This window comes from Actinacidiphila guanduensis (assembly GCF_900103985.1).
GTDB lineage: Bacteria > Actinomycetota > Actinomycetes > Streptomycetales > Streptomycetaceae > Actinacidiphila > Actinacidiphila guanduensis.
The window spans coordinates 230,200-287,870 of the sequence record NZ_FNIE01000003.1 but is presented as its reverse complement, the minus strand read 5'-3'; the positions used below and the strand labels follow the sequence as shown (position 1 = coordinate 287,870).

The following is a 57,671-nucleotide window of genomic DNA, read 5'->3' as shown; positions in this document are numbered from 1 at the left end:
CTCGGTGCTGCCGAACTCCGGCCGCCCGGCGTCCGCCCGTACCCGGCCGCCGGCGACCTGCGCGAGCAGTTGCCCGCCGAGGCAGATCCCGAAGACGGGCACCCCCGAGCCGAGCGCCTCCTTCGCCAGCGCACGGGTACGGGCGAGCCAGGGCGCCCGTGCGTCGTCGTCGGGCAGGTAGCCGCCGCCGAGCACCACCAGGGCCGCGTAGCGCGGCCGCAGCGCCGACGGCAGCTCCTCACCGGCGTACCCGCGCACCACCTCGCACGCCAGCCCGCCCTCGGCCAGCCACTCCCGCCACCGCCCCGGCCCGCCCCGCTCGGTGTGCTGCACCACCAGCGCCGTCGCCCCGGCCCTGTCTGCCGTGTCTGCCGCCTCTGTTACGTCTGTCACGTCCCGACCGCCTCTCCCGGGACCGCCGGGCCCCGCTCGGCCCTCCATCCAAGCCCACCCGGCCGCACCCGCACGGGGCAGGGGGCGCGGCGCCGATGCGCCGTTCCGCTCCGCGGACCCCCGCGCGCGGCCCCGCGGCTCACCCCTCGCCGACCCGCGGTCACCCAGCGTGCCCGATCCGCGCTCCGGGCGCGTCCGCGGGCTCCACGCGGCGGCCGAAACCCTTCGGCGCGGCCCGCCGTATGCGTCTTCTCCAAACCGCCGTAACACTCGCGGTCTAGACTCACCCCCCATCGGCCTGCGCAATCGCGACCGGGAAGCCGTACACAGGCCGCGTCGTGCCCAACCCCGGAGGGGACCCGGACCTTTGATACAGATCGAGTCAATCACCAAGCGCTACGCCGACGGCACCACGGCGGTGGACGACCTGTCGCTGGAGGTGCCGGACGGCAGCATCACGGTGCTGGTCGGACCCTCGGGATGCGGCAAGACGACCACGTTGCGCATGATCAACCGGATGATCGAGCCCACGTCGGGCCGCATCCTGCTGGACGGCACCGACATCCACAGCCAGCCGGTCAACCAGCTGCGCCGGTCGATGGGGTACGTCATCCAGAACGCGGGCCTCTTCCAGCACCGCACCATCGTGGACAACATCGGGACCGTGCCGCGGATGCTCGGCTGGGACCGCGCCCGCGCCCGCAAGCGCTCGCTGGAGCTGATGGAGCGGGTCGGCCTGGACCTGTCGCTCGCCAAGCGCTACCCGTACCAGCTCTCCGGCGGCCAGCAGCAGCGGGTCGGTGTCGCCCGCGCGCTCGCCGCCGACCCGCCGGTGCTGCTGATGGACGAGCCCTTCTCCGCGGTCGACCCCATCGTCCGCAAGGGGCTGCAGGCCGAACTGCTGCGCATCCAGGCCGAACTGGGCAAGACCATCGTCTTCGTCACCCATGACATCGACGAGGCGATCCGGCTCGGCAACATGATCGCCGTGCTGCGCACCGGCGGGAAGCTCGCCCAGTTCGCACCCCCGGACGTGCTGCTCTCCGACCCCGCCGACGCCTTCGTCGAGGACTTCCTCGGCACCGACCGCGGTGTGCGGCGGCTGTCGTTCTTCACCTCGGCGGGACTCGAACTCACCAGGGGGCCGATCGTCGGGGTGGACGCCGGCGCGGAGCAGATCGCCGAACGCGCCGCGGGCGAGGCCCCGTTCCTGCTCGTCACCGACAACGACGGCAAGCCGCTGGGCTGGGTGGCGGCCAAGGACGCCCTCGGCGGTGGCCTGCGGCACCTCGAACTCCTCTCCCACGGCCGCCCCTTCACCTTCGGCGACGAGTCGCTGCGGGACGCCCTGGACTGCGCGGTGCTCTCGCCCACCGGCTGGGCGGTGGCCGTCGACGACAGCGGCCGCGTGGTCGGCGTCGCCTCCCAGGAGACCATCGGCAACGCCATCCGCGCCGCCCACGCCGGCCGGCCGGGCGCCGCGCGCGTCGCGAAGGCGGCCCGGTGAGCGGCGGCAACGGCTACTTCGACCTGCCCAGCGACCTCCAGCACTCCTACGCGGGGCTGATCGGCATCCACCTGGAGGAGTCGCTCATCCCCGTGGCGGCCGGCCTGGTGCTCTCGCTGCCCATCGCCCAGCTCTGCGTGCGCTACCGCTGGGCCTACCCGCCGGTGCTGTGGATCACCACCGTGCTCTACGCGATCCCCTCCATCGCCTTCTTCGTCTTCCTCATCGACTACACGGGGGTGAGCCAGACAACGGTGGAGATCCCGCTCACCGTCTACTCCCTGGTGGTGCTGGTGCCGGCCATCGTCGACGGCATCAGATCGGTGCCCGCCGAGACCATGGCAGCCTCCGAGGCGATGGGCTTCACGGCCGTCCAGCGCTACTTCCAGGTGCAGTTGCCGCTCGCGGTGCCGGCGATCTTCGCCGGTCTGCGGGTGGCCACCGTCTCCAGCATCAGCCTGGTCAGCGTCGGCACCGCGATCGGCAACCAGGGCGGCCTGGGCAACCTGCTCGGTGACGCGCTCACCTACCACCGCTACAACCTCGCGGTGACCTCCGTGGTGACCATCGCCCTGCTCGCCATCGTCTTCGACGGCCTGCTGATCGGCCTGCGGATGCTGCTCACCCCGTGGCTGCCGCGCGGTTCGGGCGCCGCCCGGAAGGCCGCGCTGGCCGCCGCGGTGGAACCCGAGGCCGGCGCCGAGAAGGCCGCAGCACTGGAAGGCGCCGCCCGATGAGCCTGCTGCACTACATCAACGCCTTCTTCTCCGACGGCGCCCACTGGCACGGCTACGACGGCATACCGCACCGGCTCGCCGAGCACCTGCAGTACTCCTTCACCGCGCTCGGCATCGCCGCCGCCATCGGCCTGCCGCTCGGCCTGATCACCGGCCACACCGGCCGGGGCGGCAACGCGCTGGCGCTGATCGCCACCGCCGCCCGCGCGCTGCCCACGCTGGGCCTGCTGGTGCTGATGTTCATCTGGCTGGGCATCGGCGAGACCCCGGTGATGATCCCGCTGGTGGCCCTCGCGGTGCCGCCGATCCTGGTCACCACCTACGAGGCGGTGCGCACCGCCGACCCGGCCCCGGTGGACGCCGCCCGCGGCATGGGCATGGGGCCGATCGCGGTGCTCTTCCAGGTCGAGCTGCCGATGGCGCTGCCGCTGATCCTCAGCGGCGTGCGCTCGGCGACGATCCAGGTGGTCTCCACCACCGCCATCGCCGCCTACGTCAGCCTCGGCGGCCTGGGCCGCTACATCTTCGACGGGCTCTACCAGCGCAACTACGAGATCGTGGTGGGCGGCGCCGCCCTCATCGCGCTGCTGGCCGTCGCGATGATCGGCGTCTTCTACCTCGTGGAGCGCCTGGTGGTCTCCCCGGGCGTGCGGCTGCGCCGCCGGTAGGGCAGCGAAGCGCAAGGGGCGGTTGCCGGGCCACTCGGCCCGGCAACCGCCCCTTCGCGCGCGCCCGTTCCGCGGGCGCTCAGTTCTCCGCGCGGGCCAGCGCCAGTTCCAGCACGACCAGCAGCGCGTCGCGCACCGAGCCGCGCTCGCGGGCGTCGAAGGTGATCACCGGCACGTGCTCGGCGACGTCCAGCGCCCAGCGCACGTCGTCCAGTTCGTGCTCCACCCGGCCGTCGAACGCGTTGACCGCCACCGCGAACGGGATCTGCCGGTGCTCGAAGTAGTCCACCGCCGCGTAGCAGTCGTCCAGCCGGCGGGTGTCCACGATCACCAGGCCGCCCAGCGCGCCCTGCACCAGGTCGTCCCACATGAAGCCGAACCGCTCCTGGCCGGGCGTGCCGAACAGGTAGAGCTTCAGCGACGGGTCGATGGTGATGCAGCCGAAGTCCATCGCGACCGTGGTCGTGGTCTTGCCCGGGGTGTGGCTGAGGTCGTCCACGCCGGCGGCGACCTCGGTGATGGCCGCCTCGGTGGTCAGCGGCCTGATCTCGGAGATGGCGCCCACGGCGGTGGTCTTGCCCACGCCGAAGCCCCCCGCGACGACCATCTTGACCGGCAGCGGCGGAGCGCCCCGCCCGGCGGCCGGAGCGCGCCCGCGCGCCCCCTCAGTCGCTGTCACGCAGTGCCCCCCTGGAGTCGGGGATGGTGCGGAGACCATCGATCACCCTTCGCAGTACGGAAACGTCCCGGGCCGTGCCGGCGCTCGGCACGTACACCGACAGATGGCCGCCCGCCTGCAGGTCCTCGGCGAGCACCCGCACCACGTTCAGGTGCAGGCGCAGCCGGGCCGCGATCTCGGCGACCGACTGCGGGCGGCGGCAGGCGGCCACGATGTCCCGGTGCTCGAACGAGAGCCGGTCCAGGGCGGCCAGCCCGGCCGTGGTGGACACCACCTGGGTCTCGACCGGCAGCGGCACACCGGTGCTGGTGCCCGCCACCCGGCCCGCGGTGACCAGGAAGGGCCGTACGGCGGGCGCCCGCCCGACCGGCTCGGCCGCCGGCTGCCCGGGATTGCCGTCCGCACCGGCTGCGTTGCCACCGGCCATCATGGGCGCCCCTTTCCGGCGTCTCGTGGTCGAAGCCGCGTGTGCTGCGGGAGTGAACTGGTGCGGACTCTAAGCGCTGTGCGGACGGTTGCAACAGGGTGCCCCGGTGGGTCGGGCGGCCTTCGCGGGCCCTCAGCGGGCCGAGGGCAGGCCGACGGTGTTCTTCAGCTCCAGCACGAGCTGCGGACTGAGCGCGGCCCCGGCCCGGTTGGCGAACAGCGTCATCTCGTAGGCGATGTTGCCGAGCTTGGCCTCCTTGGAGGTCACCACCCCGAGGACGGCGCCGCTGCCGATCGCCGAGATCAGCACGTGCCCCTCCTCCAGGTCGATGATCACCTTGTTCAGCCCGCCCAGGCCGTAGTTGCCCGCCGCGCCGGCGGCCAGGCTGGTCATGCCGGAGACGATCGCCGCGAGGCGCTCGGAGTCCGCGCTGTCCCGCAGCTGGGACACCGCGATCAGCAGGCCGTCGGAGGACACCGCGATGGCGTCCACCACTCCCGCGGTCTCGGTGGCGAAACGGTTCAGCAGCCAGGTGAAGTCGGCTGCGGCGGCCCGCAGGTCGTCAGGCCGGGCCTGACCGGCGGGTCCACCTGTCGGCGTTGTCACTCTTCGGCTCCTTCCGGGAACCCCGTGTTTCGGGTGGTGCCGCCGCTGCCGCCGTCGGCGGCCGCGGCCGTGTCGCGGTGCGCCCGCTCCACCGCTGCCTCGAACTCGTCCAGCTCGGAGCGGACCTCGTCCGCGTCGGCGACCCTCGGCCGGGCGGCCATCGGCTGCCCCGACGTTCCACCGAAGGTCGGTCCCAGTGTGGCCCCCCGCACCCGGCGGCGCAGCGGGCGGGCCTCCCCTTCGGGCCTGGCGTGCGCCGGCCCGGCCTCCGTGGGCCGGCCGGAACCGCCCTCGCCGGACCCCGCGGGAGCGCCCGCGTGCCGCCCAGCGGCCCGCCGCGGAAGGCTTCCTGCGGGCCCGGAGCCCTCCGGGTAGCCGCCGTTGCGAGACGCGTCGCGGTAGCCGCCCGGCAGACCGCTCCGGGGCTCGCTGCTGTACCCGTCGGGGCCGCCGTACGGCGAGCCGTTCTGCGTACCGTTCTGGGCGCCGTTCTGCGTGCCGTTCGGGTAGCCGGGCACGCCGCTCCCGGCGGCGTACGGGTCCTGCGGGAAGCCGCTCCGGCCGGTGTGCTGCCGGCCGTTCTGCCGGCCGTTCCGCTGGTCGTACGGGGAGTTGGGCCGGTAGGTGTGCTGCTGGTCCGGCTGCGGGCCCTGCGGGGTGCCCTGCGAGGGGAGGCCCTGGCGGTTCCCGACCTGCGACGGGCCGCCCGGGGCGCTCTGCGGGCCGCCGCCCTGGGCGGTACGGCGCGGGACGCGGCGGGGGAGGGGCTCCAACTGCCCCGGGCGCAGGGCGGGCTGCACCTCGTGGCCGGGCGCGGCCGCGGGCTGCGGGCGCTCGCCACCGTAGGGGGCCTGCGGGCCGCCGCCGTACGCCTGGCCGCGGCCGGGCTGCGGTCCTGTCGCGCCGCCCATGGGCCCGCCGAACGGCGCGCTCGGCGCGGGCCGTTCGGCGAACGGCTGCGCGTACTGCTGCTCGGGCCGGGCGGGCGGCTGCGGGTGCTCGTCGGCGTCGGGGTACGGGGCCCAGGACGGGGTGCGGCGGTTCTCGGCGTACGGGTTCTGCCGCCGCTGCGGCTCGGCCTGCGGGCCCTGGGCGCGCGCGGGCTCGGCCTGCTGCTGGGGCTGGTACTGCTGACCGTACGGGCCGCCTTGCCCGTGCTGCCCGTGCTGCCCGTACTGCCCGTACTGGTCGTGCTCGTTGTGCCGGTCCTGCGCGGGCTGCCGGTCCTGCCCGCCGTACGGGCCCGGCCCGTACGCCGCCCGCTGGGCACCGGTGTCGGCGCGCTGGGGGGACGGCTCGGCGAAGGAGCCCGTCATCAGCAGCAGCGAGGAGGGGATCGCCACCTGGGCGGTCACACCGCCGCCCGGGGTGCGGGTCAGCATCACGCGGATGCCCCAGCGCCGGGCCAGGCTGCCGACCACGAACAGGCCCAGCACCTTGGTCGGCACCAGGTCCAGCCGCTCGCGGCGGATCAGCCGGGCGTTCTCCTCGGCCAGCCGCTCCGCGCTCATGCCCAGGCCGTGGTCGCGCACCTCGATCAGCGCGCCCTCCGCGCCGGAGCGCACCGCCACCTCGACGGGGCTCAGCGCGGGCGAGAACGACACCGCGTTCTCCAGCAGTTCGGCGAGCATCAGCGTCAGGTCGGCGATGATGTCGGGCGCCACCGTGACCTCGGTGTCCGCGGTGAGCGACACCCGCTGGTAGCCCTCGATCTGGCCGAGGGAGGCGCGCACCACATTGGTGAGCGCGGTCGGGCTCGCCTCCATGCCGCTCTCGCGGATGCCGGCCAGCAGCATCAGGCTGTCGGCGTTGCGCTGCAGGCGCACCGCGAGGTGGTCGATCCGGTAGAGCCGCTCCAGCAGCTCCGGGTCGGTCTCGCCGCGCTCGACCGCGTCGATCAGCGACAGCTGGCGGGCCGTGAGGTTGCTCACCCGGCGGCCGACGTTGCCGAACATCTCCGCGGTGTTGCGCCGGCTGAGCACCTGGCGCTCCAGCAGCGCCGCCGCGGTGGTCTGCACCCGGTTGAACGCCGCCGCCAGGTCGCCGATCTCGTCGCGCGCGGTGATCGGCATCTCCCGCAGCCGCGGCGGGCCGGAGTCCTCGGCGTCGTCGTCGGCCACCCGGGCCAACTCCTGGCCCGCGACCTCGGCGACCTCCGCGGCCGCCCCGGTCAGCGCCTGCACCGGCCGGATCACCGAGCGGCGGATCGCGACGCTCAGCAGCAGCCACACCGCGAAGCCCAGCAGGGTGGCGCCCAGCAGCCAGGCCGCCCGCCACCAGGCGGACCGCGAGGCGCTGTCGGCCCGGTGGGCGATCTGGCCGATCAGCGAGCCGGTGACGGTCAGCCGGGTCTGCGCCTGGGTGCGGTAGTCCGGGTAGGCCCGCAGCGCCTGGTCGAGCGAGGTGCGGATCGCCTGCGGGGTGCCGCGCTCCAGCGCGCTCGGGTCCACCTGGAGCCCGGCGTACTGCAGCGAGATGGTGTTCCAGGCCCGGCCCTGCTCGACCTTGGACAGCTGCGAGGTCTGGGCGGCGGTGGCGTACCGGCCGAAGCGGGCCGCCTCGGAGGTGTACAGCTCCTGGGCGCCGACCGCCTGGGTGAACTCGATCAGCGCGTTGGCGTCACCGGTCTGGGCGGAGAAGACGCTGGTCTCGAAGGTGCTGTGGGCGGCCTCGGCGCGCAGCAGGGAGTCCAGCAGGCTGCCGGTCCTGGTGGTGGAGAGGTTGCCGCTCAGGTCCAGGCCCAGGCCGTCGATCAGGTCGTCCACCGCCGAGGTGTAGGCGGGGTCGATGTTGTCGGCCGGCAGGTAGCTCTGCTCCACGGTGGACCGCAGGCTCGACATGCCCTCGATCTCCTTGAGCACCTGCGCCTCGGCGGGCGGCAGCCGCGAGCCGAAGGTCCGCCGTACCGTGTCCACCTGCTGCTGCACGGCCTGCTGGGCCTGGCGGTACGGGGTCAGCGAGGGGCGGGTGCCAGAGGTGGCCGACTCGTAGCGCACCGAGAGCAGGATCGCCTGCTGGTGCTCGGTCTGCACGCGGTCCACCAACTCGGCCACCTGCCGGCTGTCGCGCACCAGGCGGGCCGCGGAGGCCGCGTCCTGGGCCTGCCCGACCAGGCCGGAGATCACGTACGCCAGCAGCGCCGCCACCACCACGAGGGGGACGCCGACCAGGAGGTCGAGCTTGCGCCGGAAGGGCCATCGGTCGGCGAATCCGCGAACGCCGCTGCGGGCCGGTGGGACCGGACCTTCCGGTTCCGGACCGACCGCTCCGTTCACGGACACGAGGCCCTCCTCCGTGACTGTGGTGTGCCAGGGGCCACCCGCCGCGCCGGCCGGGGGCGGAAGTGACCGGACATTCCCCGTACCTGCTCGGGAATGGTCGCCAACTGCCGGGAGACTACCTCGTCTTGCCGACCGGCAGCTGACCACGTCATCAAGATCCTGTTAAGTCGGGGCCGCTTCCTGGCCGTTTCCCGGCCGTTTCCCAGCCGCTGTCCGGCTGTCACCCGCCCGCCGCCCGCCCGTTTTCCGGCCGCGCCGGGCTCCCTTGCGCCCCACCGGTACCACTGGTCCCCGGTATTGCCGGGGCCCCAGAGGTGACCGCGATCCAGGCCCCTTCCCGCTTTCCCGCCATCGAAACCAATCGGTGACCCGGCCGCTCTTGACGCCATCGGAAGCGGCTGGATTGGATCGTTGTCAAGCTATTGTTCGAACCTGCCCGAGCTCCACACGAATACCCCCCAAGCCGGAAGCGGATACTGTGACTTCTCGTCCGAAGAGCACCTGGTCCAGCCCGAGTTTTCTCCGTGTGGCCGCGGTAGCGGTCGCCGCGGCCACCGCAGCGCCCCTGCTCGTGGGCTGTTCCTCGTCCTCCGACAAAGGCAGCGACCCGCTGGCCGGCAAGAAGGCGAGCGGCGGCACCGTGGTCGTCGGCTCCAACAACTTCTCCGAGAGCACGCTGCTGGCTTACATCTACGGGGAGACGCTCAAGGCGAAAGGCGTCAAGGTCAGTTACAAGCTGGGCATCGGCACCCGCGAGACCACGTACGGGCTGCTGAAGAACGGCACCGTCAGCGTGCTGCCGGAGTTCAACGGCGCACTGCTCGCCTACCTCGACCCGAAGGCGGTGCCGAACACCGCGGCCGCCACCGACGCGGCGATCAAGGCCAAGCTCGACCCGAAGCTGACGATCCTCGACGACTCCCCGGCGCAGGACAAGGACTCGGTGACGCTGAACGCCGCCACCGCCAAGAAGTTCCACCTGACCTCGTCGAACACCATCGGCGACCTGGCGCAGTACGGCTCGCAGATCACCATCGGCGCCTCCCCGGAGTTCCAGACCCGGCAGCAGGGCCTGGTCGGCCTGAAGTCCGAGTACAACCTGGTGCCCAAGTCCTTCAAGGCGCTCGACGCCGGCGGCACCCTCACCGAGGCCGCGCTGAAGAACAACAACGTCCAGGCCGCGGACATCTTCACCACCGACCCGACGATCACCTCCGAGAAGTTCGTGGTCCTGCAGGACCCGAAGAACCTCTTCGGCTTCGAGAACGTCGTGCCGCTGATCTACCGCTCCGGGGTGAACCAGCAGGCCATCAGCGCGCTGAACACGGTCTCCGCGAAGCTGGACACCAACACGCTGCTGGCGCTGGACACGCAGGTGCAGACGGACAAGAAGGACCCGCTGGACGTCGCGCAGACCTGGCTGAAGTCGGCCGGACTGATCTGAGGCCGGTCCGCGGGCCGGTCCGCGGGCCGATCTGCGGGCTGGTCCGAGGAGTCGGGGGCGGGTCGATCCGCGGGCTGGCCCGCGAGGCCGGTCCGCGAGGCGATTCGGGGGTGGTCCGAGGGTCGGTCTTTGGGCCGGCTCGCGGGCGATCCCATCCCCGCGGGCTCCGCGGGCTGTTGATGGGTGCGGGGCCGGGCGGGCCCGGGGCCGAAGGGACCTGAAGCCGGGCCGGAAGGGCATTCCGGCCCGGCAGGACTCCCGACCGCCGGGACCGCCGGCCACCGCACCTCGACCGGAGGTGAGCGTTGGGAACAGCATCCGTTCCGGCCCCGGCACCCGAGCCGCGGCACGGCTCCGAGAGCGCCCCCGCCGTGCACACGCACACGGCGGGGGCCGCACCGGTTCTCGACGGCATCGGCCTGGACGCCGACGGCATCGCCCTGATCGCCGACGGCGCGGCCGCGCCCGAGGTCCCCCCGGAGGCGTACGCACGCGCCGAGCGGTCCTGGCGGACCGCAACCCGGCTCGCCGCCTCCGGGCGGATCTACGGGCGGGACACCGGCGTCGGCGCCAACCGGATGGTCTTCCTCAGCGACGCCGAGAAGGACGAGCAGGACCTGCGGCTGCTGCGCAGCCACGCCGGCGGGATCGGCGCGCTGCTGCCGGCCCGCGAGGTGCGCGCGATGATGGCGGTGCGCGCCAACCAGGTGCTCGCCGGCGGCTCCGGCCTCCAACCCGCCTTCGTCCGCGCCCTGGTGGAGGCGTTGCGGCTCGGACTGCACCCGGCGGTCAACGAGTTCGGGGCGGTGGGCACGGGCGATCTCACCGCGCTGGCCCAGACCGGCCTCACCCTCATCGGCGAACGCCCCTGGCTGGGCGGCCCCTTGGGCACGCAGGGCCCGGACCTGGACCCGGTCCACGGCGGACAAGGCAGCACGGGGTCGCCTGGACCGGGGGATGCCGACGCGGCTCCCGCCGGCTCGGATACTGGGGGGTCGGGGTGCGACTCCGCGGCCGCGGCTTCCGACAACGAGAATGCGGCCGACGGCGGTTCGACCATGCTCGGTGGTCCGGGGGCCTCACGCGAGGCGGGTCCGGGCGCCGCGGCGGGTCCGGGTGGTGAGCCGGGCGGCTCGGCCGCCGCCGGTGGCGGTTCGATACCCGAGGACCCCTACGCCCGTACGGTCGGGCCCGCGCCCGTGCGGTTGCAGCGGGGCGACGGGCTCGCCCTCATGAGCAGCAACGCGCTCACGCTCGGCCAGGCGGCCCTTGCCTGCCACGACGTCGACGTCCTGCTGCGGGCCTCGCACGCGGTGGCTGCGCTCTCGCTGGCGGCGGTCGGCGGTTCCCTCGAGGCGTACGCCGCGCCCGTCCACGCGCTGCGGCCCTACCCGGGCGCGCTGCGGGCCGCCGCCGAAGTACGGCGGCTGCTCGGCCAGCCGGACCACCCGAGCACGCCGGGCCGGCGCATCCAGGACCCGTACGGCTTCCGGGCGTTCCCCCAGGTGCACGGCCCCGCGCTCGAAGCGGCCGCCGCACTGCGCCGGGTCCTCGCCGTGGAGGTCAACTGCCCCTCGGAGAACCCGCTGATCAGCGAGGACGGCGGCCCGGACGGAGGTCCGGCGGTCTACCACCACGGCGGTTTCTTCGCGGCGTCGCTCGGCCTCGCGCTCGACCAGCTGTGCCTCGCCGTCCTGCAGACCGCGCGGCTGTCGGCCGCCCGCCTCAGCCACCTCGGTGACCCCGACATCACCGGCCTGCGGCCCTTCCTGGCGACCGGGCCCGCGGCCAGCTCGGGGATGATGATCCTGGAGTACAGCGCGAACTCCGCGCTCGCCGAACTCCGCGCGGCCGCCGCCGCGCCCGCCTCGGCCGGGCACACCGTGCTCTCGCGCGGCCTTGAGGAGGCGGCGAGCTTCGCCTCGCAGGGCGCGCGGCAGGCGCTGCGGGCGGTGGGGGCGTACCGCCTGGTGCTCGCTTGCGAACTCGTCGCCGCCGTACGGGGGTTGCGTTCCCCGGAGGGACCGGAGCTCGCGCCGGGGGCGCCGCTGGGCGAGGTCATCTCCTCGGCGGCCCTGCCGTGGGGGGACGACGACCGGGCGCTGACTCCCGATGTGAACGCGGCGGTTCTCCTGCTGCCGGGGCTGGCGGAGCTGTGAGGCTGCCGGGGCTGGCGGCGCTGTGAGGCCGGCGGGGTCGGCGGAGCTGTGACACCCGGCGGGCGTGCTGGGACCCGACGCTGCCGGAACGCCGTGTCCGCGCGGCTGCGCGGGCCGGCCGGCTCCCTGCCGTCCAGGAGCGCGGCGAGCTGCTCCGGATCGGCGGGTCCATCGCGCGGATGCCCTGGTCGCGGCCGTCTCCCGCAGGTCCTTCCCCGGAGCGGTGCCGTCACCGTCGGCAACTTCACGTCGTGGGACGCGAGGGTTCCACGGGGCTTCCGCGGTACGGGTTTCCCTGTGCCTGACCATGTCTTGACGACCGTTCAGCCACACGTTCTGCGTTCATGTCCTTGACGCTCCTGGTGCCCGAGCGCACACTTCCAGTCGTTTGTGTTCATGCCGTGAACCTGGGCCGCCCGCACCGGCCTGCGAAGGAGAACCGTATGCGCATGGCACGTCTGGCCGTCGCGGCGGCGGCAGCCGCGGCTCTGGCCGTCCCCCTGGCCCTCCCCGCGACCGCAGCCCCCACCGGAAGCGGCACCGGGACCGCCGCCCGCCCCTGGCTGAACACGCACCTCCCGCTGGAGAAGCGTGTCGACCTCCTCCTGGCGCAGATGACCAACGAGGAGAAGGCCACCCTGATGACGGCGGTGGGTGTCCCCAGCGGCTCGCACGCCACCGGCTACATCCCCGGCATCGACCGCCTCGGCATCCCCGGTATGCAGTTCAGCGACGGCCCCGCCGGCGTGCGCGACGGGCAGCCGGCCACCGCGCTGCCCTCCCCGGTCGCGCTCGCCGCCTCCTTCGACACCTCGATGGCGAAGCAGTACGGCACCGTGCTCGGCACCGAGGCCGCCTCCCGCGGCTACCAGGTGCTCTACGGGCCGATGGTGAACATCGTGCGGACCCCGCTGGGCGGCCGGGACTTCGAGACGCTCGGCGAGGACCCGGAGCTGGCCGGCGACATCGCCGCCTCCGAGATCCGCGGCATCCAGGACCAGGGCGTGGCCGCGCAGGTCAAGCACTTCGCGGGCAACAACCAGGAGAACGCCCGCACCACCTCCAGCTCGGACATCGACGAGCGGACCCTGCACGAGATCTACCTGCCGGCCTTCGAGAAGGCGGTCAAGGACGGCAAGGTCTGGTCGCTGATGTGCGCGTACAACAAGGTCAACGGCACCTACGCGTGCGAGAACGCGCAGATCCTGCGGGACATCCTGATCGACACGTGGAAGTACGACGGGGTGGTCGACACCGACTACCCGGCGAACCACAGCACCGTCGCCTCCGCGCTGGCCGGCCTGGACCAGGAGTTCAGCGGCACCACCTACTTCACCCAGCTGCCCGCGGCCGTCGCCGCCGGCCAGGTGCCGCAGTCGGTGCTGGACGACGCCGCCCGCCGCATCCTGCGCCTGGAGTTCCGCACCGGCCAGTTCGACCCGCGCACCCCGCCCACCGCCGACCTCGACGCGGACAGCGCGGTGGCCCGCAAGGCCGCCGAGGACGGCGCGGTGCTGCTGAAGAACAGCGGCGCCACCCTCCCGCTGGACACGCGGCGGCTCACCTCGCTCGCCGTCATCGGCCCGAACGCCGACACCGCGGTCACGGGCGGCGGCGGCAGCTCCGCGGTGACCCCGTACAAGAAGGTCGACCCGATCTCCGGGCTGACCGCCCGGCTGGGCAGCGGCGTGCGGATCAACGCCGTCAAGGCCGGCCGGGCCAGCGGCTTCCCGGCGATCCCCGCCTCCGCCCTGACCGGGCTGAAGGGCGAGTACTTCGCCAACAAGACGCTCAGCGGCACCCCCGCGGTCACCCGCGACGACCCGAACATCGACTTCGACTGGGGCACCGGCTCCCCGGCCGCCGGCATTCCCGCCGACGGCTTCTCGGCCCGCTGGACCGGCACCCTGACCGCGCCCACCACCGGCACGTACACCCTGTCGGCCACCAGTGACGACGGCAGCCGGATCTACCTGGACGGCAAGCTGGTCGTCGACAACTGGTCCGACCACGGGGCGACGACCGTCACCAGCACGCCCGTCACGCTGACTGCGGGCGAAGGGCACGCGCTGACCGTCGAGTTCTACGACAACGCGCAGAACGCCTCGGTCTCCGTGGGCTGGTCCGCGCCCGACCTGCCCGACCCCGGCATCGACGCGGCCGTCGCGGCGGCGAAGTCCTCCGACGCGGCCGTCGTCGTGGTCGGCGACACCTCCAGCGAGGGATCGGACCGCACCACCCTCGCCCTGCCCGGCGACGAGAACGCGCTGATCTCCGCCGTGGCCGCCGCCAACCCGAGGACGATCGTGGTGCTGCGGGCCGGCGCCCCGGTGCTGATGCCGTGGCTGGACGACGTGCCGGCCGTGCTCGACATGTGGTACCCGGGCCAGGAGGACGGCAACGCGCTCGCCGCCCTGCTCACCGGCGACGCCTCGCCCGGCGGCCGGCTCCCCGTCAGCTTCCCGCGGACCGACACCCAGACCGCGGTGGCCGCCGCGCCCGGCCGCTACCCGGCCGTCAACGGCGTCTACGACTACAGCGAGAAGCTCGACGTCGGCTACCGCTGGTACCAGGACGAGGACCAGACGCCGCTCTTCCCGTTCGGCTACGGCCTGTCCTACACCACCTTCAAGCTCTCCCACCTGTCCACCGGACCCACCGCCGTCACCGCGGGCGCGGGCAGCGCCACCCCGGTCAAGGTGTCGGTGGACGTCACCAACACCGGCCGCCGTACCGGCTCCGACGTGGTGCAGGTCTACCTCGGCCACCCCAAGGGCGCGGGCGAACCGCCCAAGGAGCTCAAGGCGTTCGCGAAGGTCGAGCTGAAGCCCGGCCAGACCCGCCGGGTCACCCTCACCCTGGACTCCGACGCCCTGCGCACCTGGGACAGCGACGCCCACGACTGGACAGTGCTGGACGGCCGCTACCCGCTCTACGTCGGCGAGTCCTCCGCGGACACCCCGCTGACCGGCGCGGTCACCGTGCGGCGCACGGCCGGCACGCAGTACACCGCGGTGACGGCGGCGGCGACCACGCAGGCGGGCAGCACCCAGACCGTGCGGCAGACCTTCACCAACACCGGTGACAGCGCCGTGCGCGACCTGCGGCTCGGGCTCCAGCTGCCGGCCGGCTGGACGGCGAAGCCCGCCGCCCGTACCCCCGCGGCCGCCGGGACCGTGCCCGCGCACTCCTCGACGGCCGCTTCCTGGACCGTGACGGCGCCCGCCGACGCGGCCCCGGGCAGTGCCACTCTCTCCGGCACGGCCGCCTTCCGGCTGGGCGGGCGGCAGCAGCGCACCGGCACCACGACCACCACCGTGCCGTACGCGGACCTGGCCGCCGCCTACGACAACGAGGGGATCAGCGCCGACAGCGATCCGTCCACCGGCAACCTCGACCCGGGCGGCTACAGCTTCTCCGCCACCCAGCTCGCGGCCGTCGGCTACACCCCCGGCGCCACGGTGACCGCGAACGGCCTGTCCTACACCTGGCCCGACACCCGGCCGGGGCAGCCGGACAACGTCGCCGCGGCCGGCCAGGTGATCCGCGTCCAGGGCCAGGGAAGCCGGCTCGGTCTGCTCGGCACCGGCGTCGGCTCCGCGCACTCGGGCACGGTCACCGTCACCTACACCGACGGCACCACCGCGGCCCTCGCGGTGGACTTCCCCGACTGGTACTCCAACAAGGCCAGCGGCAACAGCCAGTTGGCGGTCACCACGGCCAACTGGAACCGCCCGGCGGGCGACACCCTGGGCAACCACGCGGTGAGCCTCTACACCACCGGCGGCGTCCTGGACCCGTCGAAGACGGTCGCCACGGTGACGCTGCCGGCCGACAGCGGCATCCACGTGTTCGCCCTCTCGGTGGGCTGACACCGCGGGTTCAGCCAGGCAGCCAGGCCCTCGCTGGGCAGGCCCCGCTCCCGCGCGGCGCCGCCGCACCCCAACGGGTGCGGCGGCGCCGCGCGTTCGTGCCCTTTGCGCTCAACTCGCCCCGGCCTTGAGCTTGGCGAGCCCGGTGACCTGGGCCATCAGCCGGTCACGGGTGCGCAGCGGCAGGCGGGCGAGCAGGCCGAGCAGACGCACGTCGTCGCCCACGGTGTAGCGGGGCTTGGGGCGTTCGGCCTCGAGCGCCTTGACCAGCGCGTCGGCGAGCACGCTCGGCGCCGCCGCCTTCCGCCGGGCCGCCGCCATCGCCCGGTCCACCGCCTGCTGCTGCCGTGCGTAGAGGGCGACGAGTTCGGGCGGCATGGAGGCGCGGGCCCGTTCCTGGGCCGCCTCGGCGTCGTCGAAGATGCCGGTGGCGAAGCCCCCGGGCTCCAGGACCACCACGGGGATCCCCCAGTGGGCCAGTTCGAGGCGCAGCGCGTCGGAGAGAGCGGCAAGTGCCGCCTTGCTGGCGGAGATCGGCCCGAAGTAGGGGCCGGGGACCCGGGCGGTGGCGGCGGTGACGTTCACCAGCCGGCCGTGCCCGGCGCGCAGAAGCGGCAGGAACGCCTGGGTGACGAGCGCGGGGCCGTGGACGTTGACGTCGAACTGGCGCCGCAGTTCCGCGCGCGGGACCAGCTCCAGCGGCCCCTGCACGATGACGCCCGCGTTGTTGACCACGGCGTACAGGCCGTCGGTGACGTCGGTGACGGCCGCCACCGCGTCCGCCACACTCCGCGGGTCGGTGACGTCGAGCCGGACCGGTACGACGGCGGCGTCGTGGCCGGCCGCGTCGGCGAGGCGGTCGGGCTCGCGGGCGCCGGCGAACACCCGGTACCCCTTCGCGGACAGCGCCGCCGCGGCGGCCCGCCCGATGCCCCCGGTGGCACCGGTGAGCAGGACGGAACGGGTGGACGGGGACGGGGACGTGGCAGGCATGGCATCGCCTCATCGGTGTGCGTAGGGACTGACCAGGGGCTGGCCAGGGCTGACCAGGGGCTGACCAGCGGACCGGCCAGGGGATGACGGGACACGACGGAGCCGGCTGCGGCAGCCGCGTGCGGACGGCGGGTGGAAAGGCACCACCACATGGACGTCCGAACATGAACGCAACGACATGTACGTTGTGACATGTCATCGTTCAGCGTGGGCGGCGGTATGTCAACATGGGGGCCCGGGAGCTGAGGAGTGCCGATGTCGCTGCGCCATGGTCTGCTGGGCCTGCTCGCGGAAGGGCCGGCCAGCGGATACGACCTGGCCCGCCGCTTCCAGGAGGGCCTGAACTCCATCTGGCCGGCGCAGCACCCGCAGATCTACTCCGAGCTGTCCCGGCTGGCGAAGGCCGGCCTGATCGAGGTGGACAGCCACGGCCCGCGCCGCCGCACCGCCTACCGCATCACCGACGCCGGGCTCGCCGAGGTGCGGCGCTGGCTCGCCGAGGAGCCCGTCGACCACAGCTTCCGGATGGAGTCGCTGCTGCGCTCCTTCTTCTTCTGGCTCATGGAACCCGGCGACCTCAAGCGCCGGCTGACCGAAGAGGCCGCGTACTACGCGCAGTTCGCCGCATCCCTGCGGGAGTACGCCGACTCCAAGGACCGCGGCGAGTGGGGCACGGGGGAGCGCACCCGGGCCCAGCGGATCGGGGTGGAGGCGGCCGTCCGCGTCAACGAGGCGCTCGCCGCGTGGGCGCGCTGGGCGCTGGAGACCGATCTGATGGCCGACGAGGAGTTCGGCAGGCCGCGGGGCGCGGCGCCGGCCGAGGGCGCGCGGTCCCCGGAACGGGGCGGCGACACGGCTGCGCGGGGCCCCGCCGGGGGCTGAGTTCACCCGTACGCAGGGTGCCCCGGGTCGCCGTGATGTACCACTATGGGGAGGGAAAGGGCGGGTTCGGCGGCCGGGGGGAACCGTGCGGGACGGCAGCAGCAGCGTGGACGTCTTCGTCCTCACCGCCATCGAGGTGGAGTTCCGCGCCGTCCTCGCCCACCTGTCCGGCGCCGCCCAGGTGCAGCCGGGCGCGCGCGAGACCCCGTACGTCGTGGGCGACTTCACCGCGGGCGGGCGCGTCCTGCGGGTCGCCGTGCAGATCGCCGGGCCGGGCAACGAGCGGGCCGCCCTCGAACTCGACCGCGCCGTCGGCCTGCTGCGCCCCGCCGTGGTGCTGATGGTCGGCGTGGCCGGCGGCCGCAAGGACGTCGCACTGGGCGACGTGGTGGCCGCCGACGCCATCTACGGCTACGAGTCGGGCCGCGACGAGGAGCACCGCCTGCTGCCGCGGGTGCCCACCCGGCACTCCTCCTACGGGCTGGTCCAGCAGGCCCGGGCGGTGGCCGCGCTCGGCACCTGGCAGCGGCGGATCGACCCGCCGCCCGAGCGGCCGCCCGCCGCCTACGTCGGCGCCCTGGCCTCGGGCGCCAAGCTCGTCGCCCACGGCCGCTCGGCCACCGCCCGGATGGTCGAGCGGACGGCGGGCGACGCGCTCGCCGTCGAGATGGAAGGGCTCGGCTTCCTGCTGGCCGCCCACGCCAACCAGGCCGTGCGCGCCCTGGTCGTCCGCGGCGTCTCCGACCTGCTCGGCGACAAGGACGGCGACCACGACAAGCGCTGGCAGCCGGTCGCCGCCCGGCACGCGGCCGCCTTCGCCTTCGAACTCCTCGCCCTCTACCCGCCGCCGGACCGCGCCCCGGCCCTGCCCGTGGCCCACCCCGTGCCCGCCCCGCGCCGGGTGCCCGCCGCACCATCCGTAACCGCCGCACCACCCGGAACCGCCGGGCAGCCCGGGCCCGCCGAGCACGCCCACACCCCCGTCCCCGCGCCCGACGTGCCCGCCCCCAGCCGCGACCGGCCCGGGCGGCTGACGCCCGCGGAGTACGGGGCCCTGGCCGAACTCCTGCTGTCCGTGCCCGGTTTGAGCGCCCCCGCCGCCTGGCAACTGCTGCTGGAGAGCCTGCCGGGGCCGGGCGCCGCCGCCGTACGGCAGGGCAGTGCGCGGCTGGACGCCATGGCGCTGCTGCGCGCGTGCGAGGCGATGGGCCAGTGGGCCCAGCTGTGCGAGGCGCTGGAGACCCTGTGGCCGGGCTTCGCCGCGGTCCCCGAACTGCGCGCCAGACTCGCCGCCCTGGGCCGCCTCCCGGAGGGACCACCCCTGCCCCCACCTGCACCGTTGCACCCACGGTGATCCCAAGCCGGGTTGGGTGTACGGCGTTTGACGGAGAGTGAGCGCGGGCGAGGGCCGCTGTGGCAGAGTCTGCTCGTGCGCGCGGCGCGGCGGACCGGGAGGTGAGCGATGGCGGGCTACGCAGGCGGCAGTTCCGGGCGGCTGCCCGAGCTGTTCGCCGCCCTGCAGTCGGTCGCCGTCCTCACCGAACCCGGCGGCCGCGGGCTGCTGCTGCGCATCGCCGAGCGCGAACTGGAGCGCCCGGTCGGCGTGGGGACCGGCGAGAGCGCCGACGCCGGCTACTTCCACCTCGAACTCGCCATGGCCTGCCTGAACTCGCCGCGCACCATGACGGCGGTGTGCAACGCGCTCGCGCTGCTCGACGAGGAGGGCACCGCCGCCGTCCGCGCCCTGGGTGCGGAGCTGACCGCCCAGCCGGTCCTGCCGCCCGAGCAGGAGGAGCGGCTGCGCGACCTGCTCAAGGACCTCACCACGCCGCGGCTCGACCAGCTGTGCCGCGACGCCGCCGGCGACCTGCACGACCCCTACGACCTGCCCGCCTTCGACGACGCCTGGAGCGCCCACCAGGCGCTGTCCGGCCTCAACGCCCGCGAGGACGGCCTGCCGCCCGCCCTGGCCCTGGTGGAGTACCTGGCCGCCGAGGTCGCCTACGACTTCGACCGCGCCATCGCGCTGCGCGGCTGGAACGACCGGCAGGCCGCCGCGCTCGGCCTCGCCTCGGAGCTGGGGGTGCTGCGCCAGCGGGTCCAGTACGCCCCGCCGACCGCCGCCCACGACGCCTACCTCGTCATCCGCCTGCTGCCCGCCGAGGAGCCCGGCCGCTACCGGCTCACCTCCTGGCGGCACTACGGCAGCGGCGAGCCCGGCAGCTGGCAGCCCCGGCAGGGCAGGACCGCGGTGTTCACCCTCGCCGAGGCCGAGGCGGAGGTCCAGGAGCTGGTCTACGAGGCCGAGGAGGAGTGGGCGCGCGACGCGGGCTGCATCCACGTGGAGTTCGCGCTGCTCACCGAGGAGCTGAACCTGCCGGTGCAGCTGTGGCGCTTCGAACTCGACAGCGACACCCCCGCCCTGCTCTGCACCGCCTACCCCGTGGTGGTGCGCAGCCTCACCCGCGGCCGCACCCCGCGCTGGCACCGGCTGTGGCGCAGGCGCTGGCAGCTGCTGCGCGAGCACCCCGAGCAGTGGCAGCACCTGGTGGTGGGCCACCCCGACGGCCACCACCCGCCGGCCGGACGTGCCGACATCCTGGAGGCCCGGCTGCGCGCGGACGAGTCGGTGGGCACGGTCGTGCTCAGCGGGCCGCCCGAGGCGCGCACCGACGGCGGCGCCGAACTCCAGGCCGCCCTGCGCACCGGGGTGCCCGTCATGCTGTGGCTCGGCCGCGACGAACCGGCCGGCGGCACGGCGGGGGAACAGCCCCATGACCTCCCCGGCACCGAAGAGGCCGACGGGACGGCAGCCCCGTTCGAACGGCTGCTGCGGGACCCTGTCGAGCTCCGGGAGGCCGTGAAACAATTGCGCCTTGAGGCCCAGTCGGCGTCGCCGGACCGACCGGACCACCGCGTCGGACGCCGGGTGGTCCTGCTCTGGGACGACCCGACCCGGCCGGTCGAGACGCACGAGCCGCTGTCGGGTCCTGACCGCTGGGACCGGCGAAGGGTGGACGGCCGATGACCGAGGCGCAGGGCGCGGGCGCCCAGGCCGCCGAGCCCTCCCGCGTGCCCAGGTCCTGGTGGGTCTACCGCGGTACGGGCCTGCCCGGCCACGACATCTCGCTGGACGACGTGCTGCCCCCGCCGCCGCCCTGGCGCACCTTCGACGGCGCCAGCGCCGACCCCGCCCTGTCCGGCGCCGACCCCGCTGAGCGCACCGAGCCCGCGCCGCCGCCGGAGGACGCGGCCGAACTGCTGCGCCGGCTCGGCACGTCGATCAGCGCCGTCGGCCGGGACGTCGGCGAGGCCGACATGGTCAACGCGGCCCTGCTGCTGCGCCGCCCGCTGCTGGTCACCGGCCGCCCCGGCACCGGCAAGTCCACGCTCGCCTACCGGATCAGCCGCGAGCTGGGCCTGGGCCGGGTGCTGCGCTGGCCGATCAGCAGCCACTCCACCCTCGCCTCCGGCCTGTACACCTATGACGCGGTGGGCCGCGTGCACGCCGCCGCCACCGCGTCGGCCGACCGCGGCGCCGGGCAGGACGCCGGCCGCGGCGCCGACGAGGCGGCAGGCCCCGCGGGCGAGGCGGCCCCCGACGCCGTCTCCGGCATCGGCGACTTCCTCCAACTCGGGCCGCTGGGCACCGCGTTGCTGCCCTACCGGCACCCGCGGGTGCTGCTCGTCGACGAGTTCGACAAGTCCGACATGGACTTCCCCAACGACCTGCTGGACATCTTCGAGTCCGGCGAGTTCACCGTCCCCGAGCTGGCCCGGCTGCGCCGCCACCAGCCCAGGGTGCGGGTGCAGACCGACGACCCGGGCGGCAGCGCCTGGATCGAGGGCGGCCGGGTGCGCTGCCGCGCCTTCCCCGTGGTCATCGTCACCAGCAACGGCGAGCGCGACTTCCCGCCCGCCTTCCTGCGCCGCTGCCTGCACCTGCAGATGGCCGAACCCGACCTGGAGCGGCTGACCGACATCGTCACCGCCCACCTCGGCCCGCTCGCCGAGGAGCCCCGGCTGCGCGAGCTGATCGCGGGCTTCGCCGAGCGCAGCAGGCGCGAGAAGGGCCTGGCCGCCGACCAGTTGCTCAACGCGCTCTACCTCGCCTCGTCCGGGGCGCAGACCTCGGGCGCGGAGTGGGAGGCGCTGCTGCACGCGGTGTGGCACCGCCTGGACGGCCCGGGATCGGCATGACCTCCGGCAGCCACGCCGGCCCGCCGCACCACGAACCCCCCGGCCCCGCGTGGTTCGAGGTCGCCGACGCCCTGTACCTGGCCGCCCACGGGGTCGGCGAGGACCTCGCCGTGCGCGCCCGCGGCTCCCAGGCCCCGCCCGCCGCGGGCCGCCCCCGGCAGGGCCCCGCGGAACCGCCCCACCCGCGGCCGGACCCCACCCGCCCCGGCACGGACCCCGAAACGGCCGACGCGGCCGGCTCCGTTGCCGAGGGGCCGCCGGACCCCGCCGCCACCCGGGCCGTCTCCGGCAGCGGTGACACGCCCGCCCGACCGGAGGGCGCGCAACCGCCCGCCCCGCCGGGCGGCCGCCCACGGGCCGCCGCGCGGGCGGAGGCCGCGGCCGCGCACTCGGCGGCGCCGGAGGACGCGTCCGGCGCCGCAGTCCTTCCCGGCACGGCCCGGCTGCTCGGCACCCGCGCCCTGGCCCGCGCGTTACGCCCGCTCAAGCGCCGCTACCTCTCCCGCACCGCCTGGCAGCTGGACGAGGAGGGCACCGCCCGGCAGGCCGCGGCCGGCGGGCAGTGGCTGCCGCTGCTGCGCCCCGCCCGGGAGCGCTGGACCGACGCGGTGCTGGTGGTGGACACCAGCACCTCGATGGTCATCTGGCGGCACGTGGCCGCGGAGTTCGCCACCCTGCTGCGCCGCACCGGCGCCTTCCGGGACGTGCGCGTGCACCGCATGGACACCGGCCGCCTCACCCCCGCCGACCTGCGCGCCGACGCCGGCTGGCCGCGCACGGCCGCCCGCCGGCCGGGGGAGCGGCGCCGGGTGGTGCTGGTGCTCACCGACGCCGTGGGGCCCGCCTGGCGCGACGGCGGCGCGGCCGCCCTGCTCACCCGCTGGTCGCAGGCCGCGGCCGTGGCCGTCGTCCAGGTCCTCCCGCAGGCCGCCTGGCACCGCACCGGACTGCCCGCGCGCCGGGTCGCGGTCAAGGTGCCGGCCCCGGGCGCCCCGAGCGCGGCCTGGCAGGCGGCCGAGGGCACCGGACCGGTGGTCCCCGTCCTCGAACTGGACCCGCGCTGGCTCGGCCGCTGGGCCCGCCTGGTGGCCGCGGCCGAACCCGTCGCCGCCGGCGTGTGGGCCGCCTTCCCCGCGGCGCCGCCCGAGCCGGACCCCGCGGACGCCGACGAGCCGGCCGGGGAGCCCGGTCCGCGCGAGCGGGTGCTGCGCTTCCGCACCCAGGCCAGCCCCGCCGCCTGGAACCTGGCCGCGCGCCTTGCCGCCGTCCCGCTCAACATCCCCACCATGGAGTACGTCCTGTCCGCCGGCGGCCCCGCGGCCGGCCCGGCCGAACTCGCCGAGGTGCTGCTCGGCGGGCTGCTGCGCCAGGTCGGCGACGACCCGATGGACGAGTCGGCGATCAGCCACGACTTCCACGACGGGGTGCGCGAACTGCTGCTGGCCGCCGGCCGCCGCGACGAGACCCGCTACCTGCTGCTCGGCGCCCTGGACCGGCAGGCCCGGCGCGGCGACGCACCGGCCGCCCTGCGCTCGCTGCGGGCCCTGGCCGCCGACCCGGCGGCCGGCGGCCCCGGCACGGCCGAGGAGCCCGGCGCGCTGCCGGCCGGCCGGCTGACCGATCGCCTGCTGCCCTACGCCCGCGTGCAGGTCGCCGTGATGACCGCGATCAGCGGCCCGTATCTGGCCCCCGCCCGGGCGCTGGGCGCCCGGTTGGCCGAGGCGGCGGCGGACACACCCCGAACGCCGCAGGACGCCGGCCGCGGCAGCGCCCCCAAACCTGCTATATCAGGACACGGCCACCCGGCCGCCGAGGTGATTGACATGGCTGATCCAACGGCTGATCCAACGGCCGACCCGAACCCGACCCGCCCCGCCGACTCCCTGACCGCCGTCCAGGCGGCGGGCGGCGCCGCGCCGGGGCCGTCGGTAGCCGAGACGAGGGGACTCACGGTGCCACCCACACCCGTCCGCACCAGAGAGAAGACCACGGAGCGCCGCAGCGGCCGGCGCCCGCAGGTGTGGAACACCCCCACCAGGAACCCGAGTTTCACCGGCCGCGGCCAGGAGCTGGACGAACTCCACCACCGCCTCTCGGAGTCGGGCTCGGCCGCCGTGCTGCCCGAGGCGCTGCACGGCCTCGGCGGCGTCGGCAAGTCGCAGATCGCCATCGAGTACATCTACCGGCATGCCTCGGAGTACGACGCCGTCTGGTGGATCCCCGCCGAGCGCCCCGAGCAGATCAAGCAGTCCCTCACCCAACTGGCCGCCCAGCTCGGCCTGGACCCGGTGAGCAACAGCTCGGCCCTGGTCGCCACGACACTCGAGGCGCTGGCCGCCGGCGAGCCCTACCACCGCTGGCTGCTGGTCTTCGACAACGCCGAGGAACCCGACGTGGTAAGGGAGTTCTTCCCGCAGGGCGAGGTCGGCCGCATCCTGATCACCTCGCGCAACGCCCTGTGGGCCAGGACCGCCCGCACGGTGGACGTGGACGTCTTCACCGTGGAGGAGAGCGTGGAGCTGCTGCGCCGCCGCGGCCCCGAACTGCCCTACGAACAGGCCGCGAGGATCGCCGACACGCTCGGCAACCTGCCGCTGGCCATCGAGCAGGCGGCCGCCTGGCTGTCGGAGACCGGGATGCCCGTGGACGAGTACCTGCAGGCGTTCGAGGGCGAGCGGGCCGACGTGATCCAGCGGCGCAGCGAACTGCTCGGCGCCGGCGTGCCGGTGGACTACCCCGAACCGGTGGCCGCCGCCTGGAACATGTCGCTGCGCCGGCTCGGCGAGAACAACCCGGGCGCCTACCAACTCCTGCAGATCTGCTGCTTCTTCGCCCCCGAGCCGATCCCGCGCCGCTACTTCACCGGGGTGCGCGGCCTGGAGCTGCCGCGCGAGCTGACCGAGGTGCTGCGCGACCCCATCAAACTCGGCCACGCCATCCGGGCGATCAGCCGCTACGCCCTGATCAAGGTCAACTACCGCGACAGCACGGTGCAGATGCACCGCCTGGTGCGGGCGGTGCTGGTCGGCCAGATGTCGCCGACCGAGCGGGCCGACATGCGGCACGGCGCCCACGCCCTGCTCGCCAACTCCGACCCCGGCGACAGCGGCCAGGCCGCCAACTGGGCCGCCTACGCCGAACTCCTGGTGCACGCCCGCTTCTCGCGCGCCCTGGAGTGCGACGACCACTGGGTCCGCCAGCTGGTCGCCAACCTGATCTTCTACCTCAACGGCCGCGGCGACTACGCCACCTGCCTGGACTACGGCCGCGAGGTGCTGGACCGGTGGAACGCCCGGCTCGGCGCGGACGACCTGCAGGCCCTGGCCGTCGCCCGCACCGTCGGCAGCGTCATGCGGCTGGTCGGCGACCACGACGAGGCCGCCGAACTCAACCTGCGCAGCCTGCGGGTGCTGCGCGAGCGGCACGGCCCGGATCACCCCGAGACCATCGCCACCATGGGCTCGGTCGCCCAGGACGCGCGTATCCGGGGCGACTTCGCGGCGATGCTGGAGATCGAGCAGGACCGCTGGCAGCGGGCCGTGCGCGAGTTCGACGAGGGCAGCCCGCAGACGCTCGCCGCCGCCAACGACTACGCGCTCGCACTGCGCCGCACCGGCGACTTCGACGCCGCGCTCGCCATCGACAGCGAGGCCAAGGAGCACGCCGAGATCAACCTCGGCCAGGACAGCCTGCTCACCCTCATCCTCACCAGCAACCTGTCCATCGACATCCGCGAGTCGGGCGACTACCTGCGGGCGCGCGACATGCAGGAGCAGACGATGCAGCGGGTGCTGCACGTCGTCGGCGACGCCACCGCCCCGCTGTCGCTGATCGCCGCGCGCAACCTCGCCACCGCCCGGCGCAAGGCCGGCGACCACCAGGGCTCGGTGGAGGCGCTGGAGGCCACCGTCCGCGCCTACCGGCGCAAGCTCAACAAGCGCAACACCAACCTGTCCTCCGCGGTGCTGGCGATGTCGATGGCGCTGCGGCAGAACGCCGATCTGATCGGCGCCCGCGAGGTCGGCGAGGAGGCGTACGCGACGCTGGACGGCATGCTCGGCGACAACCACCCCTACACGCTTGCCGCCTGCACCGACCTCGCGGTCACCATGCGGCTGCTCGGCGAGGTCGAGCAGGCCCGCGCGATGGACGCCGACGCCGCCGCCAAGCTCGCCGACCGGCTCGGCCCCACCCACCCCACCACCATCGCGGCCGCCGCGAACCTCGCCAGCGACCACTACACCCTCGCCGACTACGCCGAGGCCGAGGCGCTCGACCGGGCCCTGCTGGAGCGCTGCCACGAGCGCTTCGCCGCCATGGACCACCCGACCACCCTCGCGGTCGCCCTCAACCTCTCGCTGGACCTGCGCGCCCTCGGCCGCACCCAGGAGGCCGCCGAACTCCACGCCACCACCCTGGACCGCTTCCGCGCCACCCTGGGCCCGGCCCACCCCGCCACGGTGGGCGCCGCCCGCGGCATGCGCGCCGACTGCGACGCCGAAATGGAATGACCCCGGCCCCGCCCCGTCCGGCTGCAAGAGGGGCCGGACGGCGACGGCGGTGGGCCGCTGACCGGGGGCCGCGCCAACGGGCTTGCGGAGCCACCGGGTTCGGTCCTCCCTGGCGACCGCCGAGGTGGGCCAGGACGCGGACGGGTGGGCCGCTGCCTGGGGGACGGCGTCAACGGGGTTGCGGGGCATCCCGGTTCAGTCGTCCGTGGGGACCGCCGGGGCGAGCCAGGAGGCGACGGCTTCCGGTGACGGCGGTGGGCCGGCGCCCGGGGGCAGGGCGAGCAGCACCGCGCGGTGCAGGGCCGCCGCCCACTCCGGGCGGGCGAGCAGCGTACGGCGGGCCCGGGGGTCGTCCGTGGTCAGGCCGAGCCCGGCCCAGGCGTAGGCGTCGGCGCGCACCACACCGCGCCCGGCGGTGTCCTCCGAGCCGTAGCCGGGTGCGCCGGTGCCCGCGCCCTGGATCCGGGCCAGGTAGGCGGCACGGGCGGCCGCCCGCTCGCCGCGCGCCCACAGCAGGTCGGCCGTGCCGGCCGGCGGCGGCTCGCCCCCGCCCGACAGGCGCTCGGGCGCGCTGAACCGCAGCCGCAGCAGCGCGCCCCGCAGCGGCGGCAGCACCGGGCCCGGGTTCAGGCGCCCGCCCAGCGGTCCGGCCGGCGGCGGCTCGCCCGCCAGCAGGGCCGCCGCGTACTGCTCAACCCGCGTAGCGGGCGGCTGCAGATGGGCCAGCCGGTACAGCATCCGGTGGTCGGCGACCGCCTCCCGGGCCGCCCACTCGGCCGCCGCGGGCACCGGCTCGCGCAGCAGCGCCGCCACCGCGGCCTCCATCCGAGCGGCGAACTCCATGCCCGCCTCCGTCAGCGGCGCCCAGTCCCGTACCGTGCGCAGCCCCGTCCACGACTGGGTCCGGCGCAGCGCGAACTCGAAATCCGCCGTCGCCTGCCGCTTCCCGCCCTCGCCGGCCGCGAGCGCGCCCCAGAAGCGGCAGACGCCGAGGAAGGCGTAGGTGCCCTGCAGGATGCCGCGCACCGGCCGCGGGTCGGCCCGCCAGGGGGAGTAGTGCCGCTCCTCCAGGCCGCCCTTGCGCAGCAGCGGCACCAGGTCGTCCAGCGCGCTGAGCTTGATGTGCTGGGCCTCGTGCACCAGGGTCGCCGCGAGCTCGGAGGGGCTGTCGGGCAGGCTGGCCAGCACCCCGCCGAAGGAGTCGGGCGCGGTGCCGCTGAAGGTGCCCGCGGGGCCCCGGTCGGGCAGCGGTGCCAGCGAGAGCAGGGCGGCGGAAAGGCCCGAGGGGTCCACCGCGTCCTGCCGGTCGAGCAGCTCCCAGGCCGCGGCGAACAGCTCCTGCCAGCGGGCGAGTTCGGCCGGGCCGAGCCGTTCGGCGCGCGAGGGGCGCTGGAAGTTGCGCCAGGGGTCCAGGTCGTCGACGACCATCGCGGCCGGCACGGCCGCGCCCGGGGCCGAGGAGAGCCGGCGCAGCGCCCACCAGCCGGGACCGTCGGCGTCCGGCTGGTCGACGCGCACCTGCGTCCCCGGCCAGGTCACCCACGCGGGGCCGCCAGGGACGTCGCGGAACACCTCGGCCGTCGCCCGCCCGTCGATGCCGGGCGCGGTGGCGGCCAGCGGCGAGACCGCAGGCGCGGCCGCGTACCGGCCGGGGCCGCCGGCGGCGCGCTCGGCGGGGGAGGGGGCGCGGCCGGTGGCGGGCAGCAGCACCCCGCCGTCGATCAGCGGCACCGGCAGCCGGAAGGGCAGCCCGGCGCGTACGGCGGCCGCGGCCGCGAGCGCGTGCAGGTAGCCCGCCGCCTCCCAGCCGATCTGCGCGGGCGGCTCCTCGCGCCGTCTGGCCGGCCACAGCGCGCGGGTCACCGCGCCCAGCCAGCCGCCGGCGTGAGGGTGCATCAGCACGGTGTCCAGGGCCGCCGGATCGGCCCGTTCGGCCGCCAGCAGCAGCGACCAGGCGGCCTCGGCGGCGGGCAGCGGCGCCAGCAGGTCGGGGCGCTCGCGCAGCGACATCACCAGCGCCCGCACCATCAGCAGGCGGCGGCTGCGCTGGCCGGCCCGCAAGGTGGCGAGCGCGGCGGAGTCGCCGCCGCCGTCGGCCAGTTGCAGGAAGTGCGCGGTGGCGAGCCGGTGCTCGCCTGGTGGGTGGTCTCCGAGTAAGTGGCCGCTTGCCGCAGCCGGGTGGGTCGCGTCCGTCACTCGCCGGGTCCGGCCTCTGGGGTCGCAGGGCAGCCGCCGGAGTCCTGGGCCGTCGCCATCGTCGGCCGCCGGGAGGTGTCGAGCAGCAGGTCCGTGGCCAGATCCAGCGCGGTGGCGTCCAAGGAGCCGAGGTCCGCGAGCGAGACCCCGGAGAGGTCCAGCAACTCGCAGTCCACCTCCGCTGCGGTCAGGTCCATGACGTTTCCCTCATCTCACTCGTCACACAATGTCCCGGTCTTCATGGTGGCGCAACGGACGACCGTAGTGGAAGACGGGCGTCGGCCGCGGCCGCGGCCCGCCACCGGTCACAGGTCCGCGTACAGGACGATCTGCCAGGCCAGCACCGCCAGCGCCGCGCTCTCCGCGGCCGAGACCGCCAGCAGCGCCGGGCCGCCGTCGCCGGTCGCCCACCACACCACCAGGGCGGCGGCCGCCGACCCGCAGAACGCCAGCAGGTCCACGGCCAGTTGCAGGTACTTGCGGGCCGACCGGCGCGGGTCGGCGCGGTGCGCGGACTCCCAGCCGAAGACCGCCTCCCGCGTGGCGGCCAGCGCCGCCAGCCGCGGTGCCAGGACGGTGCGCACATAGCGGCCGATCGCCGAGATCTTCTCGTCGTTGACCAGGTACGTCCAGCCCAGCAGCAGCGACACCGGCGGGAGCAGCAGCAGGGCCGCCGGCAGGCCGGCCTGCACCGCGCCCACCGCGGCGGCCGCCACCGATGCCAGCATCGCGTACAGCAGGTTGTCCCGGAAGCCGATCCGTGCCTGCTGCTCGGCCTTGACCTGCTGGTACTCCAGCACCAGCAGCTCCGCCTCCGTGACGCCGCCGCCGTCACCACCTGCGACCGCCATACCCCCCTCCTTCCCGGGACGGCCGGGGCGTATCCGCGATCGACCGCGGATACGCCCCGGAATGCTCCCGTACGCCCCTTTCGCTCCTCTGATCGGTGCGCAACGCATGGACCACAGAGGCGTCCGGAGCCGCCCTCAGGCCCCCGTGGCCGGCCGCAGCCGGATCGGCAGCCGCTGGTGGCCGTTGGTGATGAGCGAGGGTACGCGGTCCAACGCCGAGGCGGGAACGGCCAGTTCGGCATCCGGGAAGCGGTCGAAGAACGCCTTGAGGGCGACCGTGCCCTCCAGCCGGGCCAGCGGGGCCCCCAGGCAGAAGTGCACGCCGTGGCCGAAGGCCAGGTGCTCGGGACCCGGCGCACTGCGGGTGATGTCGAAGGTGCCGGCGCTCTCGCCGTGCCAGTCGGGGTGCCGGTTCGCGGCCGCGTACGCCGCCAGGATCGGCTCGCCCGCCGGGATCACCCCGCCCTCGGGCAGCGGGATGTCGCGCACCGCGAACCGCAGCGGCAGGTTCTTCACCGCGGGCTCGAAGCGCAGCGTCTCCTCCACCACGCTGCCCCAGTCCGCCTGCCCCGAGCGCACCAGCGCCAGTTGATCGGGGTGGGAGAGCAGCGCGGTGATCGCCTGGTCCAGCAGGTTGACGGTGGTCTCGTAGCCGGCGCTGATCATCAGCAGCAGGGTGTCGCGCAGCTCGGTCTCCTCCAGCGCCGAGCCGTCGCCCTCCTCGTCGCGCGCGGCGATCAGCAGGGAGGTCATGTCGTCGCCCGGCGCGGCCCGCTTGGCGGCGATCAGGTCGTCCAGGATGCCGTAGAGGCGCACCGTGTTGGCCATCGCCTCCTCGGGGGTCAGCGTGGTGGAGAACACCCCGTCGACCACCGTGCGGAAGCCCGCCTGCTGCTCCTCGGGGAGCCCCATCAGATGGCTGATCACCTTGATCGGGATCGGGTAGGCGAACACCTCGCGCACGTCGGTGGCCTCGCCGGGCGCGGTCGTGGCCGCCATCTCGTCCAGCAGATCGGCCACGATCTGCTCGATCCGCTCGCCGAGCGCGGCTATTCGGCGCGCGCTGAAGGCCGGGGCGACCAGCCGGCGCAGCCGCCGGTGGTCGCCGCCGTACGCGGTGAACATGTTGTGCACCGACACCCACAGGGCCAGCGGCCAGGTGGCCACCGCGTGCTCGTAGCCCGGCCAGTGCTGCCGGCCGTCCTTCGAGACGTCGGGGCCGGTCAGCAACTGCTTGAGCAGGGCGGGGTCGGTGACCGCCCACGCGGTCACGCCGAGGATGTCGACGCGGACCGCGCTTCCCGCGGCACGCAGCTTCGCGTGCTCGCTGTCCGGGTCGGAACCGGTGGGGTCCAGGACGAGGGGCTGGGTCAGGGACACGGAAGTCTCCGTTCTGGCCGGCGGCACGCCGGCGCTGGGTGGCTCTGACGGGACTGGACTTGGGCTGGCTGGGACTGACTCGGTCCGGCTCGGGCCGGCTCAGGTCGGCTCAGGCCGGCTCGGGCGGGAAGGGCGCTGCTTTGCGCCGGACCCGAGCCGGCTCGGGCCGGACGTGACCCGGACCTGAGCGGGACGTGATCCGGACTGCGCCGGCGGCAGGTCAGTCCTGGGGCACGGGCGGTACGGGCGGGAAGGTGACCGGCAGTGCCGCGAGCGCGCGGTGCCAGGGCCCCGGACGCCACGTCAGCTCCTCGTCCGGCACCGCCAGGTCCATCTCCGGCAGCGCGTCCACCAGGGAGGTCAGGGCGGTCTCGGCGATGAGGTAGGCGTGCGACTTCGCCGGGCACTGGTGCGGGCCGTTGCTCCACGCCAGGTGCGAGCGGTTGCCGGCGCGGGTGCCGGGGGCCGAGCCGATCGACGGGTCGTTGTTCGCCGCCGCCATCGAGATCACCACCGGCTGGTGCGCGGGCAGCCGCACCCCCTCGACGTCCACCGGCTGCGGCGGGTAGCTCACGCAGTACGAGGCCATCGGCGGGTCGGTGAAGAGCACCTCGTCCAGAGCGTCCCGTACCGACAGGCTGCCGGCGTGCAGGTTGCCCGAGAAGCGCTCGTCGGTCAGCAGCACCCGCAGCGTGTTGGTGATCAGGTTCGTGGTCGGCTCGATGCCGGCGCCGTAGAGCGTGACCAGCTGGTGGTCCATCTCCTCGTCGGTCAGCCCGGCCGGGTGGTCCACCAGGCGGCTGGTGACGTCGTCGCCTGGGGTCTCGCGCTTGAGTGCCGTCAGGTCGCGCAGCGCCTGCCCCAGCAGCATGTTGCCGGCCGCCGCGTCCACCCCCTCGAAGATCGCCGCCATGCCGCTGGCCACCCGCTGCCCGATCTCGGCGGGGCAGCCCAGCATCTCGTTGAGCACCCGGAAGGCGATCGGCCAGGCGTACTCGGTGAGCAGGTCGGCGTGGCCGGTCGGGCTGAACTGGCTGATCGTTTCGGCGGCGACCCGCTCCACCGTGGCGCGCAGCTGGTGCTGGTTGACCCGGTCCAGGCTGTCGGTGTTCGCCGACCGGTAGCGGGTGTGGGCCTCGCCGGCCGAACGCAGCGCGTTGGGCCGCCACTCCAGCATCGGCCGCACCGGGCAGTCCTCGGGCACCGTGCGCTGCCACTCGCGCGGGTCGGCCGGGAAGCGCACCGGGTCGTTGAGGATGCGCAGCGCCTGCTGGTAGCCGATGACCAGCGTGGCCGGGATGCCCGGCGACAGCTCCACCGGCACCAGCGGGCCGAACTCGGCCCGCATCCGGTCGTAGGTGCCGTGCGGGTCGGCGGCGAACTCCTCGGTGTACAGCGGGAAGTACCGCTCCGGCGCGGTGGTGGCCGGAGCGGGGGAGGGGGACGTCACGGGTGGGGCTCCAGTTGACGGGCGGACAGGTATTCGACGAGCGTGATCAGCGCCCGCAGGCAGCTCTGCCGGTCGCGGGCGTCGCAGGAGGTCAGCGGTGTGCTGTCGGCCAGGTCCAGCGCCTGGCGGATCTCCTCCTCGGGGTAGTCCTTGGCGCCCTCGAACCGGTTGACCGCGACCGCGTACGGGGTGCCGTGCTCCTCCAGCAGGTCCAGCACGTCGTGGCAGCGGTCCAGGTCGCGGGTGTCCACCAGCACCAGCGCGCCCAGGGCGCCGTCGGCCAGCCCCTCCCACAGCGGCCGGAACCGCACCTGCCCGGGGGTGCCGAACAGGTAGAGCACCAGCGACTCGTTCAGGTGCAGCCGCCCGAAGTCCATGGCGACGGTGGTGGTGGTCTTGTGCGGGGTGCCGCGCAGGTCGTCCACGCCGACGCTGGCCTCGGTCATCGTCTCGTCCATCCGCAGCACCAGCGGCGCCACGCTGCCCACCAAGGTGGTCTTGCCGACTCCGAACGGGCCGGTGATCAGCAGCTTGGCCGAGCGCGTCACCGTGGGCGGGTTGTACGCGATCCGGGGGGTCTCAGGCGATGGAGCGGAGCCCATGCAGCACTTCCTTCAGCAGGTCGGCGGAGGGGGCGTCGGCGCGCACGCGCCGGCTCGGGGCGGCGAGGTGGCCGGTGTCGATCAGCCCGGAGACCAGGATCCGCACCACCGAGGGCGGCAGGTCCAGCCCGGCGGCGATCTCGGCCACCGCGAGCACCCCGCCCCTGCACAGGTCCAGCACGCGCCGCGCGTCGGGCTCCAGACCCTGCGTCAGCGGGTCGTGCACGGCGATCACCAGCGTCTCCAGGCGCACATCGCGCGAGGGGCGGCTGCGCCCGCCGGTGCGGACATAGGGCCTGACCACATCGGGGTCACGCCGCGGACCGCTCACCTCGGCCGACCGCCGTCGGCCGCTCCCTGCCGCTCCGGGCTGACCAGTTCGTGTCCGACCCGCTGGGAGAGCGCGTTCATCCGCTCGCTGATCAGGCCGATGTCGCTGTCGAGGTCGGCGCACACCGCCAGCAGCGAGTTCTCCGCCGCCGCGGAGGTCAGCCCGATCCACTGGTCGGTCTCGATCAGGTGCTGGCGCACCGCGTTGGGCCGGTCCGGCCGCCCGGTGACCTCGGCCCAGGCCAGGCCAGCCGCCCGCAGCGCCGCGGTGACGGCGGCCAGCTTGTCGCCGGTGTCCTTGTCGATCGTCTTGGTGTACGAGCTGAGCAGGCCGTCGGAGGTCATGTGGACCGCGAACCGGACCCCGGGGCAGCTGCCGAGGTGCTCGTCCAGCAGCCAGCCCAGCGCGTTGTCGTCGTGAGCTTTGAGCATGGTCAGGAATCGCCCTTCGAAGAGGCGGACTCGGAGTCCGTGAGACGGCCGCGGCGGGAGCCGTCGACCCAGGCGGCGGCGATGTCGGGGCGGCCCGGGCGCACCTCCTGCGGCTCCGGCAGCGGAGCGGCGGTCTGCGCCGGCACCCGGCGGCGGCGCCGGGTCAGCCCGCTGGCGGTGGTGCCGCCCGGCGCGGACTGCCCTGCCTGCTGCGCCGCCTGCCCGGCCGGCTCGGGGCTCTGCCCGCCGTACGAGCGGGCCGGGTAGGGCTGGTGGGCGGTCGGCACGTCGTCGGGCACCGCGGTCAGCAGCGCGCTCGGTACGAACACCAGGGCCCGGGTGCCGCCGAAGAGGTTCGGGGCGTCCAGATCGACTCGGAAGCCGTAGCGCGCGGCCAGCAGCGAGGCCACCCGGAAGCCGGTCTGCGGATAGGCGCCCAGGGCGTGGATGTCCACCGGCTCCTTGCCGGTGAGGATCGCCCGGGCCCGGTCCAGCTGCTCCTGGCTCATCTGCAGGCCGGCGTCGTCGATGATGACGGTGACGCCGTTGTGGCCGGTGCGGAAGGACACCTCGGCGTAGGCGGTCGGCGGCGAGTAGCGCACCGCGTTGTCCAGCAGGATCGCCAGGGTGTGCACCAGCGCCTCGACCGCGCGCGGCACCACGCCCTGGTCCAGCTCCTGCGTGCGCACCCGCTCGTAGCCCTGCACGCGGCCCATGGCGGCGCGGGCGATGTCCGTGAAGGAGGTGGCGGGCAGCCGCCGGCCGAGGGTGCCGCCGGCCAGCACCATGTAGCCCTGGGCGACGCGCAGCATCTGCTGGGAGGTGTGGTCGATGCCCATCAGCGTGGCGTACGCCTCGTCGTCCTGGTGGACCCGCACCCCGGTGCTGATCTCCTCGGCCAGCTCCGCGCCGAGGCTGACCAGGGCGGTGGCGAAGGTGAGCACCGCGGCCCTGGTCGCGTCGCGCGCGTCGTTGTGGGCGCGGGCGACGCGCTCCTCGGCGGTGCGGTCGGCGGCGGCCCGCACCTCCTCGCGCAGGGACCGCATCAGGTCGGTGTGCCGCGTCACCAGCTCCTCGATGCGCCGGGCCGCGGTGGTGCCCACCAGCGGCGGCGGCATCACCAGTTCGACCTCGCGGGCCTCCTCGGACTCCAGTGCGGCGGCGCCCACCTCGGACAGGCCCGCCCCCGCCAGGTAGGCCAGCGCGTCCTCCACCGCCTGCTGCTGCTCGGCGAGGTGGCGCACGCGGCTCTGCTCGGCGGTCACCGTGGCCTGGTGCTGCTGCACCAGTTGCTCGGTGCGGCGGGTCTGCCGGCGGGCCGCGCCGCGGAAGCGCACCGCCATGGCGACGGCGACCAGCGCGACGACCAGCAGCACTGCGGCGGCCGTCTCCAGTATCGAAGTGGTCATCAGATCCTCGGGAATCAGGACGCGGCGCTGGACCCGTCCGGGGTGCGCGGTGACTCGGTGACTGGGGACGACGCCGGATGGTGCGGTGCCGTGGGGCCGATGGGGGGCGCGGCAGCCGGGGCCGCCGCTGCTGCCGGCCGTCCGTCACCGCCGGTGCGGTGGCCGCCCGCGGGGCACGCCGCCCTGCGGCCGGATTCCGGCCCGGTCGGGTGCTTTCGGCCCGGGTGCGCCGGGTGCGGGCAGCCCGAAACCGCTTTCGGATCATATACAGCGGCCAGGTCCCCGCCAACCCGCTGCTTTCGGGCCGGCGGCCGCCGGGCAAAAGGCGGCGAATACGGGTGAGCGGTCGGGATTCGCAACCGGGAAATCCGCCTCCTCGTCCGAAGTCCGCCGGATGGCCGCCACCCGGGAACGCGGAAGTCCGCGACGGGCGGGGTGTGGTGGTGGCCGCGGGCCGTCGGGCGGCGGGCGCGGTGGCCGCGTGCGGTCCCGAAGGCGCCGCACGGCCCGCCACCGGACGGGAGCCTACCGTCGTGCGGGGGAAAGGGAGTTGGTGACGGCGAGGCTCACCCGGACGGCGCCGCGCGGTGGCGGATTTCCGGCCAACGGCCGGGGCGCGGGTTTCGGACGCGGTGTTGACGCGTCCCGCGGGACGTTGCGGCAGGGTGCCGGGGGTGTGCGCGGGCGGCGCGCGGCGGGGGAGGCGGGCAGCGCCGACTCCGTTCGGGGGTACGGGAGATGCCCTGGTCATGGCCAGAACTCGCCGGTAGCAAAGGAGGGGTTCGGCCGTTTCGGACGGCTGCTCGGGACAACTGTGCTACGGGCAGGGCGGGAAGCGGTGTGACGTATGTGACACGAGGTGGGGCGGGTGCCGTTCGGCTGGGTGGCGGGAGGTGGAGCCGGCGGGGAGGCCGGCGGGGGTCGCACCGGGGTACGGGCGGGGGGTCGTGCGGGATGCGCTCGGGAGGCGAGGGCGGATCGGCCGGGGTGCCGTCCCGAGGCTCGTGCATGACGGAGCGTCAGGTTGTGCAGGATTCGTGAGGGGTGCGTCGATCGGCCCTGCGGAGTGCGATCAGGCGCCGCAGGGCGGCCGCTGCCGCTCCCGGTGCGGGTGTTCGGGGGTCTACGAGGGGTTTTCGCTCGGTGTTTTCGCGCGGTGGTGTCATGGGACGGGAGTGGCCGGCCGGACGAATTCGACTCGGAAATACGTTCGGCTTCACCATTTCCCCGCAACTGCGCACACGATTTCCGGATACCACAGTTCCCGCCTGTGAGAAAGCGGAGTTCCGGATTCGGCCACAGGTTGGCGCGATGCGATATCCGCGGATCGGCCGGGCGATGCATTTATGCCCGCGCGAGCACCGCCGAGCCTGCGGGTGTCCGCTGACGGCTGACGGCTGACGGCTGACGGCTGGCCACTGGTCACTGGCCGCTCATGGCTGCGGCTGTCCCTGGCCGGCCGCCGCTTGTGCGTTCCGGCCGGCTCCGCCGTCCTGCCTCCGTGCGAGCAGGCCCGACCCGAAGACCGACACGGACAGCCGCACCGCCTCCTCGAACGGCAGTCGCATCGCGGCGAGCGCGGGGTCGGACGCGTAGGCGGCGAGCACCGCGTCCGAGGGGTGGGCGTGGACCCACATCGCACCGGCCACCAGCAGGGTCGCGCTCGCCAGCCGGACGGTGTCCCGCTCGTCCAGCTCCGGCAGCGCCGACCCCACCAGTGCGGCCAGCGCCTGCAGTCCGTCGAGGGAGGCCCGCTTGTAGCGGATCGCCACCTCCTCCGAGACGTTGCGTTCCAGTACCGAGGCCTGGGCACCCGCGAGGTCGCACAGCACCGGCCGCTCCGCGAGGCTGGCCGCCAGTGTCGCGGCCAGCCGGTCGGTCCGGGCGTACGGGTCCGCCGTCCCGTCGACCGCGGCGGGCAGCCGTGTCGCCAGGTCCTCCAGCCAGGACCGGGTGGCGGTGTCCAGCAGGTCGAGCAGCACGGCCTCTCGGGATTCGAAGTACCGCAGCACGTTCGACTTCGCCAGGCCGACCCGCCGGCTGAGCTCGTTGAGGCTGACCTGCGCGACCGGCATCTCGGTGAGCATCGCGGCGGCGGTCTCCAGGATCGCCTGCCGGCGCTGGGCCCGCTGCTCCTCGCTGCGGGCGCGCTGGAAGTCGGATGTCGAGGTCATGGCGCCATCCTACGTAGAGACCGCCGGTCTGTTGCTATCGAACCGGCGGTCTGTTACGTTGAAGGCAACAGACCGCCGGTTCTTTATCGACGTCCCGGTCGAGAGGCCGGCGCCCCGCGCCCCCTTCGGAGACCCCCGTGTACGCCGTTCCCGACCACACCGGAAAGACCGCCGTCATCACCGGCGCCAACAGCGGCACCGGCAAGGAGGCCGCCCGCCGGCTCGCCGGGGCGGGCGCGCGGGTGATCCTCGCCGTGCGCACGCCCGCCAAGGGCGAGCAGGCCCGCGCCGAGATCCTGGCCGAGCACCCGGGCGCCGACCTGGAGGTGCGCCGCATCGACCTGGCCGACCTCGCCTCCGTGCACGCCTTCGCCGACGCGGTGCTCGCCGACGGCCCGCTCGACCTGCTGCTCAACAACGCCGGGGTGATGGCGCCGCCCCGCCGGATGACCACCGCCGACGGCTTCGAGCTGCAGTTCGGCAGCAACTTCCTGGGCCCCTTCGCGCTCACCCTGCGGCTGCTGCCCGCGATGCTGGCCGCCCCCGCGCCGCGCGTCACCACCATGAGCAGCGGCGCCGCCAGCTTCGGCCGGATCGACCTCGGCGACCTGCAGTGGGAGCGCCGCCGCTACAGCCCCGGCCTGTCCTACGCCCAGTCCAAGCTCGCCGACCTCGTGCTCACGCTGCGGCTGGCCGCCGTGGCCGAGGAGCGCGGCTGGCCGCTGATGAGCAACGCCGCCCACCCCGGCTACACCCTCACCAACCTGCAGTCCGCCGGCCCGAACCTCGGCCGCGACAAGCCCAGGCGGTCCCTCCTGGGCGATCTGCGCATCCTGCCCCACCAGGGTGTCGAGCAGGGCGCGGAACCGCTGCTCTTCGCGGCCGCCGACCCGCAGGCGAAGCCCGCCGGGTACTACGGCCCGAGCGGCCGCCTCCACCTGGTCGGCCCGACGGGCCCGGCCGGCATCCCGCGCCGTGCCCGGGACGCCTCGCTCAACGCCCGCCTGTGGGCCGAGGCCGAGCGGCTCACGGGGGCGAGCCTGCCGGCCGCGGCACGGGCCGCGTGAGGCGCCGCCGCCGGACGCCAGGCCGGGCGGCTGCCGGTGGCGTGGCGGGCTCGTCGGCTGTGACGCCGGTCAGGGGGCCGAGCGCGCCGGCTGGCGCGCGGTGCGCGGGAGCCGCCGCGGCCACGTGCCCTCCGTGAGGGCCGCGGCGGCGAGCACCCGGGGCAGCTCGGCCCGCCGCTCGTACAGAAGGTGACGCTGCGTCAGCTCGGGTTCGTAGGCCGCGGTGGACTCCTGGCGGGCGCGCGGGGGGAGGTTGAGCGAGACGCGGTCCACGTCCGCGACGGGCGGGGCGCCGGCCGACGCCCGGAGCAGGACCTCGGTGAGGACCAGGTCGACCGGGCCGGTGCCCGACTCCCGATCGTGCCGCAGCATCACCAGGGCAAGGCCGCCGGTGCCCCAGGGGGCGAAGAGCAGCAGCGCGCAGGTGCGCCCGTGGGGGTCGCGGCACTCGGCGAGCACGCAGTCGGGGTCGGCCGGGTCGCCCAGCCGCTCCAGCGCCGGGGCGCGGCCGTTCGGCCCGCGCTGCCGCCAGGCGGCGGCCAGTTGGCGCAGGCTCTCCCACTCCGGCGCGGGCACGTCCGCCTGCCGGCGCAGCAGCACCGAGTAGCCGGCCTCGGCCATCGCCCGCCGCACCTCGGCGGGCCCCGGCGGCAGCGGTCCGACGGCCACCACCGGCTCCGGGCCGCAGGGCAGGGCGCGCAGGCCGGCCGCCGCGTACACCCCGGCCGCCTCCGCGCCCGCGTGGGCCACCGCCGGCACCCAGGCGTGCCGCCGGGCGGTCTCCAGCCAGTGGCCGACGGCCGCGGGCCAGGCGGGGACGGGTCCCACCGGGTCGCCGGAGGCGAGTGCGACGCCGTTGACGACCTTGTGCACCACGGCGGCATCCCCCAGCGGCGACCAGCAGACCGTACGGTCCCGGCGCAGGGCGAGGTAGCCGAGGGAGTCGCGGCCCGCGCGCAGGAGCCGGCGCAGCCGCCGCTCGTCGGCGGGCTGTATGCGGGCCCGGCCGCGCGGCGCCCGCAGGAAGGCGAGCAGCACCAGCAGCGCGAGCGCGAGGCTCATCAGGTTGACCAGGACGTCGGCCCAGGCGGGCACCCTGATCCCGGGGTGGTCCACCAGCCCGGACAAGGTGAGCGCGCGGACCGCCGCGTAGGCCGCGCTCGGTCCCCATTGCGCGGGCGGGTCGCGGTCGGTGGCGTACACCAGCAGCGTGCCCGCGCCCGTGGCCACCGCCGCCCCCACGACCAGGCAGACCGTGCCGAGCATCGCGTTGCCCGTCGCCCCGCGGACGTTGAAGGCGGTGCGGGAGACCAGCAGGGCCAGCAGCACAGCGGCGGTGAGGGCCAGCGCGAGCCAGTTCACCGGGCGCCCCGCCGCGCCCTCGGCCGCGCTCAGGGCCACCACGACGGTCACGGTGTAGGCCGCCGAGAGGGCCGTGACGGCGATCCAGGCCGCGCGTTTGCGGCGGCGCAGGCCCACCGACAGCAGGAAGGCGAGCGCGGCGCCGGTGAAGCTCGGGCCCACCATGAAGGGGGCGACGTAGGCGCCGTTGCCGGCCTCGCGCACCCGTGAGCGCAGCGGCGGCACCAGGGCCGTCACGGCGTCCACCGCGGCCACCGCCCGCAGGTACCACACCGCCGTCCAGGCACCGGGCGAGCGCAGCGGCCGCAGCACCCGGCCGAGCAGCAGCTCCAGGCGCGAGGGCGGCACCTCCACCACCCGCGGCCCCTCGGGCGGCCGTTTGGTCAGCGACACCGGGTTGGGGGCGCCGGCGACCGCGTCCATCACCGCCGTCTTCAGCGCCATCACCCGCCGCCGCGAGCCCGCCTCGCGCCGTTCGGCCCGGGCCATCCGGCGCGGCCGCGAGGTGTAGCGCCAGCGCGCCCACGGGCTGTCCGGCCGGGCCAGCCGGATGGCGCCCACCAGGGCGAGGAAGGGCAGCATCACGCCGAGCAGCCCCGTCCACACCTTGCCCTTGAGCAGGCAGAGCACCACCAGCGCGAGCAGCACGGCGGCGATGACGTAGGAGGCGTAGGAGCGGCCGCCGACGTATCCGCCCAGCGGCGCCTGCCCGGCGAGCAGCAGGCCGATCAGCGCGACGGCGAGGATCACGGCGTCGACCGAGCGGCGCCCCTCCTCGCGCCAGTACACGTCCTCCAGGTGCAGCACCAGCGCGAACTCGTCGAGCACCAGGCCGCATCCGATGCCGAACACCACGGCGAGCACGTCGTGGGCGACCGGGCCGCCGCGCACCGCGAAGGCGCCGGTGCCGCCGACCAGCATCATCACCAGGCCGAAGACCACGTGGTGGATGTGCAGGCCGCCCGGCTGCACATTGCCCGGCCACCACGAGACGCCCTTGCGGATCATCCGCGTGCTGAACCGGATGAACAGGAAGGACGCCAACAGCCCGGCCAGCAGCAGGAACAGCTGCCGGCGGCCGGTGTCCACGGCGATGTCGACCCGCACGTCGGCGATCCAATGGCCCATCACCCCAGCGTGCGGCCCCCGCCCCCGCAGGTCCGCGAGCCGCGCGGAGCGGCGGCCCGTGCGGCGCCCGTTCGGAGCCCACCCGGACGGCGGGGCGGCCGTGGCGCGTTCGCCCGCGGTGGCCGGGGGGCGCTCGGGCCCGGCGCGTTCCGGGCCCTTTTGCGGAAAGGAGGCGGGCGGCGGGGCGGCGGCAGGTCGTGGTGCGCCCGCCCGCGGCAGCCGGCCGGCTCGGGGCGTGTCAGCGGGCAGGGGCCGGGCGGTGGGGTGGCGGTCAGGACGGCTGCCTATGCTGGGGGGAGTCTGCGGAGGAGGGGCACACGTGGCGACCCAGGGCGCGGGCCGAGTCACCATCGCCGACATCGCCCGCGAGGCGGGCGTCTCGCTGCCGACCGTCTCCCGCGTGCTCAACGGGCGCAGCGACGTCTCCCCGGCCACCCGGCGCCGGGTCGAGGACCTGCTGGCCCGGCACGGCTACCGCCGCCGCACCTCGGGCGCCGCCGGCCGGGCCGGGCTCATCGACCTCGTCTTCAACGACCTCGACAGCCCCTGGGCGGTGGAGATCCTGCGCGGGGTGGAGAAGGTCGCGCACGCCGAGGGCTTCGGCGCGGTGGTCTCCGCGGTGCACCATCGGGCCGCTTCCGCCCGCGAGTGGCTCGCCGCCCTGCGCTCGCGCAACTCCGACGGCGCCATCCTCGTCACCTCCGACCTCGTGCCGCAGATCCACGGCGAGCTGCGCGGCCTCGGCATCCCGACGGTGATCATCGACCCGGCGGGCGTGCCCACCTACGACATCCCCACGATCGGCGCGACGAACTGGGCCGGCGGGCGCAGCGCGGTGGAGCACCTGATCGGGCTCGGGCACCGGCGGATCGGCATGATCGCCGGGCCGCAGACGCTGCTGTGCAGCCGGGCCCGGCTGGACGGCTACCGCAGCGCGCTGGAGGGGGCCGGGATCGCGCTGGACGAACGGCTGGTCCGGCAGGGCGACTTCTCCCACGAGTCCGGCTTCGAGCAGGGCACCGCGCTGCTCGACCTCGCCGAGCCGCCGACCGCGGTCTTCGCCTCGGGCGACCAGATGGCCCTCGGGGTGTACGAGGCCGCGCGGCGGCACGAGTTGCGGGTGCCGGCGGACCTCAGCGTCGTCGGCTTCGACGACCTGCCGCAGGCCCGGTGGTCCCCGCCGCCGCTGACGACCGTCCGCCAGCCGCTCCCCGAGATGGGCGACGCTGCCACCCGCACCCTCCTCCAACTCGTCCGCGGCGAAACCCCGGGCGTGGTCCGCATCGAACTGGCCACGCAACTGGTCATCCGCGATAGCACGGCTCCCCGCTAGAGGGGTGCGGATACTCGCCGTAAGGGTTCCCGCCGGCGCCGACTGCCGCACCGTCGTGGCTGGGCGCGCAGTTCCCCGCGCCCCTGTACAGCTTGCCCTTTGCGCACAAAGCGAGCGCCGTACCACCCAGGGGCGCTGGGGGTACCTCCCAGGCGAAGCTCTGGGGGAGGAACTGCGCGCTCAGCAGGCCACCGGCCTGCGGCCGGGAACGGTGAGGTGGGGGCAGACGCGTAGCCGAGGGGCGCTGGGGACCCCGGCTCACGACGGTGCGGTAGGCGGCAGCGGTGGGGAACGCAACGGCGAATGGGCGCCCCGTAGGAGAGAATTACGCGTCGTAGTCGAGGGAGAGTTCCTCCGAGGCCGGGAAGGACTGGCAGGTCAGGACGTAGCCGGCGGTGACCTCGGCCGGCTCCAGGGCGAAGTTGCGGCGCATGTCGGCCTTGCCCGAGGTGACCAGCGCGCGGCAGGTGCCGCACACCCCGCCCTTGCAGGCGAAGGGCAGGTCCGGCCGGGTGCGCTGGGCGCCCTCCAGGAGGGTGGTGTCCACCGGCAGGTCCGCGGTGCTGGAGCGGCCGTCGAGGGTGATCACGGCCCGGCTCACCGGGCCCCGCACCGCCCGCTCCTCGTGCCGCAGCGGCGTGACCGGTTCGTCGTCGGCGAAGAACAGCTCCTGGTGGATCCGCTCGCGCGGCACCCCCAGCCGCTCCAGCAGGGCACGCGCGTCGGCCACCATTCCGTAGGGGCCGCACAGCCACCAGTGGTCCGCCCGGGGCACGTCCACCAGGCCGGCGACCAGCGCCGCGAGCCGCTCCGCGTCGAGCCGGCCCGTCAGCAGTTCGGCCTCGCGCGGCTCGCGGGAGAGCACGTGGCCGATCTGGAAGCGGGCCGGGTAGAGGTCCTTCAGGTCCGCCAGGTCGTCGGCGAACATCACCGTGCCGGTGCGGCGGTTGCCGTAGAAGAGGGTGACCCGGGACCGCTCGTCGGCGGCCAGCACGGACTCGGCGATCGCCATCATCGGGGTGATGCCCGAGCCCGCGGCCACAAGCACGTGGTGGCCCGGCACCGCGAGGTCCGGCGTGAAGGCCCCGCTGGGCGCCAGCGCCTCCACCGCGTCGCCCGGCCGCACCTCGTGCACCAGCCAGGAGGAGAACAACCCGCCGGGCACCTCCCGCACCCCGATCCGCAGGCCCGCCCCCGCCGGCGAGCAGATCGAGTACGAGCGGCGCTCGTCGCGCCCGTCCACCACCCGGCGCAGCGTCAGGGACTGACCCGGGCGGTGCGCGAACTCCCCGGCGAGCGCGGCCGGCACCTCGAAGGCGACCTCCACCGCGTCCGCGCACAGCGGCCGGACGGAGGCCACCCGCAACGTGTGGAAGGCGGGGCGGCGCCGGGGACGCACGCCCCGGTCGGCGGCTGCGCCGGGCGCGGGGGAGGGCGGGGCGCTGCTCGCGGCCATCACAGCTCCTTGACGTGCTCGAAGGGCTCCCGGCAGGCGCAGCAGCGCCACAGGGACTTGCAGGCGGTGGCCGAGAAGTGCGAGGTCTCCTCGGTGTCGGCCGAGCCGCAGCGCGGGCACTCCACGGCGTGCCGGGTCGCGCCCAGCACCAGCGGCACCGGCCCGCCCGTCCGCCGGGGCGCGGGCCCGGGCGGGGCGATGCCGTGGGCGGCGAGCTTGCGGCGGCCCTCGGCGGTGATCAGGTCGGTGGACCACGGCGGGTCCAGCACCGTGCGCACCTCGACGCGGGCGAACCCGGCCGCCCGCAGCCGCGCCGCCACGTCCGCCCGCATCTCGGCCATCGCCGGGCAGCCGGAGTACGTGGGCGTCAGCTCGGCCACCACCGCGCCGCCCGGCTCCACCCGCACCCCGCGCAGCACCCCGAGGTCGGCCAGGGTGAGCATGGGCAGCTCCGGATCGGGCACCCGCGCGGCCGCCTCGCGCGCCCGGCGCTCCTGCTCCACCGCCGGCGCGCTCACCACGTCGCCTCCGGATGGGCGCGGGCCACCTGCTGCAACTCCGCGAGCAGCGGCGCCAGATGGGCGGTGTGCCTGCCCTCGCGGCCGTCCGCGGAACCCGGTTCGTCCGGCACCGGCAGGGCGCCGGCCAACTCGGCCTCGGCTAGGACCTGTTCGAGCACCGAGACGGTCTCCGCCCGTACGGCGGCACCGTCGGCGGGGCTGCTCGCGAACACCTCCGGCAGATAGGGGGCGACCTGGGCCAGGGCGGCGCGCATCCTGCGGTGCGACTCCTCGGTGCCGTCGCCGAGCCGTACCGCCCACTGGGCCGCGTACTGCCGGTGGTAGGTCAGCTCGGGCACCGCCTTGGCGGCGACCGCCGCGAGCACCGGGTCCTGCGCGCCGGTCAGCCGGTGCAGCACCGCGAGCCGCCAGGTGCTCAGCACGAGCAGCCGCACGATGGAGAACGCGAAGTCGCCGTTGGGCAGTTCGGCGAGGGTGACGTTGCGGAAGTCGGCCGGGTCGCGGAAGTACGCGTAGGCGTCCTCGCCGCGGTCCGTGCCGTCCGCGCGGCCGCAGCGGGCGTAGAGCAGGCGGGCCTGGCCGAGCAGGTCGAGGCCGATGTTCGCCAGCGCCACCTCCTCCTCCAACTCCGGGGCGCGGGTGCACCATTCGGCCAGCCGCTGGGCCTGCACCAGGGCGTCGTCGGCGAGTTCGAGGCACAGCGAGGCGAGCGCGGCGCCGTCCACGCCGGGCGGCACCGCGGTGTCCACGCCGTGCAGCGGGTCGGTGAAGCCGGTGCCGAACGCCCAGCGGCCGCTGTCGTCGTCGTGCTCCTCGGCGAGCGAGAGGTAGACGTGGTCCGTGCCGGCCGCCGGCGAACTCCCGGGCGCGGCGGGCGACTCGGGCGGCTCGGGCGTCACGGCGGCCTGGGACGTCCCGGGCGTCTCGGGTGCGGGGCTCATGGGGCCTGGCTCCTAGATGTGCGGGACGTCGTCGGGGATGTCGTAGAAGGTCGGGTGCCGATAGACCTTGTCGGCGCTGGGCGCGAAGAAGGGGTCCTTCTCGTCGCGGGTGGAGGCCGCGATGTGGGAGGAGCGCACCACCCAGATCGACACCCCCTCGTTGCGCCGGGTGTAGAGGTCGCGGGCGTGGCCGAGGGCCATCGCGTCGTCGGCGGCGTGCAGGGAGCCGACGTGCACGTGGTTCAGGCCGCGCTTGCCGCGGACGAACACCTCGTACAGCGGCCACCCCTCCTGCGGGCCGCGGCCGGCTCCACCGCTCCCGTGCTGCTCGGTCCCGCTCACACCCCTGCTCCTTCCGGTGCCTCGGCGCGCCGCGCCCGCCGCCGGGCCTGCTTGGCCGCGTGCGCGGTCGCGGCCTCGCGCACCCAGGCGCCCTCGGCGTGCGCCTCGCGCCGGCGGGCCATCCGCTCGGCGTTGCAGGGCCCGTCGCCCTTGATCACCCGCTGCAGCTCCGACCAGTCGGGGGTGCCGAAGTCGTACCGGCCGCTCTCCTCGTTCCACCGCAGCTCCGGGTCGGGCAGGGTGACGCCGAGCTTCTCGGCCTGCGGCACGGTCATGTCGACGAACCGCCGGCGCAGCTCGTCGTTGCTGTGCCGCTTGATCTTCCAGGCCATGGAGGCCGCGGAGTTGGGGGAATCGCTGTCGGGCGGGCCGAACATCATCAGCGACGGCCACCACCAGCGGTCCACCGCGTCCTGCACCATCGCGCGCTGGGCGTCGGTGCCGCGCATCATCGTCAGCAGCAGCTCGTACCCCTGGCGCTGGTGGAAGGACTCCTCCTTGCAGATGCGCACCATCGCGCGGGCGTAGGGCCCGTACGAGCTGCGGCACAGCGGCACCTGGTTGCAGATCGCGGCGCCGTCCACGAACCAGCCGATGACGCCGACGTCGGCGAAGGTGACCGTCGGGTAGTTGAAGATCGAGCTGTACTTCTGGCGGCCCTCGATCAGGCGGGCGGTGAGGTCGGCCCGGTCGGCGCCGAGCGTCTCGGCGGCCGAGTAGAGGTAGAGGCCGTGCCCCGCCTCGTCCTGCACCTTGGCGAAGAGGATCGCCTTGCGGCGCAGCGAGGGGGCGCGGGTGATCCAGGCGCCCTCGGGCTGCATGCCGATGATCTCGGAGTGCGCGTGCTGGGCGATCTGCCGCACCAGGGTCCTGCGGTACGCCTCCGGCATCCAGTCCCGCGGCTCGACGCGCTGGTCGCGGGCGATCGTGGCGTCGAAGCGGGCCTGGTGCTCCTCCTCCGCCGCGTCTGGTGTCGTCATGGGCACTCCCCGGATAGCCAACCGACCGTTCGTTCGGTAGTCCAGTCTCGCCGATCGCCGCGGCCGCCGCAAGTGTCCCCGGCGGTGGGCGCGCCGGACGCGCCGCGGCCGCGGGCGACGGTTGCGCCCTTCGCGCGGGGACCGGGCCCCCGGATGCGTGCCTGTGTGCGGTCGTGGCGGATTTCGGTATGGACATGTCAATTCGCTCGTGCTGTCATGCCCTCGTAGCGCACTTTTCCAACGTTGTAGGAGCCGTCATGCCGCGCAGATCCTCGTGGCTGTTCGCCCTCGTCCTGGCCCTCGCCGTGGCCGGCCTGCTGCCGGCCGCCGCCCGGCCCGCCGCCGCGGCGGCACCCGCCGACTCCACCCAGGTGTGCGCGCTGTACTGCGACACCCTGGACCCCTCCCGCGCCGCCCAGGAGACCTTCCCCGTCCCCGACGCCGGCGCGAACGGCCGCGTGGTGCGGCTGCACGTCGACGACGCCGACGGCATGGCCTGGGCGAGCATCGACAACGGCCAGCCGAACGACTCGGTGTGGCTGGACCGCTCGTGGGACGGCGGCGCCACCTGGGACGGGCTGCTCGGCAAGGCGTGGATCCCCTCGACGTGGGCCGGCACCCGCACCCTGATGTACAACCTCTACGACCCCACCCATCACCGCCGCGCCGTCCTGCGCGCCTGCGGCGACTCCCAGGGCGTCAGCTGCACCTCCTGGGCGCACCTGAACGTGTGCGCGGCCGCCTGCGACGGCTCCGGCAGCGCGCCCGGCGACACCCAGCCGGTGCCGGCCACCACCCTCAACGGCCGCACCATCGCGCTGCACATGGACAGCAGCGGCATGGCCTGGGGCACCATCTCCGGCGGCACCGCGGGCGACGAGATCTGGCTGGACCGCTCCTGGGACGAGGGCGCGAGCTGGCCCGACGGCTCCTCCAAGGGCCGCACCAGCACGCCGGCCGGCGCCACCGGCACCAGGACCGGCCGCTACAACACCGACGACCCCCAGGGCCGGCTCTACGGCGGAGCGGTCCGCGCCTGCGGCCGCGCGGTCGAGGGGCAGAACGGCAGCTGCACCGCCTGGGCCCGGCCCGCCGCATCGCCCGCGGCCGGCGCCGCCGACGCGCTGATGTACTCCTACGACCCCAACACCGCGTACTGGCCGTCCAGCTGGTGGAACTCCGCGGTCGCCCTGGCCACCGTCATCGACTACATGCGGCAGACCGGCGACACCCGCTACCTGTGGATCGTGGACCGCACCTACCAGGTGGACCGCGTCTCCTTCCCCGCCGGCGCCCGCAGTTCGGACCCGATCGACGGCGACTTCATCAGCCGCGCCACCGACGACGCCGAGTGGTGGGCGCTGGCCTGGGTCGACGCCTACGACCTCACCCACGACCAGAAGTATCTGAACGAGGCGGCCACCATCGCCACCTACGTCAACGGGCTGTGGGACACCGGCACCTGCGGCGGCGGGGTGTGGTGGGACCGCGAGCGCACCTACAAGAACGCGGTCACCAACGGCCTCTACGTCCGGCTGACCGCCTCCCTGCACAACCGCATCCCCGGCGACACCGCCTGGCTGTCGCGGGCCACCACCGCTTGGACCTGGTATCAGAACAGCGGCCTGATCAACTCCTCCGGCCTGGTCAACGACGGCCTGACGAACGCCTGCACCAACAACGGCCAGACGGTCTGGTCCTACAACCAGGGCCTGGCGATCGGCGCCGCCGTCGAGATGTGGCGGGCCACCGGCAGCAGCGCCGACCTCGCCACCGCCCGCCGGCTCGCCGACGCCGCCATCGCCTCGCCCTCGCTGGTCAGCGCCGGGGTGCTCACCGAGTCCTGCGACACCCCGACCCCCACCTGCGACGACAACGGCAAGCAGTTCAAGGGCGTCTTCATGCGCTACCTCCAGGACCTCGACTCGGCCACCGGCAACGCCTACCACTCCTTCGCGGCCACCCAGGCCGCCACCGTGTGGCCCACCCGCGACTCCCTCAACCACCTCCCCGAACGCTGGACCGGCACCGGCCCGCGGGACTGGCGCACCGAGGCGTCCGCCCTGAGCGCCCTCCTCGCCGGCTCCTGAAACCACCGCGGGCGGCGTCCCGGAAGGCATGGGCGCCCCCCTCCTGATCGGTGACCACCTGATCCGGGACCGGTCGCTCAGACCTTGACCACGACGACCCGGCCTGCCCGGTCAAGGGCGGCCAGGTCGTCGGGATCGGACGTGAGAACGGTCACGGGTCCAGGAGCGGCCAGGGCGGTTGCGGTCAGGATCGCGTCGATGGCGTACTTGTGACCGTGCAGCCCGGCGTCGGCGAGCAGCGCGGAGGCGTGGCGGGCGATGGCCTCGGTGACCGGTTCGACGACCAAGCGCGAGAGGGTCCATTCCAGCGCCGCCCGGTTCACGCCGGGGTGGACGACCTCTACGAGGGTGGCGGCGCTGGTGATCACCCGCATGTCGTCCGCCCGGGCGAGGGCGAGCCATCCAGTGACTTCCCGGTCGCGTGCGACGGCTTTCGACAGGCCCTCGCTATCCAGGACGAGGCTGCCGCTGGGCACGGCGGGAGAGCGGCTCATGCGGCGTGCGAGCCCGTTCCCCGGCTGGTCCGCTGCGCTTGACGGGCTGCCTGCAGGCGCTCACGCAGGACCTGGACCTCCTCGTCCGTCACGGGCCCGTGCTCGGCTTCGGCGACGGCGATGAGCTCGTTCAGGTTGTCCCGCTCGATTTGCCGCGCGACCGCCGAGGCGACGTATGCGGACAGTCCCGAGTGGCCGCTTCGGGCACGGGCGGCCTCGGCGATGTCCCGGGGCATGGTGATCGAATACTTCTGGGTAGGTTCGCTCATGCTCCACATCCTACCTCGTATGCTACTAGTGCGGGGCTGGAGCAGGGGACGGGCCGAACAGCAAGAGGGCCGTTCGGCCCTGGTGCGGGGGTGGGATGGGGGCGATGATCGGGGCTCGGCCGGTGGACGCAGGGTGCCGGCAGGTGACGGGGAAGGACCGACATGACCCAGCCGCGGCAGTTCTCCCCGCAGACGCCGATCAGGGTGTTCCTCCTGGACGACCACGAGGTCGTACGACGCGGGGTGCACGACCTGCTGGACGCCGAGCCCGACATCGAGGTGGTGGGCGAGGCCGGCTCGGCCGACCACGCGCTCGCCCGCGGACCCGCCCTTCGGCCGGACGTCGCCGTGCTCGATGTGCGGCTGCCCGACGGCGACGGCATCACCGTCTGCCGCGAACTGCGGTCCGCCATGCCGGGGTTGGCGTGCCTGATGCTGACCTCGTTCGATGACGACGACGCGCTGCTGGATGCCATCATGGCCGGCGCCTCGGGCTATGTGCTCAAGCAGATCAAGGGCTCCGACCTGGTCTCGGCGGTCCGCACGGTGGCCTCCGGGCAATCGATGCTCGACCCCGCCACCACCGCCCGGCTGATGCAGAGCCTGCGCCAGGACGGTCCCGCCGAGCAGCCGGAGCAGCAGGCGCTGGCCGGTCTGTCGCCGCGCGAGCGGGAGATCCTCGGGCTGATCGGCGAAGGGCTGACGAACCGCCAGATCGGTGCCCGCCTCTACCTGTCGGAGAAGACGGTCAAGAACAACGTCTCGCGCCTGCTGGCCAAGCTGGGTGTCGAACGCCGCGTCCAGGCCGCCGTGATCGCCACCCAGGGTCCCCCGCCCACCACCCGCTGACCGCCGAACGGCCCCTTTTCGCAGGGCCGTTCGGCGGCCGTGACAGGCCCGGGCGGCCCTGACCGTACGCGTCGCCGCGCGGCCACCATCGAAACCGCGGGGGCATCGGGCGCGGGAGGGATCGGACATGACGGAACGTCAGGTGACGGTGGGCGTGGACGGATCGGTGACCGCCTTCGCGGCCCTCGACGAGGCGGCGGTCGAGGCCGCCCGCCGCGGCGCCCGCCTGCAGGTCGTGCACTGCGCCGAGGAGATCGACGCGGCCCCGCCGGTCCTGCGCGCGGCCCTGGCCCGGGTACGCGAGCGCCACCCCGGCCTGCCGGTCACCGCGGTGGCCGCCTCGGGCGACCCCGCCGACGTCCTGGCCGCGTACGGCCGGCGGGCCGAACTCACCGTCATCGGCTCGCGCGGCCTGAGCGGGTTCGCCGGGATGGTGCTGCACTCGGTGAGCCGGCGGCTGGCCGCCCGTACGCACAGCCCGCTGCTCGTCGTGCCCGGCCGCCACCCGAGCACGGTGCCGGGCCGCCGCCCGGCCGGAGTGCTGCTCGGGGTGGGGAGCGACGCGGACGCCGACGCGGCGCTCTTCGCCTTCGAGGAGGCGCGGCTGCGCGGCGCCGGGCTCACCGTGCTGCACGCCTGGACCTACCGGCAGCCCGCCGACGGCTCCGCGCCGGCCGAGGAGGAGGCCGCCCGGCAGGCCCGGCACGCGGCCGCGGTCGTCGGTGCCGCGGTGGCGGGGCTGCGCCGCAGGGTGCCGCACGCGCACGCCGAGACCGCCGCCGTACGGGCCGCCCCCTGCCGCGCCCTGCTCACGGCCGCGCACCGCAGCGAACTCGTCGTGGTCGCCACCCACCCGGGCCGCCCGCACGCGGCCCGCCGGGTCGGCCACGTCACCGAGGCGCTGCTCCACCACGCCCGCTGCCCCGTCGCCGTGGTCCCCGTCCCCTGACCGCGCCGCGCTGCCTTCGCCCCCTGGGGTCAGGGCGCTTCGGGGAGACGTGGGAACAGCGCGTCGCTTCTGGTCACCCGCGTGCCCGCCGGCAGGCGGCCCCACTCGGCGGCATCCTGCACGCGCTGCTCGGCCAGCGGGCCCAGGGCGGGTTCGGCGCCGAGGCAGGACCAGACCTGCTCGCTGCTCGCCGGCATGACCGGGTTGAGGAGCACGGCCACGGCCCGCAGGGATTCCGCCGCGGTGTGCAGGAGCGTCGCCAGCCGCGCCCGGGCCTCGGGTGAGGGGTCCTTGGCGACCTTCCACGGCTCCTGCTCGGTGAGGTAGCCGTTGACGAGGCCGATGAAGCCGAAGACCGCGGCGATGCCGCCGGCGAAGTCCAGCCGCTCGCCGATGCGTTCGTCGGCCTCGGCGACGGTCTCCGCCAGCCGCCGCACGACCTGCTCCTCGGCGGGGCCCGCGGCCGCGGCCGCCGGGAGCACCCCGTCGAAGTAGCGGCCGATCATCGCGGTGACCCGCGAGACCAGGTTGCCGTACTCGTTGGCCAGTTCGCTGGTGTAGCGGGCGGTGAAGTCCTCCCAGGAGAAGGAGCCGTCCTGGCCGTAGGCGATGGCGCGCAGAAAGTACCAGCGGTAGGCGTCCACCCCGAAGTGCTCGGTGAGCCGGGTGGGGGAGATGCCGGTCAGGTTGGACTTGCTCATCTTCTCGCCGCCGACCAGCAGCCAGCCGTTGGCGGCGACCCGGGCCGGCAGCGGCAGCCCGTTGGCCATCAGCATCGCGGGCCAGATGACGGCGTGGAAGCGCAGGATGTCCTTGCCGACGAGGTGGACGTCGGCGGGGAAGATGTCCGCGAACTGCTCCTCGTCGGCGCCGAACCCGACCGCGGTGGCGTAGTTCAGCAGGGCGTCGACCCACACGTAGATGACGTGCCCGGGGTCCCAGGGCACCTCGATGCCCCAGTCGAAGCCGGACCGGGAGACCGACAGGTCCCGCAGGCCGCGGCGGACGAAGCCGACGACCTCGTTGCGCGCGGACTCCGGGGTGATGAAACCGGGGTTCGCCTCGTAGTGCGCGAGGAGGCGGTCGGCGTAGGCGGACAGGCGGAAGAAGTAGTTCTCCTCCTCGAGGATCTCCACCGGGCGGCGGTGGATGGGGCAGAGCTTCTGCCCGGCGTACTCGCCCTCGCCGTCCAGGAGTTCGCCCGGCGACTTGTACTCCTCGCAGTGCACGCAGTAGGGCCCCTCGTAACTGCCCCGGTAGATCTCGCCCTTGTCGTACAACTCCTGCACGAACTCCCGGACGCGGGTGACGTGGCGCTGCTCGGTGGTGCGGATGAAGTCGTCGGCGGCGATGCCGAGATGGGCCCACAGCGGCTGCCAGGACTCGTGGACGAGCTTGTCGCACCAGTCCTGCGGGCTCATGCCGTGCGCCTGGGCGGTGCGCAGGATCTTCTGGCCGTGCTCGTCGGTGCCGGTGAGGAACCGGACCCGCTCCCCGCGCTGCCGGTGCCACCGGCTCAGGACGTCGCCCGCCACCGTGGTGTACGCGTGCCCCAGGTGCGGCACGTCGTTCACGTAGTAGATGGGCGTCGTCACATAGAACCGCTTCCCCGCCGTGTCCGCCACGTCCGCCGAGCCCGCCGTGTCCGCCATGGGCAGATCCTAGGGCGTGTCTGACAAATAGCGGCGTCCGCCCGGCAGCCCAGGCGGGATTTGTCAGACACGCCCTAGCCAGGACGACTGCCGGAAGCCGGTGACAAACGGTCAGCGGCCCGGGGTGAGCCAGCCGCGCTCCTGGGCCAGCAGCGCAATCTGGAAGCGGTTGCGCGCGCCCAGCGCCGTGCCGATGTCGCTGACGTCCTTCTGCACGGTGCGGCGGCTGACCCCCAGGGTGCGGGCGATCGTCTCCTGCTTCATGCCGAGCGAGAGCAGCCGCAGCACCTCGCGGGCCCGCGGGTTCGGGGCGTCCGCCGCGGGCGCCGGCGGCTGCGGCCGGGCCTCCTGGCCCCAGGGCACGCCGTGCTCCCACAGGCTCTCGAAGAGCGCCGCGAGCACATGGAGCAGCGTCGGGGAGTGCACCAGCAGCGAGCCGGCCGCCGCGTCGTCCCGGCGCAGCGGCATGATCGCCGTGGTGCCGTCGAACAGCACCAGCTTCATCGGCAGCCCGCTGGACAGCCGCACCTGGCCGCCGATCTCCACGCCGCGCCGGGCCGTTCCCAGCGACACCTCGTCGGTGAGGGTGTCGCTGTCGTACACCGACCGGAAGCGCACCCCCGCGCGGATCGCGGCCGCCTGCACCGCCAGCCGGTCCGGCACCCCGTCCACCGCCGCCACATAGGGCGGCATCACCAGGTGCAGCACCTCGTGCCGGGCCGCCCGCAGCAGATGGGCGTAGCGCGCGGTGACCTGCTCCTCGGTGTCGAGGATCTCGAACTGGTCCGAGGCGAAACGGTGGTTGCTCACCGAGATGTGCACCTCGTGCAGCTGCTCGGCGTGCCGCTCCAGCGTCGCCAGCTCCTCGCGCCGCCGCGCGAGCAGGGTGCCCAGCGCCGGGCGCGGCGGGCTGGCGCTCCAGCGCGCGGCGCGGCCGCTGACCCGTACCGCGAGGAGTTCGGCCTCCAGCAGCCGAAGGGCCCGCCCCGCGGCGGCCGTCGACGTGCCGAGCGCGGCGGCGGCCTCGGCGGGGGCCGTCTCCGGGTGCCCGACCAGGTACTCCAGCAGCCGCCCGGCCAGCGGCGGCAGGCCGAGCCCGCTCCAGGGGACCTGCGGCACCTGCGGGATCTGCGGCTCCGCGGCCATCGGGCGCCCCCTGCTGTCGTTCACCGGTGGGAGTGCTGCGATCGTAACCCGCGTGCCCCGCACGCCCGTTCGGCGGGGGAGCGTTCCCACGGCCGCCGCCGGGGCCGGCGAAACGGCCACTTCGGGACATCACGGTGCCAACTCCCGCCCGGCGGCCTGCTCCCGCGTCGCGCCTAAGCGCAACTGCGCCCAGCCGCATCCGCATTCCCTTGTCCCCGGGGGCACACCCGCCGCAAGGTGATCAGCATCCTTCCGCCGCACGACACCGGTACACCACCGCGCCCACCCTCCTTTCCCCGGCGTTCGCGACGGCACGGACCGGCACGAGCTCCCCCCACGCAGACGGACCCGCACGGAGCACCGCCCGCCCCCAAGTCCACCGCGCTAGGAGCACGTTGATGCACCGACATGTCAGAGGGGCAGCCGCCGCGCTGGCCCTGCTGGTCCCCCTCGTGGCGGCAGGCCCCGCCGTCGCCGCCCCCGCCGGCGCGAGCACCGCCCCCGCGAGGACCCCGGCGTCCACCACGCCCGCGACGCACACCCTCACCCTCGCCGACGGCTCGAAGGTGACCTGGTCCGGCGACGGCACCGGCACCCTCACCGACCCCCAGGGCCGCACCCGCGCCTTCCCCGTGCCGCGCTCGGCCGGCCGCACCGGGCTCGGCGCCACCCTGGCCCCCTCCACCACCGCGATCACCGCCCGCGCCCAGGCCACCCACGCGGCCCCGTACACCCTCGGCGCCCACAGCAGCGTGGCCGCCCGGCAGGCCGCCCCCGTCCAGCCGATGAACACGGGCCCGGTGAAGCTGCCCACCCCCGCCAAGGCGGCGCTGCGGCAGGACGCGCGCCAGGCGCCCGCGCCCGCCGCGACCACCGGCCTGCCCGCCAACGACGGCCTGAGCACGTCCTTCCAGTCCTACCTCAACGCCCAGGGTGTGGACGCCGCCGGCGCCTTCGCCGACGCCGCCACCTACCTGCACGCCCTGCCCGGCGCCGGCCAGATCGTCACCAACGTCTCCATCGGCGACCTCACCGACCAGTCGATGGCCGACAGCGGCGACGACTACGTGCGCGAGTACGGCCCCACCACCGTCGTCGAGAACGGGCAGCGCTACCTCGACGAGCCCTCCATGCCGCTCATCCCCACCTACACCGCCTCCGACGATGGCACGCTGGACCCGCTCGGCTCCGTCGAGGGCCAGGACCCCAGCCTCGGCGAGGTCCTGCTCGACTTCTCGATGATGGCCCCGCTCCCGCACGACCGGCAGCGCCCCGGCGCCACCGGCAGCGGCGCCACCGACCTGCTCGGTATCGCGCCCGGCGCCCAGTACCGCCTGGTGGTGCCGCAGGAGGCCAGCTACGAGGGCATCGCCGCCGCGCTGAAGGCCGCCGCGAACCAGAAGCCGCGGCCGAGCGTCATCACCGCCAGCCTCGGGTTCGGCACCGACGAGGAGATCGGCTTCCCCGGCCGCTACCTGGAGGACGACCCGACCATCCGGGCCACCCTGACGTCCATAGTGAAGTCCGGCATCGCCGTGGTCGTCTCCTCCAACGACGGCACCCGGCTCGCCCTGCCCGTCTCCGTCGGCCCCGACGGCGGCAGCACCCCCACCGACACCACCGCCAAGGCGGGCGCCCAGACCGGCATCGACGACGTCGAGCCCACCACCACGCCCTCCCAGGTGGTCGACAGCGGCGTCATCGCGGCCGGCGCCACCACCACCGACGACACGCTGACCTCCGCCGACACCCGGCAGGGCGTCTACCCGACGACCCGCTACAACGGCTCGGCCGCCTACTCCTCCGGCTTCGGCACCCGCGTCGACCTCGCCGCCCCCGGCGACGACCTGCCGTCCCTGATGCACGTGTGCACCTCCAGCCCGTGCAGCGCCCAGGACGTCGAAGTCGTGCTCAACGGCGGCACCTCCGCCTCGGCCCCCGAGATCGCCGCCGCCGTCGCCGACGTGCTCCAGGCGGCCCAGGCCACCCACCAGAGCCTGACCCCGCGCCAGGTCCGCGACCTGCTGGTGTCCACCGGCAACCCGATCGCCCAGCCCCCGCAGGCCGACCAGCCGCTGACCATGGGCACCCAACTCGACGTCACCGCCGCCGTGGAGAAGGTCCTCGCCAAGCGCTACCGCATCGCGCCGCAGCCCGTCCGGCTCTCCGTCGCCCAGCGGCAGCTGCTGCCCACGAGCTCCGGCACCGCCTTCACCGAGTCCACCGACCCCGCGGCGATCGACCTGTCCGGGCCCGCCGACGCCAACGGCACGCCCTCCGGCCAGAACGCCGTCTCGCCGATCACCCTCGGCCTGGACATGACCGGCGACCGCAGCGGCCTGACCTACCGGGTCCGGGTCGGCGGCGCGACCTTCACCACCGAGCAGCCCAGCCTGCGCCTGACGCCCGCGCAGATCCTGGGCGCGGCCGGCCTGCCGCTCGCCTCCGGCACCGCCCGCTCCGTTCCCGTCACCTTCCAGGCGCTGCGCGGCGGCAAGGTCGTCGGGCAGCTGTCGCAGAAGCTGACCTTCCTCGCCGACGACGGTACCTACGCCCAGGCGCTCGCCCCGGCGGCTCCCGGCGCCACCCCGCTCGGCCGGCCCGTCACGGTCTCCTACGACCTGACCGGCGTCCGTGGCGTGGACAGCCCCCGCCTGGTGCTCTCCTCCGTCGGCCACTACACGCCGAGCGCGGGCGTGGACGACTTCAACGTCCAGTGGTCCGCCCCGCTCACCGCCACCAAGGGCACCGTGACGATCCCCGCCGCCGCCTTCACCGCGGGCGGCGCCGGACTCTACGGCGTCGGCATCGAGCAGGCCGACCTCGCCGGGGTGCTCCCCGTCTACGGCGACTTCCGCGCCCTGCGGATCGGCCCCGCCGCCGACCAGCGCCCGGCCGCCCCGCTGCTGACCACCGCCGGCTACACCGCCGCGCACGCCGCCGACACCGCCCGCGGCGCGCCCAAGGCGACGGTGAGCTGGGACGCGAGCGGGGTGCCCGGCGCGGACGGCGCCGAGTTCGAGGTGATGTCCCCCGGGCCGACGCTCTACGGCTCGCTGAACACCGCCACCAACCAGAACGGCAGCCGCCGCGACGACGACGGCTTCAACCACGCCTCCACCCTCACCGTGCCGCTGCCCGCGGTGAAGGGCCGCACCGTGCTCGACCTCGCCGCCCTCAAGCTGCCGACCGGGCTGCAGTACCCGGTGCGGGTGCTCGCCACCCGGCACGGCTCGCCGGTCGGCCAGGCCTCCCCGACGTCCTTCCTGCAGTACCGCGACGGCGACCAGCTGACCGGCACCGTCGAGAGCTTCACCGTCTCCGGCGGCAAGGCGCTGATCTCCACCGACGCCTTCACCTACGTCGGCGGCAGCGAGCTGTACCACCTGGACCGCTCGGCGACCACCGGCTACGACCTGGCCACCGGCACCGCGGGCGGCTCCTTCGCCGAGTCCACCGACGGGCAGACCATGCAGGAGGTGCTCGGCGCCGACCCGGCCAGCGGCCATGCCCTCGTCATCCACACCCCGTTCGCCGGCTCCACGGCCGCGATCGACGTGGAGGACCCCGCCACCGGCAAGGCGGTGAAGGTCACCGCGCTGTCCGACCTCATCTCCGGCAGCGGCTACCTGGAGGGCGGCACGGTGGACGCCGCCCGCCACCGCGGCCTGGTCACCACCTACGAGCCCGACAGCGGACTCAGCCGCCTGTGGCCGGTCGACATGACCACCGGAAAGGTCGGCACGCCGCTGGCGCTCAACCCGCACAACCTCTACCGCTCCTACAACAGCGTCTCGGTGGACGCCTCCACCGGTGAGGCGTTCGTCGCCACCGGGGGCACCATGGGCCCGTGCCTGTCCGGCCGCGTCCCCTACGGCGCCGTGGGCGCCGACATCACCGCCGGCACCG

General features: G+C 74.7%; 43 protein-coding genes (2 of these 43 only partly in view). 17 read left to right on the top strand and 26 right to left on the bottom strand.

Annotation, left to right across the window (positions count from 1 at the left end; translation table 11 throughout):
- Positions 1 to 393, bottom strand: partial view of a type 1 glutamine amidotransferase gene (locus BLR33_RS07530; RefSeq protein WP_245771237.1) — the 5' end (the start) only. It extends 405 nt beyond the left edge of the window; only the first 393 of its 798 coding nucleotides appear in the window; its start codon is at positions 391 to 393; its stop codon lies off the left edge, out of view.
- 367 nt (positions 394 to 760) lie between these two features.
- Here BLR33_RS07530 and BLR33_RS07525 point away from each other — a divergent pair, with 367 nt between their 5' ends.
- Genes BLR33_RS07525 through BLR33_RS07515 form a run of 3 tightly spaced genes read left to right on the top strand, consistent with a single transcriptional unit; the run spans position 761 to position 3,305 of the window.
- The gene (locus BLR33_RS07525) at positions 761 to 1,900 is read left to right on the top strand and encodes an ABC transporter ATP-binding protein (protein ID WP_176930175.1); all 1,140 of its coding nucleotides are present in this window, start codon (positions 761 to 763) and stop codon (positions 1,898 to 1,900) included.
- Complete coding sequence (locus BLR33_RS07520; RefSeq protein WP_093783497.1) at positions 1,897 to 2,637, top strand: ABC transporter permease; 741 nt, start codon at positions 1,897 to 1,899, stop codon at positions 2,635 to 2,637. The genes BLR33_RS07525 and BLR33_RS07520 overlap by 4 nt, the downstream gene beginning before the upstream one ends.
- The gene (locus tag BLR33_RS07515) at positions 2,634 to 3,305 is read left to right on the top strand and encodes an ABC transporter permease (RefSeq protein WP_093783496.1); all 672 of its coding nucleotides are present in this window, start codon (positions 2,634 to 2,636) and stop codon (positions 3,303 to 3,305) included. Before BLR33_RS07520 ends, BLR33_RS07515 begins: the two co-directional genes overlap by 4 nt.
- A 79-nt stretch (positions 3,306 to 3,384) precedes the next feature.
- On the opposite strand, the gene BLR33_RS07510 is transcribed toward BLR33_RS07515, so the two are convergent.
- The 4 genes from BLR33_RS07510 to BLR33_RS35950 form a co-directional block, all read right to left on the bottom strand.
- The gene (locus tag BLR33_RS07510; RefSeq protein WP_245771236.1) at positions 3,385 to 4,023 is read right to left on the bottom strand and encodes a GTP-binding protein; all 639 of its coding nucleotides are present in this window, start codon (positions 4,021 to 4,023) and stop codon (positions 3,385 to 3,387) included.
- A complete protein-coding gene (locus tag BLR33_RS07505; RefSeq protein WP_093783783.1) occupies positions 3,971 to 4,411 on the bottom strand; it encodes a DUF742 domain-containing protein in 441 nt (146 codons plus the stop codon). The genes BLR33_RS07510 and BLR33_RS07505 overlap by 53 nt, the downstream gene beginning before the upstream one ends.
- Positions 4,412 to 4,543: 132 nt before the next feature.
- Positions 4,544 to 5,017, bottom strand: coding sequence for a roadblock/LC7 domain-containing protein (locus BLR33_RS07500; protein WP_093783494.1), 474 nt, complete (start codon positions 5,015 to 5,017; stop codon positions 4,544 to 4,546).
- A complete protein-coding gene (locus tag BLR33_RS35950; RefSeq protein ID WP_407639645.1) occupies positions 5,014 to 8,298 on the bottom strand; it encodes an ATP-binding protein in 3,285 nt (1,094 codons plus the stop codon). Before BLR33_RS35950 ends, BLR33_RS07500 begins: the two co-directional genes overlap by 4 nt.
- Positions 8,299 to 8,776: 478 nt before the next feature.
- On the opposite strand from BLR33_RS35950, the gene BLR33_RS07490 reads away from it, so the two are divergent.
- The 3 genes from BLR33_RS07490 to BLR33_RS07480 all read left to right on the top strand — a co-directional run bounded on the left by BLR33_RS07490 (position 8,777) and on the right by BLR33_RS07480 (position 15,773).
- Positions 8,777 to 9,742 (top strand): ABC transporter substrate-binding protein, encoded by a 966-nt coding sequence (locus tag BLR33_RS07490; protein ID WP_093783493.1) that lies wholly within the window; start codon positions 8,777 to 8,779, stop codon positions 9,740 to 9,742.
- A gap of 371 nt (positions 9,743 to 10,113) precedes the next feature.
- Positions 10,114 to 11,901 (top strand): aromatic amino acid lyase, encoded by a 1,788-nt coding sequence (locus tag BLR33_RS07485; protein WP_093783492.1) that lies wholly within the window; start codon positions 10,114 to 10,116, stop codon positions 11,899 to 11,901.
- Positions 11,902 to 12,344: 443 nt separating this feature from the next.
- Positions 12,345 to 15,773, top strand: coding sequence for a glycoside hydrolase family 3 C-terminal domain-containing protein (locus BLR33_RS07480; protein WP_176930174.1), 3,429 nt, complete (start codon positions 12,345 to 12,347; stop codon positions 15,771 to 15,773).
- 111 nt (positions 15,774 to 15,884) lie between these two features.
- Here BLR33_RS07480 and BLR33_RS07475 read toward each other — a convergent pair whose 3' ends face one another.
- On the bottom strand, positions 15,885 to 16,766 hold the full coding sequence (locus BLR33_RS07475; protein WP_093783490.1) for an SDR family NAD(P)-dependent oxidoreductase: 882 nt from the start codon (positions 16,764 to 16,766) through the stop codon (positions 15,885 to 15,887).
- Positions 16,767 to 17,021: 255 nt separating this feature from the next.
- Here BLR33_RS07475 and BLR33_RS07470 point away from each other — a divergent pair, with 255 nt between their 5' ends.
- The 5 genes from BLR33_RS07470 to fxsT all read left to right on the top strand — a co-directional run bounded on the left by BLR33_RS07470 (position 17,022) and on the right by fxsT (position 26,359).
- On the top strand, positions 17,022 to 17,648 hold the full coding sequence (locus tag BLR33_RS07470) for a PadR family transcriptional regulator (RefSeq protein WP_093783489.1): 627 nt from the start codon (positions 17,022 to 17,024) through the stop codon (positions 17,646 to 17,648).
- An 85-nt stretch (positions 17,649 to 17,733) separates the two neighbouring features.
- On the top strand, positions 17,734 to 19,002 hold the full coding sequence (locus BLR33_RS07465; RefSeq protein ID WP_176930173.1) for a phosphorylase family protein: 1,269 nt from the start codon (positions 17,734 to 17,736) through the stop codon (positions 19,000 to 19,002).
- A 108-nt stretch (positions 19,003 to 19,110) separates the two neighbouring features.
- Complete coding sequence (locus BLR33_RS07460) at positions 19,111 to 20,676, top strand: VMAP-C domain-containing protein (protein WP_093783487.1); 1,566 nt, start codon at positions 19,111 to 19,113, stop codon at positions 20,674 to 20,676.
- Positions 20,673 to 21,848 carry an AAA family ATPase gene (locus tag BLR33_RS07455; protein WP_093783486.1) on the top strand — a complete coding sequence of 392 codons (1,176 nt, stop codon included), beginning with the start codon at positions 20,673 to 20,675 and terminating at the stop codon, positions 21,846 to 21,848. The genes BLR33_RS07460 and BLR33_RS07455 overlap by 4 nt, the downstream gene beginning before the upstream one ends.
- A complete protein-coding gene (fxsT, locus tag BLR33_RS07450) occupies positions 21,845 to 26,359 on the top strand; it encodes an FxSxx-COOH system tetratricopeptide repeat protein (RefSeq protein WP_245771234.1) in 4,515 nt (1,504 codons plus the stop codon). Before BLR33_RS07455 ends, fxsT begins: the two co-directional genes overlap by 4 nt.
- A 195-nt stretch (positions 26,360 to 26,554) precedes the next feature.
- On the opposite strand, the gene BLR33_RS07445 is transcribed toward fxsT, so the two are convergent.
- The 10 genes from BLR33_RS07445 to BLR33_RS07405 form a co-directional block, all read right to left on the bottom strand.
- Positions 26,555 to 28,555 (bottom strand): HEXXH motif domain-containing protein, encoded by a 2,001-nt coding sequence (locus tag BLR33_RS07445; protein ID WP_107408851.1) that lies wholly within the window; start codon positions 28,553 to 28,555, stop codon positions 26,555 to 26,557.
- The gene (locus BLR33_RS34215; protein ID WP_107408850.1) at positions 28,552 to 28,752 is read right to left on the bottom strand and encodes a hypothetical protein; all 201 of its coding nucleotides are present in this window, start codon (positions 28,750 to 28,752) and stop codon (positions 28,552 to 28,554) included. The genes BLR33_RS07445 and BLR33_RS34215 overlap by 4 nt, the downstream gene beginning before the upstream one ends.
- 108 nt (positions 28,753 to 28,860) lie before the next feature.
- Positions 28,861 to 29,406, bottom strand: a complete 546-nt coding sequence (locus tag BLR33_RS07440) for a hypothetical protein (RefSeq protein WP_093783483.1) — start codon at positions 29,404 to 29,406, stop codon at positions 28,861 to 28,863.
- A 135-nt stretch (positions 29,407 to 29,541) separates the two neighbouring features.
- Complete coding sequence (locus BLR33_RS07435; RefSeq protein WP_093783482.1) at positions 29,542 to 30,786, bottom strand: cytochrome P450 family protein; 1,245 nt, start codon at positions 30,784 to 30,786, stop codon at positions 29,542 to 29,544.
- Between the two features lie 220 nt (positions 30,787 to 31,006).
- Positions 31,007 to 32,236, bottom strand: a complete 1,230-nt coding sequence (locus BLR33_RS07430; protein ID WP_093783481.1) for a cytochrome P450 — start codon at positions 32,234 to 32,236, stop codon at positions 31,007 to 31,009.
- Positions 32,233 to 32,838, bottom strand: coding sequence for a GTP-binding protein (locus BLR33_RS07425; RefSeq protein WP_093783480.1), 606 nt, complete (start codon positions 32,836 to 32,838; stop codon positions 32,233 to 32,235). The genes BLR33_RS07430 and BLR33_RS07425 overlap by 4 nt, the downstream gene beginning before the upstream one ends.
- Positions 32,816 to 33,169 carry a DUF742 domain-containing protein gene (locus BLR33_RS07420; RefSeq protein ID WP_093783479.1) on the bottom strand — a complete coding sequence of 118 codons (354 nt, stop codon included), beginning with the start codon at positions 33,167 to 33,169 and terminating at the stop codon, positions 32,816 to 32,818. Before BLR33_RS07420 ends, BLR33_RS07425 begins: the two co-directional genes overlap by 23 nt.
- Complete coding sequence (locus BLR33_RS07415) at positions 33,166 to 33,600, bottom strand: roadblock/LC7 domain-containing protein (protein WP_093783478.1); 435 nt, start codon at positions 33,598 to 33,600, stop codon at positions 33,166 to 33,168. Before BLR33_RS07415 ends, BLR33_RS07420 begins: the two co-directional genes overlap by 4 nt.
- 2 nt (positions 33,601 to 33,602) lie before the next feature.
- The gene (locus BLR33_RS07410; RefSeq protein ID WP_093783477.1) at positions 33,603 to 35,009 is read right to left on the bottom strand and encodes an ATP-binding protein; all 1,407 of its coding nucleotides are present in this window, start codon (positions 35,007 to 35,009) and stop codon (positions 33,603 to 33,605) included.
- Between the two features lie 1,433 nt (positions 35,010 to 36,442).
- Entirely contained in the window at positions 36,443 to 37,183 is a 741-nt protein-coding gene (locus BLR33_RS07405) for a TetR/AcrR family transcriptional regulator (protein ID WP_093783476.1), read from the bottom strand.
- Between the two features lie 137 nt (positions 37,184 to 37,320).
- On the opposite strand from BLR33_RS07405, the gene BLR33_RS07400 reads away from it, so the two are divergent.
- Positions 37,321 to 38,250, top strand: a complete 930-nt coding sequence (locus BLR33_RS07400) for an SDR family oxidoreductase (protein ID WP_093783475.1) — start codon at positions 37,321 to 37,323, stop codon at positions 38,248 to 38,250.
- 69 nt (positions 38,251 to 38,319) lie between these two features.
- Here the strand turns inward: BLR33_RS07400 and BLR33_RS07395 are convergent, their stop codons facing one another.
- Positions 38,320 to 40,740 carry a phosphatidylglycerol lysyltransferase domain-containing protein gene (locus tag BLR33_RS07395; protein WP_093783474.1) on the bottom strand — a complete coding sequence of 807 codons (2,421 nt, stop codon included), beginning with the start codon at positions 40,738 to 40,740 and terminating at the stop codon, positions 38,320 to 38,322.
- 286 nt (positions 40,741 to 41,026) lie between these two features.
- Between BLR33_RS07395 and BLR33_RS07390 the strand changes: the two genes are divergently transcribed.
- A complete protein-coding gene (locus tag BLR33_RS07390; protein WP_093783473.1) occupies positions 41,027 to 42,073 on the top strand; it encodes a LacI family DNA-binding transcriptional regulator in 1,047 nt (348 codons plus the stop codon).
- 325 nt (positions 42,074 to 42,398) lie between these two features.
- Here BLR33_RS07390 and paaE read toward each other — a convergent pair whose 3' ends face one another.
- From paaE to paaA, 5 genes are read right to left on the bottom strand one after another with little or no spacing between them, the layout of a single operon-like run.
- Positions 42,399 to 43,529, bottom strand: coding sequence for a 1,2-phenylacetyl-CoA epoxidase subunit PaaE (gene paaE / locus BLR33_RS07385; protein ID WP_093783472.1), 1,131 nt, complete (start codon positions 43,527 to 43,529; stop codon positions 42,399 to 42,401).
- Complete coding sequence (gene paaD, locus BLR33_RS07380; protein WP_093783471.1) at positions 43,529 to 44,050, bottom strand: 1,2-phenylacetyl-CoA epoxidase subunit PaaD; 522 nt, start codon at positions 44,048 to 44,050, stop codon at positions 43,529 to 43,531. The genes paaE and paaD overlap by 1 nt, the downstream gene beginning before the upstream one ends.
- The gene (gene paaC, locus BLR33_RS07375; RefSeq protein ID WP_093783470.1) at positions 44,044 to 44,991 is read right to left on the bottom strand and encodes a 1,2-phenylacetyl-CoA epoxidase subunit PaaC; all 948 of its coding nucleotides are present in this window, start codon (positions 44,989 to 44,991) and stop codon (positions 44,044 to 44,046) included. The genes paaD and paaC overlap by 7 nt, the downstream gene beginning before the upstream one ends.
- A gap of 12 nt (positions 44,992 to 45,003) precedes the next feature.
- Complete coding sequence (paaB, locus tag BLR33_RS07370) at positions 45,004 to 45,333, bottom strand: 1,2-phenylacetyl-CoA epoxidase subunit PaaB (protein WP_093783469.1); 330 nt, start codon at positions 45,331 to 45,333, stop codon at positions 45,004 to 45,006.
- Positions 45,330 to 46,313 (bottom strand): 1,2-phenylacetyl-CoA epoxidase subunit PaaA, encoded by a 984-nt coding sequence (gene paaA, locus BLR33_RS07365; RefSeq protein WP_093783468.1) that lies wholly within the window; start codon positions 46,311 to 46,313, stop codon positions 45,330 to 45,332. Before paaA ends, paaB begins: the two co-directional genes overlap by 4 nt.
- 257 nt (positions 46,314 to 46,570) lie before the next feature.
- On the opposite strand from paaA, the gene BLR33_RS07360 reads away from it, so the two are divergent.
- Positions 46,571 to 48,403, top strand: coding sequence for a glycoside hydrolase family 76 protein (locus tag BLR33_RS07360; RefSeq protein ID WP_093783467.1), 1,833 nt, complete (start codon positions 46,571 to 46,573; stop codon positions 48,401 to 48,403).
- Between the two features lie 77 nt (positions 48,404 to 48,480).
- On the opposite strand, the gene BLR33_RS07355 is transcribed toward BLR33_RS07360, so the two are convergent.
- Both BLR33_RS07355 and BLR33_RS07350 read right to left on the bottom strand, forming a co-directional pair.
- Entirely contained in the window at positions 48,481 to 48,897 is a 417-nt protein-coding gene (locus BLR33_RS07355; RefSeq protein ID WP_093783466.1) for a PIN domain-containing protein, read from the bottom strand.
- On the bottom strand, positions 48,894 to 49,166 hold the full coding sequence (locus BLR33_RS07350; protein WP_093783782.1) for a CopG family transcriptional regulator: 273 nt from the start codon (positions 49,164 to 49,166) through the stop codon (positions 48,894 to 48,896). The genes BLR33_RS07355 and BLR33_RS07350 overlap by 4 nt, the downstream gene beginning before the upstream one ends.
- Before the next feature lie 162 nt (positions 49,167 to 49,328).
- On the opposite strand from BLR33_RS07350, the gene BLR33_RS07345 reads away from it, so the two are divergent.
- Together BLR33_RS07345 and BLR33_RS07340 are read left to right on the top strand one after the other, a co-directional pair.
- A complete protein-coding gene (locus tag BLR33_RS07345) occupies positions 49,329 to 50,015 on the top strand; it encodes a response regulator (RefSeq protein WP_093783465.1) in 687 nt (228 codons plus the stop codon).
- 127 nt (positions 50,016 to 50,142) lie between these two features.
- Positions 50,143 to 50,964, top strand: coding sequence for a universal stress protein (locus BLR33_RS07340; RefSeq protein ID WP_093783464.1), 822 nt, complete (start codon positions 50,143 to 50,145; stop codon positions 50,962 to 50,964).
- Between the two features lie 29 nt (positions 50,965 to 50,993).
- Here the strand turns inward: BLR33_RS07340 and metG are convergent, their stop codons facing one another.
- Both metG and BLR33_RS07330 read right to left on the bottom strand, forming a co-directional pair.
- Positions 50,994 to 52,616: a methionine--tRNA ligase gene (gene metG / locus BLR33_RS07335; RefSeq protein WP_093783463.1), complete on the bottom strand. Its 1,623-nt coding sequence runs from the start codon at positions 52,614 to 52,616 to the stop codon at positions 50,994 to 50,996.
- 111 nt (positions 52,617 to 52,727) lie between these two features.
- Complete coding sequence (locus BLR33_RS07330) at positions 52,728 to 53,786, bottom strand: helix-turn-helix transcriptional regulator (protein WP_245771232.1); 1,059 nt, start codon at positions 53,784 to 53,786, stop codon at positions 52,728 to 52,730.
- A gap of 374 nt (positions 53,787 to 54,160) precedes the next feature.
- Between BLR33_RS07330 and BLR33_RS07325 the strand changes: the two genes are divergently transcribed.
- Positions 54,161 to 57,671: the 5' portion of a S8 family serine peptidase gene (locus BLR33_RS07325; RefSeq protein WP_093783461.1), read on the top strand. It continues 476 nt past the right edge of the window; 3,511 of the gene's 3,987 nt are visible here — the first part of the coding sequence; the start codon lies at positions 54,161 to 54,163; the stop codon falls past the right edge of the window.

What these genes read in the sequence shown, in the direction of transcription:
- BLR33_RS07440 (WP_093783483.1), bottom strand. Translation starts at nt 29,406, where the DNA reads ATGGCGGTCGCAGGTGGTGACGGCGGCGGCGTCACGGAGGCGGAGCTG.
- BLR33_RS07505 (WP_093783783.1), bottom strand. Translation starts at nt 4,411, where the DNA reads ATGGCCGGTGGCAACGCAGCCGGTGCGGACGGCAATCCCGGGCAGCCG.
- BLR33_RS07480 (WP_176930174.1), top strand. Translation starts at nt 12,345, where the DNA reads ATGCGCATGGCACGTCTGGCCGTCGCGGCGGCGGCAGCCGCGGCTCTG.
- BLR33_RS07510 (WP_245771236.1), bottom strand. Translation starts at nt 4,023, where the DNA reads ATGGTCTCCGCACCATCCCCGACTCCAGGGGGGCACTGCGTGACAGCG.
- BLR33_RS07355 (WP_093783466.1), bottom strand. Translation starts at nt 48,897, where the DNA reads ATGAGCCGCTCTCCCGCCGTGCCCAGCGGCAGCCTCGTCCTGGATAGC.
- BLR33_RS07390 (WP_093783473.1), top strand. Translation starts at nt 41,027, where the DNA reads ATGCTGGGGGGAGTCTGCGGAGGAGGGGCACACGTGGCGACCCAGGGC.
- paaC (WP_093783470.1), bottom strand. Translation starts at nt 44,991, where the DNA reads ATGAGCCCCGCACCCGAGACGCCCGGGACGTCCCAGGCCGCCGTGACG.
- BLR33_RS07475 (WP_093783490.1), bottom strand. Translation starts at nt 16,766, where the DNA reads ATGCCTGCCACGTCCCCGTCCCCGTCCACCCGTTCCGTCCTGCTCACC.
- BLR33_RS07455 (WP_093783486.1), top strand. Translation starts at nt 20,673, where the DNA reads ATGACCGAGGCGCAGGGCGCGGGCGCCCAGGCCGCCGAGCCCTCCCGC.
- BLR33_RS07345 (WP_093783465.1), top strand. Translation starts at nt 49,329, where the DNA reads ATGACCCAGCCGCGGCAGTTCTCCCCGCAGACGCCGATCAGGGTGTTC.
- BLR33_RS07350 (WP_093783782.1), bottom strand. Translation starts at nt 49,166, where the DNA reads ATGAGCGAACCTACCCAGAAGTATTCGATCACCATGCCCCGGGACATC.
- BLR33_RS34215 (WP_107408850.1), bottom strand. Translation starts at nt 28,752, where the DNA reads ATGGACCTGACCGCAGCGGAGGTGGACTGCGAGTTGCTGGACCTCTCC.
- BLR33_RS07415 (WP_093783478.1), bottom strand. Translation starts at nt 33,600, where the DNA reads ATGCTCAAAGCTCACGACGACAACGCGCTGGGCTGGCTGCTGGACGAG.
- BLR33_RS07410 (WP_093783477.1), bottom strand. Translation starts at nt 35,009, where the DNA reads ATGACCACTTCGATACTGGAGACGGCCGCCGCAGTGCTGCTGGTCGTC.
- BLR33_RS07515 (WP_093783496.1), top strand. Translation starts at nt 2,634, where the DNA reads ATGAGCCTGCTGCACTACATCAACGCCTTCTTCTCCGACGGCGCCCAC.
- BLR33_RS07360 (WP_093783467.1), top strand. Translation starts at nt 46,571, where the DNA reads ATGCCGCGCAGATCCTCGTGGCTGTTCGCCCTCGTCCTGGCCCTCGCC.
- BLR33_RS07470 (WP_093783489.1), top strand. Translation starts at nt 17,022, where the DNA reads ATGTCGCTGCGCCATGGTCTGCTGGGCCTGCTCGCGGAAGGGCCGGCC.
- BLR33_RS07395 (WP_093783474.1), bottom strand. Translation starts at nt 40,740, where the DNA reads ATGGGCCATTGGATCGCCGACGTGCGGGTCGACATCGCCGTGGACACC.
- metG (WP_093783463.1), bottom strand. Translation starts at nt 52,616, where the DNA reads ATGGCGGACACGGCGGGCTCGGCGGACGTGGCGGACACGGCGGGGAAG.
- fxsT (WP_245771234.1), top strand. Translation starts at nt 21,845, where the DNA reads ATGACCTCCGGCAGCCACGCCGGCCCGCCGCACCACGAACCCCCCGGC.
- BLR33_RS07425 (WP_093783480.1), bottom strand. Translation starts at nt 32,838, where the DNA reads ATGGGCTCCGCTCCATCGCCTGAGACCCCCCGGATCGCGTACAACCCG.
- BLR33_RS07460 (WP_093783487.1), top strand. Translation starts at nt 19,111, where the DNA reads ATGGCGGGCTACGCAGGCGGCAGTTCCGGGCGGCTGCCCGAGCTGTTC.
- BLR33_RS07405 (WP_093783476.1), bottom strand. Translation starts at nt 37,183, where the DNA reads ATGACCTCGACATCCGACTTCCAGCGCGCCCGCAGCGAGGAGCAGCGG.
- paaE (WP_093783472.1), bottom strand. Translation starts at nt 43,529, where the DNA reads ATGGCCGCGAGCAGCGCCCCGCCCTCCCCCGCGCCCGGCGCAGCCGCC.
- BLR33_RS07340 (WP_093783464.1), top strand. Translation starts at nt 50,143, where the DNA reads ATGACGGAACGTCAGGTGACGGTGGGCGTGGACGGATCGGTGACCGCC.
- paaA (WP_093783468.1), bottom strand. Translation starts at nt 46,313, where the DNA reads ATGACGACACCAGACGCGGCGGAGGAGGAGCACCAGGCCCGCTTCGAC.